Here is a 55,375-nt window from a genome sequence, read left to right on the forward strand (position 1 = left end):
CTGACCGCCCGCTGGGACGCGCTCTGGTACACCAGGGTCGCCGAGTTGGGCTACGGCTACGAGGTGCGGCTGCCCAACGGCGACGTGCACTCGAACCTGGCCTTCTTTCCCCTGCTGCCCTGGCTGGAGCGGGGCCTGCACGCGGTGACCCCGCTGTCGTACGCCGACGCCGGCTTCCTGGTCGCCGTGCTCGCCTCGCTCGCCGCGGCCTGGGGGATCTTCGCGGTCACGGACCTGGTGTACGGGCGGCGGGCCGGGATCTGCGCGGTACTGCTGTGGGCGGTGCTGCCGGTCGGGATCGTGCAGTCGATGGCGTACAGCGAGTCGCTGTTCACGGCGCTCGCGGCCTGGGCGCTGTACGCGGTGCTGACCGGGCGCTGGCCGACGGCGGGCGCGCTGGCCCTGCTGGCCGGGCTGACCCGGCCGGTCGGTCTCGCCGTCGTGGCGGCGGTGTGGGCGGCGGGCATTGCCTCGTTCGTGCGGGACCGCAGCGCGGCGCCCGGCGACAGCGCACGGTCCCCGGGTCGCGCCCCCTCCCCCACCGGCGGTCCGGCCCCGCGGGGCGCGTCGGCTGCCCGGCGCGCCCTGGGCATGCTGCTCGCGCCCCTGGGTGCCGCGGGCTACGTCCTCTGGGTCGGTCACCGCACCGGACAGGGCCCGCTCGGCTATCTCGACGTCCAGGCCGGCTGGCGCAACGGCTTCGACGGCGGCTACGCCTTCGCCCGTTTCGTCGCCGAAAAGTTCACGTCGTTCCCGTCGGCCCTCGCCGGCGTCGGTCTGATCACCGGGGTCGCCCTCGTGGTGTGGCTGTACGTCGTCTGCGTACGGCAGGGCCAGCCGCTTCCGCTGCTGGTGTACGCGGGTGTCGTCACCGCCCTCGCCCTGTGCGCGTCGAGCTACTTCGGCTCGAAACCGCGGCTGCTGCTGCCCGCCTTCCCGCTGCTGCTGCCGCTCGCCCTGGCCCTGGCCCGGCTGCGGACGCGCAGGTCGGTCCTGGTGCTGGGGCTGGTGGCGGTGGCGTCGGCGGCCTACGGGGCGTTCTGGCTGAACGGCTCCGGTCCCCCGTGATCGTCCGGGTACGCGCGATGAGCCTCGGGAGAATTCCGGGCCAGCTTTCGGTGAACGAATTCAGAATCCGCATAAAGGCTCGATCCGGAATGATCAAAAGAATTGAAGGATGCGGCGGCCTTCCATTGCGGAACGCCAGGAAATAAGCCTCTCTCTGAGAGGAATCCCACATCACATCGTCATCACAAACCGGCCGAATCGCCGGGGAACAGAGCTCACTCGCTGTAACGTCGATTGGGTGCGTACCGAACGAAACCTCACCCGTCTGGACCGGGTGTTCGCCAGGCTGGACCGTGAGCCGGAACGACCGGCCCACATCGATGTGCCGAGGATGAGCCGGCACCGGGTCGTGCTGTTCTCGGCGACCCTGGCCTTCTACGGGGCCATCGTGTGGGCCGTTGTGATCACCTCGTGGCTGGTCCGCCTCGACTGGCAGGTCATGTTCTTCCGGCCGTACCAGCAGTGGTCGGAGATCCACGCATTCGTCGACTACTACGTGGTGCTCGGCCAGCGCGGCCCCACCGCGGTGATGATCGCGGCCTGGCTGGGCTGGCGCTCCTGGCGGCAGCACACGTTGCGGCCGCTGCTCGCGCTCTGCGTCTCCCTGCTCCTGCTGAACGTCACGGTCGGCGCCGCCAAGATCGGCATGGGCCGCCTCGGACCGCACTACGCGACCACCATCGGCGCCAACGAGATGTGGCTCGGCGGCGATATATTCCCCAGCGGTCACACCGCCAACGCCGTGGTGACCTGGGGAATCCTGGCCTATCTGGCCTCCACCCCGAGAGCCCGCCGCTGGCTGTCCGCCCTGTCGGCGGTGACCTCGCTCGGCGTCGGCCTGTCCACGGTCTACCTCGGTACGCACTGGCTGAGCGACGTCCTCCTCGGCTGGGCCGCCGGCCTGCTGATCCTGCTGGCGCTGCCCTGGTTCGAGCCGCTGATCGCCCGCGCCGAGTCGGCCGTCTTCGATCTGCGCGACCGCTGGCGCGACCGCGGCACCGTCCCGGCGCCGGTGCCCGCGACGGTTCCGGCTCCGGCCCCGGTGCTGCTCAAGCCGCGCGCGGCCGCCCAGGACGAGGCCGCCGTCCGTACCTCCAGAACGCCCGCCTACCTGGCGCCGGGCCCGCACACAGCCCGCTCCGAGCGCACCCCCGTCACGCCGGTCGGCAGCCGCCGGCCCCCGCACACCGACCGCGGAAGCCGCGGCACGACCTCGGCGGCCCGCCCCCTGACGGGCGGTTGACGGGCGCGGGACAGCGGGGCTCGGTACGCACAGCCCACCCCGCGGCGACGGCCCCGGTCCTCTTCACGAGGAGCCGGGGCCGTCGTCGTAGAGCCCTTTTCAGCCTTTCCAGGCCCGGGCCACCACGCCGCCCTTCACCTCGAAGTTGAGCCGGCCCGAACGGTATTCCATGGTGATGATCGCCCCCGGCGGCAGGGACCGCACGGTCGACCAACCCCGTTCGCGGGCGAGCCGCTCGGCCCGGTCGGCGGGGAGCCCCACATACGAGTCCGGGTTTTCGCTGGGTTCGGCGGAAGGTTTCGGAATCGGTGCCATGCCGCCACGCTAGGCCCTGCCCCGCGGACTCGGCCAGGGGGGCGGCCACCCACCGTCACGCATCCCCCTCCGGTCACGCTTTTGTCACAGGATCACGACACACGTTTCAGCACGGGTACGTCACACGTCCGAGCGGTTCCCTGCGCCTTTCGCGGGCAATCGAACGTAATTACCGCGTGTCGGACCGGCTCCCGGAAAAGCCCGTCGGAAAGTTCCCGGAGAACTGCCCCGGACTCCTTTTCCCGTCCGATTCCGCGTGCGGTCGGGGAGCCGACCTCCCACAGGAAATACACAGAACCCCGCGCACGCCCCCTGTCGGAGCCCACGGCGACGCGAGCATCATGGCGAGGGCTCGCGGGGAAGCGGCGCGGGCATCGGCGGACCCGGGGCGCGACGAGCGAAGGGGCGAGCGAGCGATGGGGACTGAGACCGTGCAGGCGCCGGCGCGACCCGCGCGGACCAAGGAGCGCGGCCGGCTGGTCGTCGACTGGCTGACCACCACCGACCACAAGAAGATCGGCCATCTCTACCTGATCACGTCGTTCGTGTTCTTCCTCGTCGGCGGAGTCATGGCGCTGCTGATGCGGGCCGAGCTGGCCCGGCCGGGGCTCCAGCTCGTCACCAACCAGGAGTTCAACCAGCTGTTCACGATGCACGGCACGATCATGCTGCTGCTGTTCGCGACACCGGCGTTCGCGGGCTTCGCCAACGAGCTGATGCCCCTGCAGATCGGGGCGCCCGACGTGGCCTTTCCGCGGCTGAACATGCTGTCGTACTGGTTCTACCTCTTCGGCGCCCTGATCGTGATGGGCTCGCTGCTGGTGCCCTCCGGGCCCGCCGACTTCGGCTGGTTCGCCTACGCGCCGCTGAACAGCATGGAGCGCTCCCCCGGCATCGGCGGCGACCTGTGGATCATGGGGCTCGCGCTGGCCGGCTTCGGCACGATCCTCGGCGCGGTCAACTTCATCACCACCATCATCGGGATGCGCGCGCCCGGCATGACGATGTTCCGGATGCCGATCTTCGTCTGGAACACGCTGTTCACGTCGATCCTGATCCTGATGGCGTTCCCGGTGCTGGCGGCCGCGCTGCTGTGTCTGGAGGCGGACCGGCGCTTCGGCTCGCACATCTTCGAGGCGGCGAACGGCGGGGCGCTGCTGTGGCAGCACCTGTTCTGGTTCTTCGGGCATCCCGAGGTGTACATCATCGCGCTGCCGTTCTTCGGCATCGTCAGCGAGATCATCCCGGTCTTCGCCCGCAAGCCGCTGTTCGGCTATCTGACGCTGGTCGCGGCGACGATGGCGATCACCGGTCTGTCGGTGGTGGTGTGGGCCCACCACATGTTCGCCACGGGCGCGGTGCTGCTGCCGTTCTTCTCCTTCATGAGCTTCCTGATCGCGGTGCCGACGGGCGTGAAGTTCTTCAACTGGACCGGCACCATGCTCAAGGGCTCGCTGTCCTTCGAGACGCCCATGCTGTGGTCGGTGGGGTTCCTGGTGACGTTCCTGTTCGGCGGTCTGACCGGGGTGATCCTGGCCTCGCCGCCGATGGACTTCCACGTCACGGACAGCTATTTCGTCGTCGCGCACTTCCACTACGTCGTCTTCGGCACCGTCGTCTTCGCGATCTTCGCCGGGTTCCACTTCTGGTGGCCGAAGTTCACCGGGAAGATGCTCGACGAGCGGCTCGGCAAGATCCAGTTCTGGACGCTCTTCGTCGGCTTCCACACCACGTTCCTGGTGCAGCACTGGCTGGGCGCGGAGGGCATGCCGCGCCGGTACGTCGACTATCTCGCCGCCGACGGCTTCACCGCGCTGAACACGGTCTCGACGATCGGCTCGTTCCTGCTCGGCCTGTCGACCCTGCCGTTCCTCTACAACGTCTGGAAGACCGCCAAGTACGGCGAGAAGATCGACGTGGACGACCCGTGGGGCTACGGCCGTTCCCTGGAGTGGGCGACCTCCTGCCCGCCGCCCCGGCACAACTTCACCGCGCTGCCCCGGATCCGGTCCGAGTCCCCGGCGTTCGATCTGCATCATCCCGAGCACGCGGCGACCGAGCCAGAGCGCGCGACAGCCGGTCCCGAGCGGTCCTGATCGTCTCCGTGAGCTCGGCGGGCTCCAGCACCTCGAACTCGAAGCCCATCAGCATGACGTGAATGACCATCACGTCCAGGCTCGCGGCCCCGGTGCGCAGCAGGCAGCTGCCGGGCCCCTCCGGCTCCAGCGTCCCGGCGGACGGCGAGATCTGCTCGGCGGCCTCCTCCAGGGGCACCAGCAGCCGGACGACGGCCTGGGCGGCGTACGCGCGCGTGGAGACGCCCTGGGAGACGTACGCGGCGAGGTCGTCGGCGGGCGGGCGGCGCGGGGTGAAGCGCGGCCCGTGCGGGGGCTTGGGGGTGATGCGGTCGACGCGGAAGGTGCGCCAGTCGTCCCGGTCGAGGTCCCAGGCGACCAGGTACCAGCGGCGTTCGGTGCACACCAGGCGGTGCGGCTCCACCGAGCGGCGGGTCGAGGCGCCGTCGTGGTCGCGGTACTCGAAGCGCAGGCGTTCGGCGTCCCGGCACAGATGGGCCAGCTCGGTGAGGAGGTTCGGGTCGACGGCGGAGGGCTGGGGCCCGCGCAGCAGCGGCACGGTGAAGGCGTTGAGGGCGCCCACCCGGCGGCGCAGCCGGTTCGGCAGGACCTGCTCCAGCTTGGCGAGGGCGCGGACCGAGGTCTCCCCGATGCCCTCGATGCCCTGCCCGGCCGCCGTGCGCAGCCCGACGGCCACGGCCACCGCCTCGTCGTCGTCCAGGAGCAGCGGCGGCAGCTCGGCGCCCGCGCCGAGCTGGTAGCCGCCGCCGGTGCCGGGGCTGGCGTTGACCGGGTAGCCCAGCTCGCGCAGCCGGTCCACGTCCCGGCGGACCGTGCGCGGAGTGACGCCGAGGCGGTCGGCCAGTTGTGCGCCGGACCATTCGCGGTGGGCCTGGAGGAGCGAGAGCAGGCGCAGCAGTCGTGCCGAGGTCTCCAACATGGGGCCGAGTCTGCCAGCCGACGCGGACAGAAACGGTCCTCGACAGTTACCCGACAGGCACCGGTGCGACAGAAACGAACACGCCGCGGTCGCACAGGCACCACGGCACGACGAAACGGCCCGCCCTCGCCACCCACCGCACACCGACGTGACGAAAACGAACAGACCGTCCTCCCACACGCAGCACACCCCGGCGGAACGGCCCGCCCTCGTCAACCGCCCGACACCGGCGCGACAGAAACGGACAGGTCGTTGAACCGCGCGCATCACGACACGGCGATCCTCAACCGCCGGACACCGGCGCGACAGAAACAAACAGACCGTCCCCCCACACGCAGCACACCCCGGCGGAACGGCCCGCCCTCGTCAACCGCCCGACACCGGCGTGACGGAAACGGACAGGTCGTTGTCGCGCGTGTAGCACGGCACGGCGTCCATCGGGCCGAACGGCGTCCGCACGCGTGCGTGTGGGCAGGTGAAGGCCGCGCTCTTGTCGGCGACGTCGTCGAGCAGCCGCGCGACCCGCACGCCCGGCCCGGCCTCCCCGCCGGGGCGCAGCCACAGGTCCCACAGGCCGGGCTCCAGGGTGCGGTACGCGACCGTGAGACGGAACTCCGCGTCCTCGTGGGTGAGGCCGACGCGGCGGACGGGCACCGGGGCGTGCCGGCCGCGCAGCTCCGCACGGCTGCCGGGGCCGAGGAGACAGCCGTACACGCGCCCGTGCACGGTCAGCTCGGCGTCCCGCACCCGCAGCTCACCGGCCTCCGCGTGCGGGGCGCGCAGCCAGCTGCGGACGGTGAGGTTGCCGTGCCGGGTGGCGTACGGAATCCGCACGGCGACATGGCCGCGGCCCGCGCTGGGCGTGCGAGCGGCGAGGGAGGACAGGTCGGTGACGCCCGGAGCCAGCCGCCGCGGTTCGCCGTCGGTCACGCGCGCGTACGCGTCCCAGCGGCCCTCGGACAGGGCGACGCTGCTGGGCAGCGCGGCGCGCAGCCGGCCGTCCGCTGCCGGGGCCAGCGGCAGGCCGACCTCCTCGTGGCTGCCGCGGCGGCGCAGCACCAGGTGCGCCACGTCGACGGCTCCGCGCGCGGCGACGTCGAACGTCAGACCGCCCGCGGAGTCCGCGATGCAGTCGGCGCGCAGCGGTGCGGTCCGCGACACGGGCATCGTCATGCGGCGGGGGTCCTCCTCGGGTCTGTGCTGTCCGGTTAGACCACCGAACGGCCCGTTCGGTTGCGTCTCAGGGCTCATAGGAGAGCTGCGGCACCTCGAAACAGGTACGGTCCATGTCCCCCTGGGAGACCCAGCCGCGGCCGTCCTCCCACCGGGCCACCGACAGACACGTCCGGCGCGACTCGGGTGGCTCGGCCAGCCGTTCGAAGCGGACGGGGAGCAGCAGGCCGTCGGCGGTGAAGCCCTGGCTGCGGCTCATCCATCCGTCGACGCACGCGCGCGTGACGCCCTCGTCCGCGCAGGACCGCGCCGCCTCGGTGAACCACATCGCGGCCGCCCACCCCTCCAGCTGCCACTGCGAGCGCGACTTCAGCCCTTCGGTGCCGTCCCGGAACTCCCGTACGGCCGGGTGGCCGGTGTCCTCGAAGTTGCGGCTGGACCCGGTCGCCCACAGCGCGTTGCGGCAGCGCGGGGCGTCCCGGTACGCGTCGGCGACGGTCGACGTCCAGTTCTGTACGTTCGTCACCTTGGCGGTGAGTTCGACGCCCGCCTCGTCCATCGCCCGGCACAGCCGCGCGTTGCCGTGGCCGTCGATGGCGTCGAAGACGAGGTCGGCGCCCCGCTCCTTCAGGTCGGCGGCGACGGCACGGAAGTTGGGCAGCGCGAAGTCGACCTGCTCGGTGACCACCTCGTAGCCCTCGGCCTTCAGGCCCCGCTCGACGAGCCGGGCGTAGGCGGCCGAGGCGGCCTGGTTGTAGGAGACGACGGCGGCGGTGCGGGCGCCGTGCTCGCGCTTGAAGTAGCGGTAGACCTCGGTGCCGCCGTACAGCTTGCCGTCCCAGCCGGGGGTGCCCGCGCGGGGCGCCAGGCTGCCGTAGATGCCGTACAGGTGCGGCCAGGTGTCGTAGGCGGCGCCGATGGGCTGGCCACCGATGTCGGGCACGCGCGCGCGGGAGACGCGGGAGGCGCCCGCGTAGTCGAGGGCGGTGGTCGCGACCAGGGCGACCACCTCGTCCTCGTCGATCAGCCGGTGCACGCACTCGTTGTTGCCGACGCCGCTGCCGCCGTCGTCGCACAGCCGCACCTCGACGGGGCGGCCGTCGATGCCCCCGCGCGCGTTGAGGCGCTCGAACCAGGCCTTCGCGCCGTCGCGCGGGCCGGTGAAGGCGCCGCCGCCGACCGGGCTGGTGGCGCTGGTGATGATGCCGACCCGGATCGGACCGGCCTGCGGGGCGGGTGCCGTACGGTCCCCGCGCTCGAAGTCGCTCTCCGGCAGGCGGCTGCCGCAGGCCGCGCTCAGGACGAGCAGCAGCACCGCGGCAGCGGCCTCAGCAGCCCGGAACCGGCGACGCCGAGCCATTGCCGCTCAGTTGCACCAGAGCGCACAGCGTCTTGGCGGACACCTTCCAGGTCCCGTCCTGCTCGACCGCGGTGCCGGCCGCGTCGGGCAGGGCGGTGGCGCCGTTCAGCGTGAGCGTGTACGTCACGTCCGCCTCGGTCGGCGAGGTGAAGGCCACCTCGGTGACCTGGGCGCCGACCTGTCCGCCGCGCTCGTCACCGCTGAAGGCCCGGAGCACCGGCGCCATCTGCTCGCCGTTCTCCAGGACGGTCTGCTTGTCCTCCAGGGAGGTCTTGGGGTCGAAGAACTTCTGCCAGTTCCGCTCGATCTCCTGTTCGGCCGCGGCCGCGTCGGCCGGTTCGGTCGCGGCGGGGGCGGTCGTCGTCCGTTCCACCGACGGGGAGGCGGTGGCGGTGCCGCTGCCCCCCTCGTCGTCGCTGCATGCCGCGAGGGCCGGGGCGAGGAAGAGGAGCAGCCCGGCCGCCAGTGCCGTGGCCCGTCCCGTGTTCCCTCGCCTGATGAGGTCGCTCCCGAGAACCATCTGGCTCACCACCGGGTGTCGGTCCGGGCCGTGCGCGCCCGGTGCTTTCAGGGTCGGCTTCCAGAAGGCATAGTGCAAGCCATTGGCTGACATGCACAGACACACGACGTGTGGGAGTCGACGATGCGGACAGCCCGACTGCGGACCGTGCACCCCGTCCTGTGGGCCGGCTGGGCCGCGCTCGCCGCGGGGGCGGTGCTGTGCGTCCTCGGCTGGTACGGCGTCTCCGGCGAGCGGTTCGCCGAGCGGCAGCTGCCCTACCTCGCCTCCTGCACGGTGCCCGGCGCCGCGCTGATCGTCGCCGGGGCGGTGTTGCTCACCCACGGCCGGGGGGCGCTCGCCGCCGCGCGCGTGGAGGAGCTGCACGGCCTCCTGGTGGCCGCCGAGCCGGCCGACGCCGAGGAGTCCGGTACGGCGGTGACGGCGCCGCTCGCGGCCAGCGGGGAGCTGCGGATGGTGCCGGGCGGGACGCTGCTGCACCGCGCGGACTGCCCGCTGGTCGCCGGCAAGGAGGAGGCGGTGCCGGTGGACGCCAAACTGCTGGCCGGCGGCGAACTGGGCCCCTGCCCGATCTGCGAACCGGCCGAAGAAACCGACTGATGGCCTCCCTGACCTACGACCTGACGCTGGCCGGCCTGTCGGTCGGCAGCGCGGCCGCGCTCACCGGGATCGGCCTGGTCGTGACGTACCGCGCGACCGGCGTCCTCAACTTCGCGCACGGGGCCGTCGCCATGGTGTGCGCGTACGCGCTGCGCCAGTGCGTGGTGGAGTGGGGCTGGCCGCTGTGGGCGGGGGCCGCGGTGACCCTGCTGGTGCTGGCCCCGGCGATCGGCATGGCGCTGGAACGGTTCGTCTTCCGGCCGCTGTCCGTGCTCGGCGGCGATCCGGCGCAGACCCTGGTGGCGTCCATCGGCGTGTTCGTGCTCCTGGTGGGCGGGGCCGCGCTGCTGTGGGGCCAGGGGGCGCGGGACGACGCGCCCGAACTGCTGGTGGCGGCGGACCCGTGGGGGCAGTTGGCGGTGGCCGTGGCGCTGGCCGGGACGGTCGGAGCGGTCATCCGGTGGACCCGGTTCGGCCGGGAGCTGCGGGCCGTGGTGGACGACCGGCGACTCGCCGTGCTGAGCGGGATCGACGCGGACCGGGTGGCGGCGGCGGGCTGGGCGTTCGGCTCGTTCACGGCCGGCCTGACGGGCGTCCTGCTGGCGCCCTACGTACGCCTGGACCCGTACGGCCTGCCGCTGCTGGTCATGGAGGTGGTCGCGGTCGCGGTGGCGGCGCGGATGCGGAGCCTGCCGGTGGCCGTGGTGACGGCACTGGGGATCGGCGTCGCGCAGAGCCAGTTGACCCGGCTGCACCCGTCGGGCTGGGGCGAGCCGCTGCTCCAGGCGGTCGGCGCGAACCTGTTCGTGGTGGCCCTGCTCGTCGCCGCGCTGGCCCTCCCCCGCGTCGGCACGCGCGACGCGCTCCCCCGCACGGCCACCGCGCGCGTGCCGACGCCACCGGGCGCCTGGATCGTGGCGATGGTGCTGTTCCTGCTGCCGCTGGGCTTCGCGGGCTCGGACCTGCACACCTCCGTCCAGGTGCCGGCGCTGGGCGTGGTGCTGCTGTCCCTGGTGGTCGTCACCGGCCGCGGCGGCCAGATCTCGCTCGGGCAGGCCGCGTACGCGGGTCTCGGTGCCCTGTTCACCGCCCTGCTGGCGGCGGACCGCTTCCCCGGCCTGCCGCGCCTGCCCGAACTGGCCGCGCTGGCGGTGGCGGTGGTCCTGGTGGCCCCGCTCGGCCTGCTGACCGGCTGGCCCGCCATCAGCCGCCGGGGCCTGGCCCTCGCCCTCGCGACCTTCGCGGTCGGCGTCGGGGTGAGCCGCTTCGTGTTCGCGCAGCCCTACGCCACGTCCGGCCTGACCCTGGACCGCCCGGCGGGCTTCGACGGCGACCGGGCGTACTACGTCCTGGAACTCGCCCTCCTGACGGTCGCCCTGCTCACCACGCGCGCGTTGCGCCGCGGCCGCACCGGCCGCGCCCTCGCCGCCCTGCGCGACCACGAGGCGGGCGCCTCGGCGGCGGGCGTACGCGTGCCGTCCCTCAAGCTCCTCGCCTTCGTCTCCGGCGCCGCCCTGGCCGCCCTCGGCGGCGGCATGCTCGCAATGGGCGTACGCGCCTTCGACCCCGGCGCCTACGACCCCGTCCGCGGCCTCCTCTGGTTCGCCGCGGTCGTCGTCCTCGGCGCCGACAGCACCCTCGGCGCCCTCACCGCCGCCGCCCTCCTGGTCGGCCTCGACGCGGGAACCCGGGGCGGCGTGGCCGCGGCGGTCATCGGCCTACTGGCGGTCCTGGTCGGCCGCTTCCCCGGGGGCCCCTACGAGGCACTGCGCACGGCGGGCACGCGGCTGCGGCTACGGCATGCAGCGAGACTCACACCCGCGGGTGCGACGGCCCGCAGAGGGCTGAGGCCAACAGAACGACGAGCGCCCCAACCGGAGCCCGGCAGAAGCCCGACCCCCACGCACCAGCCACCGCCCGAAGCCGGGTCACCCAGAAGCCCGAGCCCCACGGAGCGAAAACCGCCCCAGACCCGCACACGCTGGAGCCTGCCCCTGACGAAACGGCGACCACCCCAGACACACGCACGCTGGAGCCTCACCCCGACGAGACAGCGGCTGGCCCAGGCACGCGCACGCTGGAAACCGAGGCCAACCGGGCAGCCACCGGCACAACCCGGGGCGCGCTGGAGGCTCGGGCCCGGGGAGGCAGGGCCGGAGAGCCGACCCGAGCCTGCTCCCACCCCCCACCCCGCCGCGGCCGCCGACGGCGCCGAGCCCCGACAGGGGCCACCCGCACCCGACAACGAAAGTGGTACGGGTGGTGCGGGTGGGAAACCAAACCCGGCCGAAGGCCGGGTGCCCACCCTCACCACCCGCACCCTCCACGCCCACTACAACACCTTCAAGGCCCTGGACGGAGTGGACCTCGACGTACCCCCCGGCCGGATCACCGCCGTCATCGGCCCCAACGGCGCCGGAAAAAGCACCCTCTTCCACTGCCTGGCCGGCACCCTCCGCCCCACCCACGGCCAAGTCCTCTTCGACAACCACGACATCACCCACCTCACCCCCCACGCCCGCACCCGCCTCGGCATCGCCCGCACCTTCCAGCAACTCGCCGTCTTCCCCACCCTGACCGTGGCCGAAAACGTCCGCGTAGGCGCCGAACAAACCCACCGCACCGGCAACGAGACCGCCGTGGAACAGGCCCTGCGCCTCTTCGCCCTGGACGGCCCGGTACGGGACCTGCCCGCCGCCGACCTCCCCACCGGCACCCTCCGACGCGTAGAACTCGCCAGAGCCCTCGCGGGCTCCCCCCGCGTCCTCCTCCTGGACGAGCCCGCCGCCGGCCTGGACACCGCCGAGGTCACCGCGCTGGCCCGCGTGCTCAAGGCTCTCGCCGCCGACGGCACCGCCCTGCTCGTCGTCGAGCACGACCTCGACCTGGTCGCCGGCCTGGCCGACGTCGTGCACGTCATGGCGGCGGGCCGCATCGTCGCCTCCGGCCCGCCCGCCCACGTCCTCGACGCCTTCGGCGCTCAGGAGACCCCCGTATGACCATCTCCCTGCGCCACGCGCGCGTGCGCTACGGCCCCCTGGAGGCCCTGCACGGCGTGACCCTGGCGGCCCCGGCCCCCGGCCTGACCGTCCTGCTGGGCCGCAACGGATCCGGCCGTACCACCGTGCTGCGCGCCCTCGCGGGAGCCGTGCCGCTGTCCGGCGGCGCGGTGGTGTGGGACGGCACCGACGTCACCCGCGTCCCCGCCCACGAGCGCGCCCGCCGCGGGCTGTGCCTGGTCCCCGAACGGCAGGCGGTGTTCGGCTCCCTCACCGTCCGCGAGAACCTCGAACTCACGACCCCGGCCTACGACCGCGCCCTGGAGGCCTACCCGCCGCTGGAGAGCCTGCTGCCGCGCCGGGCCGGCACCCTGTCCGGCGGGGAGCAGCGCATGCTCGCCCTCTCCCGCGCCCTGCTGTCCCGCGCGCGCGTGCTGCTCGTCGACGAACCCGTGCAGGGCATGTCCCCCGCGGTCGCGACCCGCACGTACGAACTGCTGGCCGCGTCGGAGGCGTGCGTGGTCGTCGCCGAGCAGCGGCTGCCGCCGGTGCTGCGCGACCGTCCGGCGCTGGTGTACGAACTGCGCCGGGGCGCGGTCGTGTTCAGCGGCGAGGCGCGGGAGCTGCGGGCGTCGGCGTCGGGGGCGGGGTCGGCGTCGGCAGAGGAGGACCGAAGCGGGCGGTGGTCCGGGTCGAGGCCTTCGGGATGACGAGCAGCATGCCCGGCAACAGCCGGTCAGGACGGCCGCCGATCGTCTCCTTGTTGGCCTGGTAGAGCTCCTGCCAGCCGCCCTCGATGCCGTACTTGCGGGCGATCGCCCAGAGGGTGTCGCCGGGCTTCACCGTGTGCATGCGGCCCTTGAGCCCGTACCGCTTGGAGCACACGGGCCAGGCCTCCCACCCCTGCACGGCGAGCACCTCCTGGGCGACGGCGATCTGCTCGTCCCGGGTGGCGAGGTCCGCGCGCGGGGCGTACTTCAGGCCGCCGAACTCCTCCCAGGTGGGCTGCCAGAACTGCAGTCCGCCGTAGAAGCCGTTGCCGGTGTTGACGTGCCAGCGCCCGCTGCTCTCGCACTCGGCGATGCAGCCCCACGGCCACTGGTCCCGCGCGCAGTCGTGGGGCACGCGCGTGGGTGCCGGTCCGGGGGCCGGCGGCGGCGGTGCCGCGTGGGCCGTGCCGGGGGCGAGGGCGGTGAGCAGGGCGGCCGCGAGGGCCACGACGATCGGCGTGCGGTGGCGCATCGGCCCACGCTAAGCAGCGCGGCGTCCGCGGCCGTCCCGGCGCGGCGGTGCGCCGGAAGGCCCCACCCGGTCGGCGGACCGACGGGTGGGGCCGGTACCCGGCGAGGGGGAGCTGCACTCAGATGTCGAGGCGCTGGCCGGGCACGATCAGGTTGGGGTCATCGCCGATGGCGGCCCTGTTGGCGGCGTACAGGCGCTGCCAGGTGGTCCCGTGGCGGGCGGCGATGCCGCTGAGGGTGTCGCCCTGCCGGACGGTGTAGTCGCCGCGGGACGCGCTGCGGTCGGTGTGGCCCGAGGCTCGCTCCGGCGTCTTCGACGGAGTCGACGGGGCCGACGGGGCCGCTTTGGTGGTCGCCGAGCCGGCGGCGGGAGCCGTGGCCGCTGGTGCGCTGCCGTAGGCTCCGGCACGGGCCGAGCAGGTGGGCCAGGCGCCCCAGCCCTGGCCGCGCTGCACCTTGGTGGCCACGGCGATCTGCTGGGACTTGGTGGCCCGGTCGGCCGTGGGCGCGTAGGCGGTGCCGCCGTAGGCGCGCCAGGTGCTCGCGGAGAACTGGAGTCCTCCGTAGTAGCCGTTGCCGGTGTTGATGTGCCAGTTGCCGCCGCTCTCGCACTGGGCGATGCGGTCCCACACTCCGGGGTCGGCCGCCGCGGCGTTGCCGCTCGCGGCGAGCAGTCCGAGTGGGGCGAGCAGAGCCGCCCCGGCGAGAACCGCCGTGGTACGCGTCTTACGGGCGTTGTCGCGGTTGGTATCGGCACATTCGGACATGGAATTCCCTCCCGACGGACTCGGGGTCCCCCAAGGCGGGGCGCGCTCCGCGCACTGGGTCGCGGTCGTCGCGCTCCGCCCCGTCCGCCGGAGGCAGGTGCTGCGAGCTGGCTGTGGTGCGGCCGGCGGACGTACCCGAGCGGTGCTCGTTGCACACGGCCGAGGAATCTAGGGAGGGTGGGCGGCCGGTATCAACCAATTGCTTGTCATTCCAGGCCAGTTCGCCGTTACCCGAGGTATCGGCGAATTCCGGCCACCCACTTCATTCGCTGATTTCCTGATTTGTCGGGCAGCACCTCCGACAATCTGTGAGCCACTTCACGGAACCAACTTCCTTGGACTGCCCAGGGCTTGACCGTGAGTGCACGATTTCGGGCCGGGTGTGACCGTCCGCTACGGATGGTTCGATTCCGTTCGCCGTGGTGCGTGACTCCCGCCACAGATCGCCCGTTGTCTTCTTCATGAGCCCGGGACCCGCCCGGTTCACGGGCCGGGAGCCGCCCGGCCCCGCCACGCATCACATCCCGAGGGAGCCCCCCGTGCCGCGCATGCTCGACGTCAGCGACGAGGTACGCGCCGAGATCGGCGACGAAGAAGCCGACCGGCTGCTCGCCGGAGAGAACGCCCCCGGCAGTTACGACTGCACGTCCTGCCGCACTCCGGGCGACTCCGAACAGGAGCGCACCAGCACCGTCCTGTTCATCGGCGACGAGACCGCCGTCCTCGCCTTCGCCCACGCCACCTGTCTGCCCTCGCAGGTCGTCCAGGTCACCGAGGAGCAGCTCCAGGGAGCGGTGAGGTCCATCACCGGCGACACGGCCGGCCCGGAGCCCGACAAGGTCGCACCCGAGCAGGCGGTGCTCGGGGTGACCAGCGGACTGGTGCTGATCGCCGGGGAGTTGCACCCGGCGCTGGTCGTGGAGCCGACCGGACCCATCGTGCGGCCCGGTGCGACGGGGGTCGGCGACGACTTCCTGCCGCTGCTGATCGAGCAGGGGTTCATGCCGTTGACGGCGATCGAGTCGGTGCCGCCGGTGCTGCACGGCTGGTCGGTGCTGCTCGCCATGGGCCAGCTGCACGCGGTGCTCCAGCCCGGCACCAACGGCGGTCAGCCGGTGGCCTGGTGGCAGGCGCACCAGCCGCTCCAGGTGACGGAGGGGTGGCGGGCGGCCGCCAACAAGCACCAGCAGGTGCTGATGTTCGCGGCGCCGGTGGGCTCCATCGGACGTCAGCCGCGGGAGGACCTGCTGCGCGACGCGCTGGACAAGGCGGCCGCCAACGGCAAGCTCGTCGCCTCCGCGCTGCCCCTCGCCGGCACCTGAGCACCGACGGCACACCCAAACGCCCGCCGCCCGACCGCATCCCTTCCCGTGAGCGGTCGTTTGGACATACGTGCACGCATACGATGTTTCTCCCTCGGCCACGCCGATCTACGACGCGCTCTACGCCGAGTACGTCAAGTCCTTCCGTACGCTGCCGGGCGACCGCAGCGGCGAGGAGGACCTGGGGTTCACCGCCTTCGGGAACATCCCGCACAGTACGGACCCGTACGGCGGACATCGCCCGGGGTCCTTCAGCAGCTCCTACAGCGCCTACAGCGCCGGCGCCCACAGCGCGCGGCAGTCGCAGTGGCAGCGGGTCGGGCACATCGGGCCGCAGGCGACGGGGACGCACCCGGCCCTCCAGCCGGTTCCCCGCAGAGGCATCTGAACACTGAGGAGGGCGGCTCCCGTTGGGGGCCGCCCTCTTCTCATTCCGTACGCACCGTACGCGCTTACTTCTTCTTGCCGCGCTTCTCGCGCACCCGCACCGAGATGTGGATCGGCGTGCCCTCGAAGCCGAACTCCTCGCGCAGCCGGCGCTCGATGAAGCGCCGGTAGCCCGCCTCGATGAAGCCGGAGGCGAAGAGCACGAACCGCGGGGGCCTGGTGCCGGCCTGGGTGCCGAACAGGATGCGCGGCTGCTTGCCGCCCCGGATCGGGTGCGGGTGGGCCGCGACCAGCTCCCCGAGGAAGGCGTTCAGGCGGCCCGTCGGGACACGGGTCTCCCAGCCGGCCAGGGCCGTCTCGATCGCGGGGACCAGCTTCTCCATGTGGCGGCCGGTGCGGGCCGAGACGTTGACCCGGGGCGCCCAGGCGACCTGGCCGAACTCGGTCTCGATCTCCCGCTCCAGGTAGTAGCGGCGCTCCTCGTCGAGGGTGTCCCACTTGTTGTAGGCGATGACCATGGCGCGGCCCGCCTCGACGGCCATGGTGACGATGCGCTGGTCCTGCACCGAGATGGACTCCGAGGCGTCGATCAGGATGACCGCGACCTCGGCCTTCTCCACGGCGGCCGCGGTGCGCAGCGAGGCGTAGTAGTCGGCGCCCTGCTGGAGGTGGACGCGCTTGCGGATGCCCGCCGTGTCGACGAACTTCCAGGTGACACCGCCGAGTTCGATCATCTCGTCGACCGGGTCACGGGTGGTGCCGGCCAGCTCGTTGACGACGACGCGCTCCTCGCCCGCCACCTTGTTCAGCAGCGAGGACTTGCCGACGTTCGGGCGGCCGATCAGGGCGATACGGCGCGGACCGCCGACGCCGGTGCCGCCGAAGGTCTGCTCGGGCGCCTCCGGCAGCACCTCCAGGACGGCGTCCAGCATGTCGCCGGTGCCGCGGCCGTGCAGCGCGGAGACGGGGTGCGGCTCACCGAGGCCCAGGGACCACAGGTAGGCGGCGTCCGCCTCACCGCTCGGCCCGTCGACCTTGTTGGCGGCCAGCACGACCGGCTTGCCCGCCTTGCGCAGCAGCCGTACGACGGCCTCGTCGGTGTCGGTGGCGCCGACCTTGGCGTCGACGACGAAGACGACCGCGTCGGCGGCCTCGATCGCGTACTCGGCCTGCGCGGCCACGGAGGCGTCGATGCCGAGGACGTCCTGCTCCCAGCCGCCGGTGTCGACGACCTTGAAGCGGCGGCCCGCCCACTCGGCCTCGTAGGTCACGCGGTCCCGGGTGACGCCGGGCTTGTCCTCGACGACGGCCTCGCGGCGCCCGATGATGCGGTTGACGAGCGTCGACTTGCCGACATTCGGGCGGCCGACGACGGCGAGCACCGGAAGCGGACCGTGGCCCGCCGCCTCGATGGCACCCTCGACGTCCTCCAGGTCGAAGCCCTCTTCCGCGGCGAGCTCCATGAACTCCGCGTACTCGGCGTCGCCAAGCATCCCGTGGTCGTGCGCCTCGCCCGAGCCGTCGGAATGGATCTGGTCGTTCATGAAGTCCGTACCTCGTTCAGTGTGGTGATCGGTGGACCGCCCGGTATCGCCGGTTTGATCCACTACTCAGTGTCGCCTAGCGCTCTGTCAGGCGCCTGGCGTTTTCCAGATGGGCGGTGAGCTGCTTCTGGATGCGTTCGGTGGCCTCGTCCAAGGCCTTGCGGGTGCGCCGTCCGCTGCCGTCGCCCGCCTCGAAGGGGTCGCCGAAGACCACGTCGACGCGGCTGCGCAGCGGAGGCAGCGCCTTTATCAACCGTCCGGGCCGCCCGGAGCTTCCCAGAACGGCGACCGGGACGACCGGCGCGCCGCTGCGCACCGCGAAGTAGGCGAGCCCCGCGCGCAGGGAGGCGAAGTCGCCCTCGCCGCGGGTGCCCTCCGGGAAGATGCCGAGCGCGCCGCCGGCCGACAGGACGTCGAGGGCCCGCGTGATCGCCGTACGGTCGGCGACCGAGCGGTCCACCTTGACCTGGCCGATCGCGGTCAGGAACGGGTCGAGCGGGCCGACGAACGCCTCCTTCTTGATCAGGAAGTGCGTCGGCCGGGGCGCGACGCCCATGACCATGGGGCCGTCGATGTTGTGGGAGTGGTTGACGGCGAGGATCACCGGACCGCTCGCGGGCACCTTCCAGGCGCCGAGCACGCGCGGCTTCCACAGCCCGTACATCAGGCCGACGCCGATGCGCCGCCCGACCTCGGCGCCGCGCGCCGAAGGCAGTTCGGTCACTTCCCGGCCCGCTTCTCCTCGACGAGGGTCACGACGCACTCGATGACCTGCGCGAGCGTGAGCTCGGTGGTGTCCACCTCGACCGCGTCGTCGGCCTTGGCCAGCGGCGAGGTCTTGCGGCTGGAGTCGGCCGCGTCCCGCTTGATGAGGGCCTCGCGGGTGGCGTTCACGTCGGCGCCCTTGAGCTCACCGCTGCGCCGGGCGGCGCGGGCCTCCGCGGAGGCGGTGAGGAAGATCTTGAGGTCGGCGTCGGGCAGCACGGTCGTCCCGATGTCCCGGCCCTCGACGACGATGCCCCGCTCGGCGGAGGCCGCGATGGAGCGCTGGAGCTCGGTGATCCGGGTGCGCACCTCGGGCACCGCGCTGACCGCGCTCACCTGGGAGGTGACCTCCTGGGTGCGGATCGGGGCGGCCACATCGGTGCCGTCGACCGTGATCGTGGGGTTCGCCGGGTCGGTGCCGGAGACGATCTCCGGCTTGCCGGCCGCGGCGGCGATCGCGTGCGGGTCGTCGATGTCGATGCCGTTGTTCACCATCCACCACGTGATCGCCCGGTACTGGGCGCCCGTGTCGAGGTAGCTGAGGCCCAGCTGCGCGGCCACGGCCTTCGACGTGCTCGACTTGCCCGTGCCGGAGGGGCCGTCGATGGCGACAATCACGGGCTGGGCGGCGCCGTTTTCCACGGGGGGACACCTTCCTGGTGCGGTGTGGTGGGTGTGCGGGACGCGAAAGCGCCCCGCACAAGGTTACTGGCTCGCCGGAGGCCTCCTTACTGGCGGATGGCCCAGCCCCGCTCCCGCAGCGCGGCCGTGAGCACCGGCGCCGCCTGCGGCTCCACCATCAGCTGCACCAGACCGGCCTGCTGCCCGGTGGCGTGCTCGATGCGTACGTCCTCGATGTTGACCCCGGCCCGGCCGGCGTCCGCGAAGATCCGGGCGAGCTGTCCCGGCTGGTCGTCGATGAGCACCGCCACGATCTCGTAGACCCGCGGAGCGGAGCCGTGCTTGCCGGGGACGCGGACCTGGCCCGCGTTGCCGCGGCGCAGCACGTCCTCGATGCCCACGACGCCCTCACGGCGCTTGTCCTCGTCGGAGGACTGCAGCGCGCGCAGGGCCCGGACGGTGTCGTCGAGGTCGGCGGAGACGTCCGCGAGGAGGTCGGCGACCGGTCCCGGGTTCGCGGAGAGGATGTCGATCCACATCCGCGGGTCGGAGGCGGCGATCCGGGTCACGTCCCGGATGCCCTGCCCGCACAGCCGTACGGCGGCCTCCTCGGCGTGCTCAAGACGGGCCGCGACCATGCTGGAGACCAGGTGGGGCATGTGGGAGACCAGCGCCACGGCGCGGTCGTGGGCGTCGGCGTCCATCACGACCGGGACGGCCCGGCAGTGCGAGACCAGCTCCAGGGCGAGGTTGAGGACCTCGGTGTCGGTGTCCCGGGTCGGGGTCAGCACCCAGGGGCGGCCCTCGAAGAGGTCACCGCTGGCGGCCAGCGGGCCGGACTTCTCGCGGCCCGACATGGGGTGGGTGCCGATGTACGAGGACAGGTCCAGGCCGAGCGCCTCCAGCTCGCGGCGCGGGCCGCCCTTGACGCTGGCCACGTCGATGTAGCCGCGGGCCACCCCGCGGCGCATGGCGTCGGCGAGGACGGCGGCCACATGGGCGGGCGGGGCGGCGACGATCGCGAGGTCGACGGGCCCGTCGGGCGCCTCGTCGGTGCCGGCGCCCAGGGCGGCCGCCGTACGGGCCTGCTCGGGGTCGTGGTCGGCGAGGTGGACGGTGACGCCGCGTCCCGCCAGGGCCAGGGCGGCCGAGGTGCCGATGAGGCCGGTGCCGATGACGAGTGCGGTTCTCACTGGGCGATGTCCTTGCGCAGGGCGGCCGCGGCGCCGAGGTAGACGTGCGCGATGTCGGCGCGCGGCCGGTCGGACTCGATGTGCGCGAGGACCCGGACCACGCGGGGCATGGCGCCCTCGATGTCCAGCTCCTGGGCGCAGATCAGGGGTACGTCGGCGAATCCGGCGCCGAGCTTGCGGGCCGCGGCCGCCGGGAAGTCGCTGTGCAGGTCGGGCGTGGCCGTGAACCAGATGCTGATCAGGTCGTCGGCGGTCAGGCCGTTCCGCTCCAGGATCGCCGTGAGCAGGGCCCCGACCTGCTCGTCCATGTGGCCGGCCTCGTCCCGCTCCAGTTGGACGGCCCCCCGGACCGCTCGTACCGCCACGGCGCTGCTCCTTGCTGATGTACGGATCGCCTCTTCGACCCTCCAGCCTATGCGGCCCCGGTGGGCGGGGTGCGCGGCGCCCGCCCGCTGAGACGGCTGTTCACAGCCTCTGCTGCCGGACCAGCTCGTCGGGGGAGGCGGGCACCTGCCTGTTCCCGCCGCCGCCCGGGCCGGGGAGGCCGCCGAGCAGATCACCGAGGTTCGGTTCTCTTCCGGTCATGGTCACCATCTCACCGGAATGTCGCTGTTCCGCTATTTGGGGCGAGAACACCACCGTGCGCCTCTTTACGCCCGGCGCGAGGTCCGCTCTGATGGCACAGGAAGCTCGTCTCGGGGGAGGCCGTTCATGAAGCGTCCTGGACCGCTGCTCACCCTTCTCACCGGACTCGCGCTCGCCGTCCTGATGCTGTCGCTCAACGCCACGACGGGGACGCGGAGCACCTCCGCGGAGACCAGCCCGTCCCCGGCCCCCACGAGCACCCCGCCGCCCCCGACCGTCACCCCGTCAGCGTCCCCGTCCCCGACCCCCGTCCCGGACGGCAGGTATGCCGGCCGTACCGACGACGACTCCGCCGCGATCGCCCTCACCCTGCGCGACGGCGGCGCTGTCGCGTACTTCTGCGACGGCCGCACCCGGGAGTCCTGGCTGAAGGGCGACGTCGAGGACGACGGGTCGATGCGGCTGACCGGCAAGGACGGCTCGGTGCTGAACGGCACGCTGAAGGAGGACAACCGGATCAGCGGCACGGTCGACGTCGGCGACGGACAGCATGGCTTCACCGCCGACCGGGCGAAGAAGCCGTCCGGTCCGTACCGGGCGACCGCCACCGTGGACGGCACACAGGTCGACGGCGGCTGGATCGTGCTGCAGGGCGGACGGCAGGTCGGCATCGTCACCCGCGACGGCACCCCCTCGCCCGCCCCCTCGATCGACCCGGAGACCGGCGCGGTGACGGTCGACGGACAGCAGCTCACAGCCCGGCCCGCAACCCCCTGATCCCCCTGCCACGGGAGCCGATCATGACCGTAGACCCGAACGCCGTCACCCAGGACTTCCCCTCGCCCCGCCCCTCCCACGGCAGCCCGCACCCCGCCCGTTACCTGGTCCCGGCGCTCGTCGCGGGCGCGGTCGCCGTGGCCCTCGGGGTGTACGGCAAGGTCCACGACCCGGCGGGCACGGCCTTCAACCTCGCGGGCTTCAGCAGCACCCAGGCGGTCAAGTCCTGGCTGGCGACGGCCGCGATGTTCCTCGCCCTCGTGCAGCTCGTCTCGGCGCTGATGGTGTACGGGAAGCTGCCGGGCCCGAGCTGGTCGGCGCCGCTGCACCGCTGGTCGGGCCGGGCGGCGTTCCTGGTGGCGGTGCCGGTCGCGGTGCACTGTCTGTACGCGTTGGGCTATCAGTCGTACGACACGCGCGTTTTGTGGCACTCCCTCCTGGGTTGCTTCTTCTTCGGCGCATTCAGTGCCAAGATGCTGCTGCTCCGCTGGGAGCGGCTGCCCGGCTGGCTGCTGCCGTTCGTCGGCGGGCTGGTCCTCACCACCCTCACGATCATCTGGCTGACGTCCGCCCTCTGGTTCTTCCGCACGTTCGGAGTGACGACATGACCAACCGCCCGACGCGCCGCACCGTTCTCCTCGCGACCGGCGCGGCGGCGCTCGTCACGGGGTGCAGCGAGTACGGCGACGACAACGACGACTCGTCCTCGAACGCCTCCCCCGGCCAGGAGCTGGCCACCACGTCCGACATCCCGGTGGGCGGGGGCACGATCTTCAAGGACGAGGAGATCGTGGTGACGCAGCCGAAGGAGGGCGAGTTCAAGGCCTTCTCCAGCATCTGCACCCATCAGCGGTGCACGGTGGCCAACGTCGCGGACGGCACCATCAACTGCACCTGCCACGGCAGCAAGTTCAACATCACGGACGGTTCGGTGGCCAACCCTCCGGCGACGAAGCCGCTGCCCGAGAAGAAGGTCACCGTGGAGGGAAATTCGATCCGCCTGGCGTGAGGCGCCGCGTACGCTCCCCGGCATGCACCCCGAGAGCCTGGTACGCGACCACACGATCTACGCCTGCGTGATGGGTTCGCGCGCCTTCGGTCTGGCGACGGAGGGCAGCGACACCGACCGGCGGGGCGTGTTCCTCGCCCCCACTCCCCTGTTCTGGCGCTTCGACAAGCCGCCGACGCACGTGGAGGGCCCGGCCGAGGAGCAGTTCAGCTGGGAGCTGGAGCGCTTCTGCGAGCTGGCGCTGCGCGCGAATCCCAACATCCTGGAGTGCCTGCACTCCCCCGTCGTGGAGTACGTCGACGACACGGGCCGCGAACTGCTCGCCCTGCGCGGGGCGTTCCTGTCCCGGCAGGCCCACGACACCTTCGCGCGGTACGCCGTGGGCCAGCGCAAGAAGCTCCAGGCCGACGTCCGCAACCACGGCGCCCCGCGCTGGAAGCACGCGATGCACCTGCTGCGCCTGCTGACGAGCGCCCGCGACCTGCTGCGCACGGGCGAACTCACGATCGACGTCGGCGATCAGCGCGAGCCGCTCCTCGCGGTGAAGCGGGGTGAGGTGCCGTGGCCGGAGGTCGAGGCGCGGATGACCCGGCTGGCGGCGGAGGCGGAGGAGTCCGCGCACCGCAGCCCGCTGCCCGCCGCACCGGACCGGCGGCGCGTCGAGGACTTCCTCGTCCGCGTCCGCCGTACCTCAGCGCTCCAGCCGGATCCGTACGACGAAGTCGTGCAGGGCGTCGTACCCGGCCGGGTTGTCGGGCAGGGCTGACTCGGCCTGGGCCTCGTCCAGCACCCCCTGCAGCCGCTCGACGTCGGCCTTCACGCGCGCGTGGTCGACGGCGGCCGGCCCGTGCTCCCGCTCGACCTTCGCCTCGATCAACTCGGACAGGTGGGCCGGGGCCTCGGCCACCTCCCCGAGCAGCGTGGGCAGATGGGCCTGCACCTCCCCGCTGCGCATCAGATGGATGCCGGTGAGCAGGACCCGGAAGGTGTAGAGCAGCGGCTTGAGTTCGCCGGTCTTCGCGAACAGCCGCCACTGGGTGTTCGCGAACCCCCGGTAGTGGTGGGCGTGGTGGCTGGTGACGACCCCGGGCGCGAGTGCGGCCAGCTCCCGGTGCGCGTCGGTGGTGTGCACGACGAGCGGTGACAGCAACTGCTCCAGGACGTAGCCGTTGCGGCGCAGCATCAGCCGGACGAACTTGCGCAGGTCATGGGTGACCAGGTCCATCTCGACGCCGTCCCGGTCCCACATCCGGGACCGCGTCTCGTCCGGCTCGCGCAGGCCCACGAGGTCGGCGGCGGGCAGCAGGTGCACACCGCGCAGGTCCACGTCCGAGTCGCGGGACGGGAAGCCGTACAGGTGGGCGCCGGAGACGGTCGCGAACAGCAGCGGGTGGGGCTGCTCGGCGACCACCGGGGCGAGGTCGATGTCCAGGGCGTCGGTCATCGGTCAAGCGTCCCAGAGGGCACCGAGGGTGATCAGGTCGCCCCGGTACTCGATCCGGTCCGCCCACTCCCGGGGCCAGGCGTCGGCGCCGAGGTACGCCCCCGCGAAGGCGCCCGTCAGGCAGGCGACGGAGTCCGAGTCGCCGGAGGAGCAGGCGGCCCGGCGCAGCGCCGTCACCGGCTCGTCGACGAACAGCAGGAAGCACAGCAGCCCGGTCGCCAGCGCCTCCTCGGCGATCCAGCCCGCGCCGGTGGCCAGGCACGGGTCGGTCTCGACCGAGCGGTCCCGCACGGCCTGCTGAAGCCGTTCCAGGATCTCCAGGCACTCGTCCCAGCCGCGCGCGATGAAGTGCTCCGGGGTGGGGTCCTGGGCGCGGGTCCACAGGTCGCCGAGCCAGGCGTGGTGGTAGCGGGTGCGGTGGTCGTAGGCGTACGACCGCAGCAGGCCGACGAGTCCGGTCGGCTCCGCGCCCTGCGCGAGCAGCCGTACGGCGTGCGCGGTCAGGTCGGAGGCGGCGAGCGCCGTGGGGTGCCCGTGGGTGAGCGCGGACTGCAACTGGGCGGCGCCCGAGCGCTGTTCGTCACTCAGCCCGGGGGCGAGCCCGATCGGCGCGACGCGCATGTTGGCGCCGCAGCCCTTGGAGTGGATCCGGCTGGCGTCCTGCCACGGCAGGCCCGGGTCCTCCAGCAGTTCGCATGCGCGCAGGCAGGTGTTGCCGGGTGCCCGGTTGTTCTCCGGGGAGCGGTTCCACGCGATGAACTCCTGCCGCACGGGTCCGGCCAGCCCGGCGGGCCCGAGCACCCCCCGGTCCATGGCCGTCCGCAACCCCCTGCCCAGCGCCAGCGTCATCTGCGTGTCGTCGCTGACGATCGCGCGCCGCGGCAGCTCCATCTCCCGCCACGGCCCGCACTTGGCGAGGATCGACGGCACGTCGTTGAACTCGGTCGGGAAGCCGAGGGCGTCCCCGAGGGCGAGCCCCACCAGGGCCCCGGTGGCGGCGCGCTTCTTCACGAGGGCGGTCATGCGGAGGGTCCTTCCGGGGTCGGCCGGAGCAGCGGCGGGTGGAGGGCGGTGGCGGTGCCCGCGCGGTACAGCGCGGCGGGCTTGCCGCGGCCGCCGGTGAGGCGGGAGGCGCCGGGCACCGGCTCGACGAACCCCGGCGTGGCGAGCACCTTGCGCCGGAAGTTGGGCCGGTCCAGGGCGGTGCCCCACACGGCCTCGTAGACCTGCTGGAGCTCGCCGAGGGTGAACTCCGGCGGGCAGAAGGCGGTGGCGAGGCAGCTGTACTCGAGCTTGGCGCCGACGCGTTGACGGGCGTCGGCCAGGATCCGGTCGTGGTCGAAGGCGAGCGGCCCGGCCGTGTCGTACGGCACCCAGCGCGCCTGGGCCGCGTCGCTGCCGCCGTGCGCCTCGGGCGCGTCGGGCAGCAGCGCGGCGAACGCGACGGAGACGACCCGCATCCGGGGGTCGCGGTCGGGCTCGCTGTAGGTCCGCAGTTGCTCCAGGTGCAGTCCGGAGACGTCGGCCAGGCCGGTCTCCTCGGCGAGTTCGCGCCGGGCGGCCGTCTCGGCGGACTCGTCCGGCTGCACGAAGCCGCCGGGCAGCGCCCACTGCCCGGCGTACGGCTCCTGCCCGCGCTCGACGAGCAGCACGTGCAGGGCGCCGGAGCGCAGGGTGAGGACCGCGAGATCGACGGTGACGGCGAAGGGTTCGTGGGCGTACTTGTCGTAGTCCATGACCGCCTCCCTTAATAGTCACTACGACCATAAAGGGAGGTGTCTGCCGATGGCAAGGCCCGGCGGCGCCCCGACGGTCGGATCAGGACGCGTGGCGCCCCAGGAAGGCCAGCAGCCGGGCGTCCGGCGGGGCACCGACCGGCACGGGGACCTGAGCGGCGAAACGCACGCCCCGGTCCTCCTCCGCCACCAGCAAGCGCGCCACCCGCAACAGGTCCGCGGCCAGGGTGGCGGGGATGGGCCGGGGCCGGCCGCAGGCCTGTGCCACGTCCCAGCCGTGCACGGCGATCTCGACGGCACCGGCGGCCGCCACGATCCGTACGTCCAGCGGCCGTCCGCCGATCCGGACCTCGTCCGGCGGTCCGGCCGCCCAGGCGCCGAGCACGGCGCACGCGCGCGTACGGAAGCGGCAGGCGCGGTCGTCCCGGGGGACCAGGCCGATCCGCCCGCCCGTCAGGCCCTCGTACAGCGCGTCCATCGAGTCGTCGAGGTGCCCGAGCAGCTCCTCCAGGTCCCAGCCGGCACACGGCGTACCCCGCCCGAGGCTGCCGCCCCGGACCTCGGCGACGCTCCCCAGCGCGTAGACGAGCGACCGCTCCAACAGCTCCCCGCCGCTCATGACAGCCCCCGCAGCCGCGGAGCACCCGCCGCAGGGGCCCTCAGCGCCTCCTCACGCCCCCGCCGGGCCCCACCCGGCCCCGCCCGCCACCCGCGACGCTCCGGCGCCGCCAGACGCGCCCTGTCGCCGATCCCGTGGTCCGTCGTCACAGACATCCCCGCTCCCTCCGTCAGAGACAGAGACCGGCGGAGGGCCGAAAACCAATCGGCCGGCCCCCCGGAGGGGGAAACCCCCACCCCGGGAAACCGGCCGACAGCAAGCGTCCTCGACCCCCTGGAGGCCCTAGAAGCCCTCGAAGCCCTAGAGGTCGACTTCCTTCATCAGCATCCCGACCTCGGTGTTCGACAGGCGGCGCAGCCAGCCCGACTTCTGGTCGCCCAGGGTGATCGGGCCGAAGGAGGTGCGCACCAGCTTCTCGACGGGGAAGCCGGCCTCCGCCAGCATGCGGCGCACGATGTGCTTGCGGCCCTCGTGCAGGGTGACCTCGACGAGGTAGTTCTTGCCGGTCTGCTCGACCACCCGGAAGTGGTCCGCGCGCGCGTAGCCGTCCTCCAGCTGGATGCCGTCCTTCAGGCGCTTGCCCAGGTCGCGCGGGATCGGGCCGACGATGGCCGCGAGGTAGGTCTTCTTCACGCCGTACTTGGGGTGGGTCAGCCGGTGGGCCAGCTCGCCGTGGTTGGTGAGCAGGATGACGCCCTCGGTCTCGGTGTCGAGCCGGCCGACGTGGAAGAGCCGCGTCTCACGGTTGGTGACGTAGTCGCCGAGGCACTGGCGCCCCTCGGGGTCCTCCATGGTGGAGACGACACCGGCGGGCTTGTTCAGCGAGAAGAACTGGTACGACTGCGTCGCCACCGTCAGGCCGTCGACCTTGACCTCGTCCTTCTCCGGGTCGACCCGCTTGCCCTGCTCCAGCACGATCTCGCCGTTGACCTCGACCCGCGCCTGCTCGATCAGCTCCTCGCAGGCCCGCCGGGAGCCGTAGCCCGCGCGCGCGAGGACCTTCTGCAGCCGCTCGCCCTCCTGCTCGGCGCCGGGGAAGGTCTTGGGCAGCTTGACGTCCTTCTTGCCGGCGTACCGCTCGCGGTTGCGCTCCTCGGCACGGGTCTCGTACTCGCGGGAGCGGGCGGGCGCCGTACGGCCGCCGCGCTGCTGGCCCTGCTTCGGGCCGCCCTTGGCCCCGCCGCGCGCGGAGCCGCCCCGCCCGGACTTCGGACCGTCCTGCGTGGCCCCGGGGCCGACGTCGTAGCGCCGCTCCTCGGGGCGCGGCTTCTTCGGCCGGCCTCCCTGCTTGTCGTCGCGGTTGTTACCGGCACCGCGGTAGTTGCCGCGGCCACCGCCACTCCCGCCGCGGCCGCCGCTGTTGCCACCACGGCTCCCGCCGTTGTTTCCGCTGCTGTTCCTGCCGCTGCTGCTTCGCATCAATGTTCCGTCTTGTCGTCTGCGTCGGAATCCGGAGCGTCCGGATCGAACGACGGAACCCCTTCCGCGGTCTCGGCCTCGATCGCCTCCGCCTCCGGGAGGAAGGGCGCGAGCTCCGGGAGCTCGTCCAGGCCGCGCAGGCCCATCCGTTCCAGGAAGTAGTTCGTCGTCGTGTACAGGATCGCACCTGTTTCGGGTTCCGTGCCCGTCTCCTGGACCAGACCCCGCTGCAGGAGGGTGCGCATGACCCCGTCGCAGTTGACTCCGCGCACGGCCGAGACCCGGCTGCGGCTGACCGGCTGCCGGTACGCGACGACGGCGAGCGTCTCCAGGGCCGCCTGGGTGAGCCGGGCGGTCTGCCCGTCCAGGACGAGCCGTTCCACGGCCGCGGCGTTCTCGGGCCGGGTGTAGAACCGCCAGCCGCCGGCCACGTACCGCAGCTCGAAGCCGCGGCCCTGCCGGGCGTATTCGTCGGCCAGCTCGCGCAGGGCGTTCGCGATCTGCCGCCGGGGCCGTTCGAGGATCTTCGCCAGGCGCTCCTCGGACGCGGGCTCGTCCACGACCATCAGGACGGCCTCCAGGGCGGGCTTGAGCTGGAGATCGGCAACGGTCTCGGTCACGGCTTGCTCTCCTCCTTCGGCTCGTCCGGCGGCCGGTCGAACTCGTCGGTCACCCTCGGTGTCTCGTCCCCCTCGCCGCCGGTCCAGCGCACCAGCAGCTCCCCCAGCGCGGTCTCCTGCTCCAGCGCGACGGCCTTCTCCCGGTACAGCTCCAGCAGCGCCAGGAACCGGGCCACGACGGTCAGCGTGTCGCCGGTGTCCTCGACGAGCACCCGGAAGCTGGCCTCCCCCAGCTCCCTCAGCCGCGCGACCACGATGCCGGCCTGCTCCTGCACGCTGACCAGCGGCGCGTGGATGTGGTCGACGTACACCTGCGGCTTGGGCTTGGGCTGCATCGCCTTCACGGCGAGCTTGGCGAATCCTTCCGCCCCGATGCTGATGACGACGTCGGGCAGCAGGTCGGCGAGGTGCGGCTCAAGGCCGACGGTACGGGGATAGCGCCGGGCCTCGTCAGCCAGCCTCCGGTCGAAGATCTCCGCGATCTGCTTGTACGCCCGGTACTGCAGGAGCCGCGCGAACAGCAGGTCCCGCGCCTCCAGCAGCGCCAGGTCGGCCTCGTCCTCCACCTCGGCGGCGGGCAGCAGCCGCGCCGCCTTGAGGTCGAGCAGGGTCGCCGCGACCACCAGGAACTCGGTCGTCTCGTCCAGGTCCCAGTCCGGACCCAGGGCCCTGATGTACGCCATGAACTCGTCGGTCACCTTCGACAGCGCGACCTCGGTGACATCCAGCTTGTGCTTGGAGATCAGCTGGAGCAGCAGATCGAAGGGACCTTCGAAGTTGGCAAGCCGAACCTTGAAAACACCGTCGTCCCCGGAACCGGCTTCCTCGACGACGACCTCTTCGGCTACGCCCCTTTCGGCAGCGGGCACCCCGACGACGGCTCCCCCGACAGAGGGCTCCTCGGCGGCGGGCGCCCCGATGGCGGCCTCCCCGACAGCGGGCTCCCCAGCCGCAGCCTTCTCGGCAACGGGCCCCTGAGCGACGGCTTCCCCGACAGGGGGCTCCTCGGCGACGGCTCCCCCGACAGCGGACTCCTCAGCCGCGGCCCTCTCGGCAGCCGACCCCGAAGCGGCGGCTTCCCCGGCGACAGGCCCCCCGACAGCGAGTTCCCCAATGGCAGACCCCCCGACAGGGGGCTCCTCGGCGGCGGGCGCCCCGATGGCGGCTTCCCCGGCGGCGGCCTCCTCCGCAGCAGCCTCCTGGGCGGCGGCCTCCGCGGCAGCGGCAGCGTCCACCGGCTCCGCTTCGGGCTCCGGCCCGGCTGCCGCCCCCGGCCCGCGCCCCAGCGCACGCCGACGGCCACGGGAAACGTCGTTCGAGGTCATAGCCCCCGCAGGCTACCGCTACCGCCCGCGAAGCCGTCGTACGAGGATGCTGGCGTCCCCGCGGGTCTCCAGATCGGCGAGCACCACCGCGACCGCCTCCCGGACGATCCGCCCGCGGTCGACGGCCAGGCCGTGCTCGCCGCGGAGCACCAGCCGGGCGTGTTCCAGGTCCATCAGTTCCTCGGCGGAGACGTACACGGTGATCTTCTCGTCGTGGCGCTCGCGCCCGCTGGGCCGGCGGGCGGCCGCCCGCCCCCGCTTGCGCGGCGCCGCGGCAGAAGAACCTTCCTGCGCCCCCTGCCGCCGCCCGGAACCGGCACCGGCCCCGGACGCGGCGGACCGGCTGCGGGACTCCCCGTCGTCGGCCGCCTCCGGCTCCGCCGCCACGTGCTCCGCGCCCTCGCCGCCCTGCGCGGGCACCGACTGCGGCGCGTCCTCCGCGGCGGCGGGATCGCTCTCCCCCGCGGGGGACGGCACCCGGGCCTCGCCGTTGGCCGGGCGCCGGGGAGTGGACGGCTGGAGCGCCATTCCCCCTGTCGTACGGAACAGTTCGTCGGCCCCCGGCAGACTCACTCGGCGTGACACCGGGCGAGCACCTCCCTGGCGAGCTGGCGGTAGGCGGCGGCACCGACGGAGTTGGAGGCGTACGTGGTGATCGGCTCACCGGCGACCGTGGTCTCCGGGAAGCGGACCGTGCGCCCGATGACCGTGTGGTAGACGTGGTCGTCGAACGCCTCGACGACACGCGCGAGCACCTCACGGCTGTGCACGGTGCGCGAGTCGTACATCGTGGCGAGGATCCCGTCGAGCTCCAGCTCCGGGTTGAGCCGCTCCTGGACCTTCTCGATGGTCTCCGTCAGCAGTGCGACACCGCGCAGGGCGAAGAACTCGCACTCCAGCGGCACGATCACCTTGTGCGCCGCCGTGAGGGCGTTCACGGTGAGCAGGCCGAGCGAGGGCTGGCAGTCGATCACGATGTAGTCGTAGTCGTCCATCAGCGGCTTGAGCGCCCGCTGAAGCGTCGACTCACGGGCCACCTCGGAGACGAGCTGGACCTCTGCCGCCGACAAGTCGATATTGCTGGGCAGCAGGTCCATGTTCGGGACCGCGGTCTTCAGCAGGACCTCGTCGGCCGACATGCCCCGCTCCATGAGCAGGTTGTAGACGGTGAGGTCGAGCTCCATCGGGTTGACGCCGAGTCCGACCGACAGCGCGCCCTGCGGGTCGAAGTCGACGAGCAGCACCCGGCGCCCGTACTCCGCGAGCGCGGCACCCAGGTTGATGGTCGACGTCGTCTTGCCGACGCCGCCCTTCTGGTTGCACATCGCGATGATCTTCGCGGGACCGTGGTCGGTCAGCGGGCCCGGAATCGGGAAGTACGGCAGCGGACGCCCGGTCGGGCCGATGCGCTCACGGCGCTGGCGGGCAGCGTCGGGCGCGAGCGTGGCCGCGTACTCGGGGTCGGGCTCGTACTCCGCGTCGGGATCGTAGAAGTGCCCGTCGGGCAGTTCGTCGTAGTCGGCGAAGTGGTTGTGGGGCGCGCCACTTCCGTCGCCGGCCATGGCGTTCACGTGATGGCCATCCATGCTCTGGTGTGCTGGGCGAGTCAGTTCTGAGGTGTGACTCTGGTGGGCTGCGAAGGTGCGCACCGCAACGGAGCCGACAGCCTCGAACCCCGCGGGAACCTGACCCCGCGCAGGGCTTCCTGGTTGACCACCCCCGGGAGTAAATGTCGACTCATTCACAAGTCGTCTTACCTCCTTGGTGACCAGGAAACTTCTAGACAGGTCAGCGTGGCACCATGCCGACGGTTGGCGACTCTATGGCGTGTCGGCGGTCCGCAGCAACACAATCCGCCGGACCCGGCACGATGTGTCGGCAATGAAACATCCCTCTGTCAAGGGCGTACGGCCGTCGCACGGTAGGTTTCACCGGTGTGCGAATCGGTCGAAGGGTTACGTTCGAGGCGAGTTGATCGAGCGTCGCAAAGTGACCATACACACATCCGGCCGGACCTTGTCGGCAAGGTCCGGCCGGGTGGGCGACGTTGACGTCCAGTGTTGACGTATCGCCTTTACGAAAAGGTGACTTAGTCGCGAACGGTGGGCCTGCGGCTCAGCCGAGCAGCGACTCCAGCTCGACGTGCTCCAGCCCGTGCGCCTCGGCGACCTCGCGGTAAACGACCTTGCCGTCATGGGTGTTGAGACCCTTGGCGAGCGCCGGGTCGCGGCGCAGCGCCTCCACCCAGCCGTTGTTGGCCAACGAGACGATGTACGGCAGCGTGGCGTTGGTCAGCGCGTGGGTGGAGGTGTTGGGCACCGCGCCGGGCATGTTGGCGACGCAGTAGAAGACCGAGTTGTGGACCTTGAAGGTCGGTTCGGCGTGCGTGGTGGGACGCGAGTCCTCGAAGCAGCCGCCCTGGTCGATCGCGATGTCGACAAGGACACTTCCGGGCTTCATGCGCGACACCAGCTCGTTGGTGACCAGCTTCGGGGCCTTGGCGCCCGGGATGAGCACGGCACCGATGACGAGGTCGGCGTCGAGGACGGCCTTCTCCAGCTCGAAGGAGTTGGACATGATGGCCCGGACCTTGGTGCCGAAGACCTTGTCGGCCTCGCGCAGCTTGTTGATGTCGCGGTCGAGCAGCGTGACGTGGAAGCCCATGCCGACGGCGATCTGCGTGGCGTTCCAGCCGGAGACACCGCCGCCGATGACGACGGCCTTGGCGGGCTGGGTGCCGGGGACGCCGCCGGGGAGCACACCACGGCCGCCGGCCGAGCGCATCAGGTGGTAGGCGCCGACCTGCGGGGCCAGGCGGCCCGCGACCTCGGACATCGGGGCGAGCAGCGGGAGCGCGCGGGAGGGCAGCTCGACCGTCTCGTAGGCGATCGCCGTGGTGCCGGACTCGATGAGGGCGTCCGTGCACTCCTTGGAGGCGGCCAGGTGCAGGTAGGTGAAGAGCGTCTGGTCCTTGCGGAGGCGGTGGTACTCCTCGGCGATGGGCTCCTTGACCTTCAGCAGCAGGTCGGCGGTGGCCCACACCTCGTCGGCGGTCTCCAGGATCTGGGCGCCGGCGGCCACGTACTCGTCGTCCGTGATCGAGGAGCCGACGCCGGCGTTGCGCTCGATGACGACCTGGTGACCGTTGCGCACGAGCTCGTGCACACCGGCGGGGGTGATGGCCACCCGGAACTCGTTGTTCTTGACCTCGCGGGGGATGCCGACCTTCACGTCGATCACGGTCCTTGGCTCAGAGGGTATGGGGCACTACAAGACATACCCGGGCAGACACGGGCGCACCGGGAGACACCGCAGGAGAAGGTGCGGCAGAGCCAGTCTAATGAAGGTGTTCCCGCTGTCTAGCCTTTCATTGCATCAATCTTCAGCAGATGCACTACGGATTTCGCAGGCGTTAGGGCGCTGTATCGTCGCTGTCCTCGGATTCCGGCCCTGCAGCACCGTCCGGGAGCTCCTCCCCCAGCATGCGCTCGGCGGCCCCGCGCTGCAGTCGAGCCGCGGCGGAGTCGCCGAGATGCTCCAGGGTGTCGGCGAGCCGCAGATGCAGCGCGGCCTGCAGCCGTACGTCCTCGGCGCGGCGCGCCCACTCCACCGCCTCCTGGCAGGTGCGCAGGCTCTCCTCGGGCCGGCCCGCGTACTCCTGCACCCGCGCCAGCTCGCTCAACGCCCGCGCCTGTGCGGCCACATCACCGCTCTTGCGGTGCCCGGCGACCGCGGCCCGCCAGCCCCGCTGCGCCTCGCCGTACCGGCCCGCGAAGGTGTGCGCGGCGGCGATACGGCCGTAGAGGCGGGCGGCGTCCGCGCGCTCGTCGCGGGCCAGCCGCTGGGCGAGCGCCCGCCCGAACCAGTCGGCCGCCCGGTCGTAGTCCCCGAGCTCCAGGTGCGCGCCGCCTACGGATTCCATCGCGCGCCCGGTCGCATACGGGTCGTTCGCCGCCCGTCCGGCGTCCAGCGCGGCCCGGTAGCGCGCCAGTGCCTCCCGGGTCCGCCCGGTCCGGGCGTCGAGGTCGCCGAGGTTCAGCAGGGCAGCGGCCCGCTCCCGGGGCAGGTCGCGGCGGTCGGCCACGTCCAGGACGAGCCCGTGGATGCCGTACAGGTCGGGCGCGGCGGCCTGGGTGCCGAAGTGGGCGACCATGGCCCGCACGAGCTGGGACATCAGCCGCCGGGCCAGGGTGTCCAGCTCCCCGTCGGCGACGGCGAGCCGGGCCGCGGCGAGCAGGGCGGGCCTGCGGATCCGCAGCCAGTCGGCCGCGGCCCGCGGACTGGGAAAGCGCAGCGAGCGCGGCATCCCGAGGAGCTTCTCGCGCGCCTGCGGACTGTCGGTCTCGGTGATCGCCCGGCACGACTGGAGCAGCCGCACGGTCCGCTCCAGCATGCGGGCCCGGGCCAGCTGGAGCTCGGCGGGACGGTCCTGGGCCTCGGTGAGCGCCTTGAGCAGGGGGTACAGACAGCCCGGGACCTCGTACTGCGGCAGCGGCGACTCCACCGCCCGCAGCAGGCCGAGGGCGACGAAGTCGTCCAGGGTGGTGCGGGCGCCGCTGACCGAGCAGCCGGCCAGGGCGGAGGCCGTGTGCGGGTCGACCAGGCCGGCCGGGGCCAGGCTGAGCAGTCGCAGTATCCGGGCGGCCGGGGCGGGCAGCGCGGCGTGGGCGAGGCGGAAGATCCGGGTCAGCGGGGCGCCCGCGGTGTCCTCGTCGAGCTCGGCGTGCAGTTGCTTGGCCAGATCGGCCACGGCCGCCTTGGGGCGGGCGGCGAGCCAGCCGCCGGCCAGCATCAGGGCGGCCGGCTGCGCCTGGCACTCCTCGACCAGCCCCTCGGCCGCGCGGGGGTCCACCGTGATCCGCACCGACCCGGCGTGCCGGGACAGCAGCTCCACCGCCGACTTGGTGTCGAGCCCGCCGAGCGTGCACGGGCGGACGTCCGCGATCCCGGTCAGCGGCCCCGAGGAGACCGCGACGACCAGACAGTCCGGGCTGTCCGGCAGCAGCGCGTCCACCTGCTCGGCGTCGGCCGCGTCGTCGAACAGCAGCAGAAACCTGCGGCCGGCGAGCGCCTCGCGCAGCGCCGCCGTGAGGTCGTCCTCGGCGGCACCGGCCGGGACCGGCAGGTCCAGGGCGGCGAGCAGTTCCCGGGCCACGCGCTCCACGGGGACCGGCGTACCGTCGGGCTCGCCGAGCCGGGCACGCAGCACGCCGTCGCCGTACCGGTCCGCGACCTGTCGTACGAGTTCCTCGGCGAGCGCCGTACGACCGGAGCCGGGTCTGCCCGCGATGAGCAGCACGCGCGCGCGGGGCGCCTTCTTCCCGGAGAGCGTGTCCAGACCGGCCCGCTCGATATCGGCGAGCAGCTCCTTCAACTCCCGCGTCCGCCCCAGGAAATGGCCCTCCGCCGACAGCTTCACGCCGCCTGTGTCCACCACCTGATCCGTCACGGGCCACACTCCCGTCCACCGCACGCGCAAAGCCCGCCGGGACTCCGGTCCGGGCATTTCCAGAGCCTAGTTCACGCTCTGCGACGGTCCGGGATGAGCACGGCGAGCAGGTCCCTCGATCGGATCAACGGATCGTAGGACTGACGGCAAGGTGACGTACTTAAGGGGCGCGGGGCCGTATCAATTTGCGGCTCCGCCGCGTGGGCGCGACAAGCCACAACGAGGCCGCACCCGCCAACCAACAACGCGCCGCACCCCCATAGGCGCTACGCCACAAACGGCCGCGCCGGCCACTCCGCGTCCGCCACCCTCAACTCCTCCAGCCGGCCGGAGGCCCTCGCCGCGACCAGCGACAGCACCCCCACCACCAGACAGTTGTTGTGCAGCTCCCCCGCCAGCACCCCCCGCACCAGCTCGTCCACCGGCACGCGCGCGTACTCCAGGTCGATCTCCTCGTGCTCGACCTCGAACCGCTCCCCGTCGGCCTCGGACAGACCGCGGGCCAGGAAGATCCGTACGGCCTCGTCGCAGCCGCCGGGCGTGGTGTACACATCGGTCAGGACCCGCCAGTCCTCGGCCTTGACGTGTGCCTCCTCGTACAGCTCGCGCTGCGCGGCGTGCAGCGGGTTCTCGCCGGGGACGTCGAGCAGTCCGGCCGGGATCTCCCACAGCTTCTGGCGCACGGGGTGCCGGTACTGCCGGATGAGCAGGACCCGGTCCTCCTCGTCCAGGGCGAGGACGGCCACCGACCCCGGGTGGACCTGGTAGTCCCGGCGGACCACGCTGCCGTCGGGCATGACCACGTCATCGGTGCGCACGGAGGTCTTGTTGCCCACGAAGGGGGTCTCCGTCGCCCGGATCTCCCACTCCTCCGGCGTGTCCTTGATCGTCATGCCCTGCCCTTCCAGACGTACAGAAGTCATCCGCGGTCGTCCGCAGTCATCCGCGCGAAAAAACCGGGGTGCGCGCGCACTGAACGCTCGCACCCCGGCCACCGTACAACCCTCGTGTTACTTACCCGTCTTACGCTCCACGGCCGCCTTCACCAGGCCCGCGAACAGCGGGTGGGGGCGGGTCGGGCGCGACCGCAGCTCGGGGTGCGCCTGCGTGGCGACCAGGTAGGGGTGGACGTCGCGCGGGTACTCGACGTACTCGACGAGCTTGCCGTCCGGCGAGGTGCCCGAGAAGAGGATGCCGGCCTGCTTCTCCAGCTCCGCGCGGTAGGCGTTGTTCACCTCGTAGCGGTGACGGTGCCGCTCCTCGACGTACTCCTTGCCGTCGTAGACCTCGCGCACGATGGAGCCCTCGGCCAGCTTGGCCGGGTACATGCCCAGGCGCATCGTGCCGCCCATGTCGCCCTCGCCCGCGACGATGTCGAGCTGCTCGGCCATCGTGGAGATGACCGGGTGGGCGGTGGCCGGGTCGAACTCGGTGGAGTTGGCGTCGCCGATGCCGGCGAGGTTGCGGGCCGCCTCGATCACGATGCACTGCAGGCCCAGGCAGAGGCCGAGCAGCGGGATCTTGTTCTCGCGGGCGTACTTGATCGCGCCGACCTTGCCGAGCACACCGCGGTCGCCGAAGCCGCCGGGGATGCAGATGCCGTCGACGTCACCGAGCTGCGCCTTGGCGCCGGCCGGGGTCTTGCAGTCGTCCGAGGTGACCCACTTGATCTTCACGCGGGCCTTGTTGGCGAAGCCGCCCGCGCGCAGCGCCTCGGTGACCGACAGGTAGGCGTCGGGCAGGTCGATGTACTTGCCGACCAGGGCGAGGGTGATCTCGTGGTCGGGGTTGTGGACGCGGTCGAGCAGGTCGTCCCAGGTCGTCCAGTCCACGTCGCGGAACGGCAGGTCCAGCTTGCGGACGACGTAGGCGTCCAGGCCCTCGCCGTGCACGGTCTTCGGGATGTCGTAGATCGAGCGGGCGTCGGGGCAGGCGACGACGGCGGCCTCGTCGACGTCGCACATCAGGGAGATCTTGCGCTTGATCGCGGTGGGCACCTCACGGTCGCAGCGCAGGACGATCGCGTCCGGCTGGATACCGATGTTGCGCAGCGCCGCGACCGAGTGCTGGGTGGGCTTCGTCTTCAGCTCTCCCGACGGGCCGATGTACGGCAGGAGGGAAATGTGCACGACGAAGACGTTGTCCCGGCCGACCTCGTGACGGACCTGGCGGACGGTCTCCAGGAACGGCAGCGACTCGATGTCGCCGACGGTGCCGCCGACCTCGGTGATGACTACATCCACCTCGTCGGTCGCCATACGGCGGATGCGGTGCTTGATCTCGTTGGTGATGTGCGGGATGACCTGCACGGTGTCGCCCAGGTACTCGCCGCGCCGCTCCTTGGCGATCACCGTCGAGTAGACCTGTCCTGTAGTGACATTGGCGGAGCCGTCCAAGTCACGGTCGAGGAAGCGCTCGTAGTGTCCGATGTCCAGGTCCGTCTCAGCGCCGTCGTTGGTGACGAACACCTCGCCGTGCTGGAACGGGTTCATGGTGCCCGGGTCGACGTTCAGATACGGATCGAGCTTCTGCATCACGACGCGCAGGCCCCGCGCCTTGAGCAGCATGCCGAGGCTGGAGGCGGTGAGGCCCTTGCCCAGCGAGGAGGCGACACCCCCGGTGACGAAGATGTGCTTGGTCGTCGTGGCTGTGCTGTTTCGGAAAGCAGCGGGCGGCATGGCCAAAGGGGGGCTCCCGTGGTCGCGGTTTGGGGTGCGGTGCGGCTTCCTCGCCGGAGATGTCCGGAGTCGCCGTCGCTGCGGTTCGGGGGTTTTTCTCCCACCGGTCCACGGGCTACCAGGGTATCAGCGCCTCGGGCGGATGGCTTCCGGCCACGCTCCGCGCACGTGTCGACACGGGCCCGCACGCCCTCACCGGCCTCTCACCCGTTGCTCACCCGTTCGGCCCAGCCGCGTTGCCCGGAGCGGCACACAGATCATCTACGTGCGTCGTATCCTGCTCGGACACTCACTGCCGAGCCGGACCGGCAAGACGGCACCACCCCCGCCCGTACCACCGGAACAACAAGAGCTCGTCAGTTCGTTGAGCAACAATCATCGTTTTGCCTCACAGCGGGACGGCTGCTTTGCTTCACCGCTCAACGACGCATTACAACGACCCCTTGACCGCACTAGCGACCGCCCCCTCTTCCCCGGGGGGTGACGTGGCCGTTCGACTGGAGTTGCACGTGGCCGGGCGCATCGAAGACTACGCACTCATCGGAGACATGCAGACCGCGGCGCTGGTCTGCCGGGACGGCACAGTGGACTGGCTGTGCCTGCCCCGCTTCGACTCGCACGCCATCTTCGCCGGCCTGCTGGGCACCGAGGAGCACGGCTTCTGGCGCCTCGGCCCCGCCCACGCGGCCGACGCGGAGCCACCCACCGCCGCCCGCCGCAGCTACCGCGGGGACTCGCTGATCCTGGAATCCGAGTGGGACACCCCGCGCGGCACGGTCCGAGTGACCGATTTCATGCCCCCGCGCGACGGCGCCCCGCAGCTGATCCGGATCGTGGAGGGCATCTCGGGCCGCGTCCCCATGCGCTCGGCGCTGAGGATGCGGTTCTCCTACGGCCGTGTCGTGCCGTGGGTGCACAAGCACGACGGGCGCACGGTCGCGGTCGCGGGCCCCGACTCGGTGTGGTTCGACACCGACTGCGAGACCTACGGGAAGTCCCTGACGACGTACGCGGACTTCACCGTCGCCCCGGGCGACCGGATCGCGTTCACGATCTCCTGGGAGCCCTCGCACAAGCAGCCGCCCCCGCTGCCGGAGCCGGAGCAGTCGCTCCAGGCCACGGAGGACTTCTGGCGGGAGTGGGTGGAGCACTGCACGTACCACGGCCCCTACCGCGAGGCCGTGATCCGCTCGCTGATCACCCTGAAGGCGCTGACGTACGCCCCGACCGGCGGCATCGTCGCCGCGCCCACCACCTCCCTGCCGGAGGAGATCGGCGGCGTCCGCAACTGGGACTACCGCTACACCTGGCTCCGCGACGCGGCGATCACCCTGTCCTCGCTGCTGCGCACCGGCTACCGCGAGGAGGCCCGCGCCTGGCGCGAGTGGCTGCTGCGCGCGGTCGCCGGCGACCCGGAGAACCTCCAGATCATGTACGGCATCGCCGGCGAGCGCGAGCTCGGCGAGGCGGAGCTGGACTGGCTGCCCGGCTACGAGAACTCCGCCCCGGTCCGGGTGGGCAACGGCGCCGCCCACCAGCTCCAGCTGGACGTGTACGGCGAGGTCACCGAGGCCCTGCACCTGGCCCACATGACGGGCCTGGCGCGCAACGACTACGCCTCCCTGCTCCAGCTGAAGCTGATCCGCTACCTGGAGGACCACTGGGACGAGCCGGACGAGGGCATCTGGGAGGTGCGCGGCCCGCGCCGCCACTTCGTGCACTCCAAGGTCATGGCCTGGGTCGCCGTCGACCGCACCATCAAGCTCATCGAGTCCGGCGACGCCGACGGCCCGCTGGAGCGGTGGAAGGAACTGCGCGACGACATCCACCGGGACGTGTGCGAGAAGGGCTACGACAAGGAGCGCAACACCTTCACGCAGTCCTACGGCTCCAAGGAGCTGGACGCCTCGCTGCTGCTGATCCCGCAGATGGGCTTCCTGCCGCCCGATGACAAGCGCGTCATCGGCACCATCGAGGCGATCCAGCGCGAGCTGTCCACCGAGGACGGCTTCATCCTGCGCTACCCGACGCAGGGAGAGGACGAGGGCGTCGACGGCCTCCCCGGCGACGAGGGCGCCTTCCTGGCCTGCTCGTTCTGGATGGCGGACGACCTGGCGATGATCGGCCGCGTCGACGAGGCCCGCAAGCTGTTCGAGAAGCTGCTCTCGCTCCGCAACGACCTGGGCCTGCTGGCGGAGGAGTGGGACCCACGCCTCCAGCGCCAGGTGGGCAACTTCCCCCAGGCGTTCAGCCACGTCCCCCTGATCGACACGGCCCTGCGCCTGACGGCTTCGGGCGCGTACGGGGGCTAGCGCCCCAAAGGGCTGTGTCGCTATGCGGCTCCGCCGCGATGGGGGTCCCCCCGCGCGAGCGAGGCCGAGCGTGGGGGAGCGACCAGCCACGACGTGTCCGCAGGCGGACGACGACGCATCACGGCCTCCGGAGATGTCCCGGAGGCACGGGCGCGGGTAGCGTCCGGAGCATGGACAGCGGTATGGACAGCAGATTCGGCACCCACGGCGCCGGCATCACCGTGCAGCGGGCGCTGGAGCTGCCCGGCCTGCGCAGCGGGCTCCCGGAGATCCTGGCGGGCGCGGACCGGCTGGGGCGGACCGTGCGCTGGGTGCACGCGGGCGAGGTGCCCCACATCGCCTCCCTGCTGAAGGGCGGCGAACTGCTGCTGACCACGGGCTACGGCCTGGGCACCCGCCCGGCCGAGCAGCGGGCGTTCGTCCGCACGCTGGCCGAGCGGGGCATCGCGGCCCTCGTGATCGAACTCGGCCCGCGCTTCGCCCGGCTGCCGGCCGCCCTCGTCGACACGGCCCGTGCCGCCGGTCTCCCGCTGGTCCAGCTGCACCGCGAGGTGCCGTTCGTGGCGGTGACCGAGGAGATCCACACGGAGATCGTCAACGGCCACTACGCGCTGCTGCAACGCGCGGAGGAGGTGCACCGCCGCTGCACGGAGGCCCTGCTGGGCGGCGGCGGGATCCCCCAAGTGCTGGGCATCCTGGCCGACTTCAGCGGCAACCCGGTGTTCCTGGAGACGACCGACGGCCAACTGCTGTACGCCGCCGGGGCCGGTCCCGAGGGCGCCGAACCGCTCCAGGTGTGGGAGGGGATGCGCGGCCCGCACAAGGACGCGCCGCCGCCCGCGGGTTCGGTCCTGGTGGACGTGCCGGGCGGCGGGCCCGGCACGGGCTCGGTCCGCGCACGTCTGGTCCTGCTGCCCGTCCGGGCGCCGCTCGCGCCGGTGCACCGGATCGCGGGCGAACGGGCCGCCGGCATCCTGGCCGTGGTGCTGATGCAGGCGCGCCAGGAGGAGGAGCTGGCGGCACGGGGCCGCGGGGACTTCCTGACCGATCTCGCCGAGGGCAGGATCGCCGCGGAGGACGCGCCCGCGCAGGCACGCGTGCTGGGGTTCAAGCCCGGCGACAGCCCGCTGCTGCCGGTCGTGATGCGGCTGGGCGACGGTCTGTCCCCCGGCGGCGGCTGGGCGGTGCTGGCCCGCGCGGTCGCGGAGGAGCTGGCGTCGGTGGGCGTGCCGGTGCTGCTGGGCGTACGGCCGGTGGAGGGGCGTGTGCCGCTGCTGCTGGGCCTGCGCTCGGAGTCCGAGCGGTCGGCGGTCGCCGACCGGGTCGCGGCGGCGCTGCGGGCCGGGGTGGAGCGGGCCGGCATGCAGCGCCCGGGAGCCCAGCCGCCGGTCGTGGTCGTCGGTGTCGCGGGCGGTTGGGCGGCGGCCTCGGCGGGGCTCAGACACGCGGCGGAGACGGCGACGGCGGCCCAGGGCCTGACCGACCGCCCTTGGTACGACGCCCGCCGCCTCGACATCGACCTGCTGCTGTGGCGGCTGCGCGACCATCCCGACCTCGCCGCCTTCGTGGACCGCGCGATCGGCCCGCTGCGCGACCACGACGCCCGCTCCAAGCCGCCGCTGCTGCCCACCCTGCAGACCTATCTCGCCCACGCGGGACGCAAGGCGGAGACCGCCCGCGAACTGCACCTGAACCGGCAGACCCTCTACAACCGCCTCGCCCGCATCGGCGAGTTGCTCGGCACCGACCTCGACGACCCGCAGACGGTGCTGGCGTTGAGCCTGGCGCTGAGGGCGCGCCGGCACGTGTCCTAGATCAGCGGCCGGTGCTGGGTCAACTCGTCGTAGACACTGAGTACTTGGGCCACGGTCTCGTCCTCGGTCGGCCAGGTCGCGGCCTGCCGCACTCCCCGCTCCCTGAGCAGCTCCCGGCGCTCGGGATCCTCCAGCAGCCGTACGACGGCGTCCGCGAGCGCCTCCGGGTCGCCGTACGGGACGAGTTCGGCGGCGTCGCCGACGAGTTCCGGCACGCCGCCGACCGCGGTGGCGACGAGCGGCACGCGCGCGTGGAGGGCCTCCTGGGCGAGGACGGACCGTGACTCCCATCTGCTCGGCAGCAGCGCGAGATCGGCGGCGGCGAGCAGCTCGCCCACGTCGTCGCGGCGCCCGATCAGCCGGACGGGCAGCTCCTCGTCCTCGATCCGGCGCTGCAACTCCGCGCGCAGCGACCCCTCACCGGCGATCACGACCAGGGGGACGGGGTCGAGCCCGCGCCACGCCCGCGAGGCGTCGAGCAGGACGTCGTACCCGCGGTGCCGCTCCAGGGAGCCGACGGCCATCAGCAACGGGCGTCCGGTGGCACCGAGTTCGGCCCGCACCTTGGGGGCCGGCAGTTCGGTCTCGTCGCGCTCGCCGCGCCGGACGGGCAGCGCGGCGGCGGCGAGCCGCGCGTCCCGTGCGCCGGTCCGGCGGGCCCGGTCCACCAGCGCCGAGGTCGTGCCGAGCACCACCGAGGCCGCCTTGACGACGCGCCGCTCCAGCAGCCGCACCAGATGGGCGCGCGCACCCTCGGCGTGCGCGCGGTCGTGCCAGGTGACGACCAGCGGAGTGCGCCGGCCGCTCAGGGCGAGCACGGCGCGGAAGGAGGCGTGCAGCCCGTGCGCGTGCACCAGGTCGGCGCCCGTGCACGCCGCCCGCAGCGCGGCCACGGAGCCGGGGTCGCTGCTGCGCGGCACGTGCACGTGTTCGGCGCCCGCCCCGGTGAAATCGTAGAGGTGATCGGCCTCGACGGGGGCGCACACGACGACCCGCACGCCCCTCGCGACGAGCCCCGAGGCCAGCGAGCGCACGTGCGCGCTGCTGCCGGCGTTGCCTCCGCCCAGCACCTGGACGGTGCGCAGCGGCGACTGGCCGAGTGGTGAGTGGCTGCTCACGGGGGTCACGTGGCCGGGGCTCCTGGTTCGGACGTCGGGCGGTCACGAAGAAAGTACAGAAGGATCGTGCGGAGGGGGTGAACCGCGTGTATCCCTGCGCGTACGACGTGTACGGCCAAGGATGCCAGGACGTACGGGTGTTCCGGGAACGCCGCCGGGCGGACCTGGACACGCGATGTCACTCACACGAGTGAGGGGCGACGGTCGAACCCGTGCCGCGCCAGCTCGCTCACCCTGTCCCCGCAGACCGTCGCAGCGACGACCGCGACGGCGTGGGCCAGCAGCCCGGCGCGCCCGTTCCCGACGACGACGGCCGTGCCCAAGGCCGCGCCCAGCGCGTGTGCCCCGGTGTCGCCGAGCATCGACCGCTCACCGGCGTCGTCCGGCAGCACGGCCGCGGCGGCCCCGACGGCGGCGGCGGACAGCCGGCCCGCCGCACCGCGCCGCAGCAGCCCGGGCGCCCCGAGCGCGAGCACCGCGCCCGCCGCCCTCCCCGGCCGTACGTCCACCAGGTTGACGAAGTGCGCGGCCCCGGCGATCACGACCGCCGCGAGCACCTTGTCGGCCGGCCGCTCCTTCAGCAGCGCGCCCGCCACCAGTCCGGCCGCCCCGATCCCGAACAACTTGACGGCGCCGCTGGTGACTTCACCGCCCCGCAGGGCGGACAGATGCGCCCGGAAACCACGCCGCGGATCCCCCGCGCCGGCCACGTCGTCGTACGCCCCGCAGGCACCGGCGGCGAGCACCGCGGCTCCGGCGGCGGGGTGGACACGGCCGGCCCCGAGCGCGACGGCGAGGGCGGCGGCGGGACCCGCGCAGAGGTCGACGGTACGGCCCGCGTGGTTGGTCCGCTCCCAACGGCCGCGTCCGCCGGGGAACTTGGCGCGGAGAGCCGATATACCGACGCGGGTGAGGGTGGCGGTGAAGGCGATCATCCGCTCACCCTAGGGCCCCGGCGAGGGGGCCGGAGCCGCGGACCGCTCAGCGGCCAACACGGGGCCCCGGGCGGGAAATCGCCGCGGAGCGGCGGGGCACAGAGCGCGGCGCCGGGGGCACAGACCGCGGCGCCGGGGGGACAGACCGCGGCGCGGCGTGGCACAGACCGCGGCGCCGGGGGGACAAACCGCGGCGCGGCGGGGCCAGACCGCGACGGCGGGCGGAACGCACCCGCCGCGGCGGCGCGCTACCCGTCCCCCCGAGCCGCCGCCAGCAGCTCCTCCGCATGCGCACGCGCGGTCTGCGAGTCCTCCTGTCCCGCCAGCATCCGCGACAGCTCCCGCACCCGTTCCTCGCCCTCCAGCACCTTCACACCGGACCGCGTGACCGACCCGTCGTTGGTCTTCTCGACCAGCAACTGCCGGTCGGCGAAGGCCGCGACCTGCGGAAGGTGCGTCACGACGACGACCTGCGCGCTCTTGGCCAGCTTCGCCAGCCGTCGCCCGATCTCGACCGCCGCCTTGCCGCCGACACCGGCGTCGACCTCGTCGAAGAGGTACGTCGGCACCGGATCCGTTCCCGCGAACACGACCTCGACGGCCAGCATCACGCGCGACAGCTCACCGCCGGACGCGCCCTTGGCGATGGGCCGCGGCGGAGCCCCGGGGTGCGGGGCCAGCAGCAGCTCGACCTCGTCGGCGCCGGACGGCCCGTACGCCACCGTGCGCCCGCCGACCTCGACCCCCTCGGGGTCCTCGGTCTGCCGGATGTCGAAGGACACGCGCGCGTGCGGCATCGCGAGCGAGGCCAGCTCGGCGGTCACGGCGGCCGCGAACCGCTCGGCGGCCTCCGTCCGCGCGTCCGTCAACGCCTGTGCCAGTCCGCTCAGTTCGGTCCGCAGCGCGTCCCGTTCGGCGGTCAGCTCGCCGATCCGCTCGTCGTCGCCGTCCAGTTCGGTGAGCCGGGCGGCGCTCTGCTCGGCCCACGCCAGCACGGCGGTGACGTTCTCGCCGTACTTCCGGGTCAGCGCGGTGAGCGCGGCCCGCCGTTCCTCCACGGCCGCCAGCCGCAGCGGATCGGCGTCCAGATCGTCGGCGTACCCGGCCAACTCCCCGGCCACGTCGCCCAGCAGGATCCCGATCTCGCCGATCCGGTCGCCGAGCGCGGCCAGCGCCGGGTCGTGCGACCGTACGGCGTCCAGGGCCCGCTGCGCGCCCGCGACGAGGGTGGCGGCGTCGATGCCCTCGGGGTCCTCGGGGTTGCCCGCGAGGGCGGCGTGCGCGGCCGTGGCGGCGGAGGACAGGGCCTCGGCGTGACCGAGCCGCTCGGCCTCCTCCGCCAGCTCCACGTCCTCACCGGCGCGCGGCTCCACGCCCGCGATCTCGTCGAGCCCGAAGCGCAGCAGGTCGGCTTCCTGGGCCCGCTCGCGCGCGCGCGTGGTGATCTCGTCGAGTTCGGCTGTCACCGCGCGCAGCCGCCGGTAGGCCTCGCCGTACTTGGCCAGCGGCCCGGCGACCGCGTCACCGGCGTAACGGTCCAGCGCCTGCCGCTGCCGTGACAGCTTGAGCAGCCCCTGCTGGTCGGTCTGCCCGTGTACGGCGACCAGCTCGTCGGCGAGTTCGGCGAGCACTCCCACGGGCACCGAGCGCCCGCCCAGGTGTGCCCGGGACCGCCCTTCGGCGGAAACGGTACGGCTGATCAGCAGCGCCCCGTCGTCGAGCTCGGCCCCGGCCTCCTCGGCGCGCACCACGGCCGACGCGTCCGAGGGGACGGTGATCCGCCCCTCCACGACCGCTTTCTCGGCCCCGATCCGCACGAGGGCCGCGTCCGCCCGCCCACCGAGCAACAGCCCGAGGCTGGTGACCACCATGGTCTTGCCCGCGCCCGTCTCACCCGTGACAGCGGTGAACCCGGGCGACAGCTCGACGACGGCGTCGTCGATGACTCCGAGGGACCGTATCCGCATCTCTTCCAGCACGGACACGACCATACGAGGTAGGGCCGCCGGGACGCGAGGCACCCTGTCACCCAGGGGAGTGGTCCGCCCCGAAAGGGGCGCGGGACTGTGTCGATGTGCGGCTCCGCCGCGTGGGCGCGGGAAACCCCCACAAACCCGCACCCGCCGACGCTCCGAGAACCACCCACCCCAGTGGGCTAGTGAGGCGCCCCCCGCCACCCGGAAACCGGCAGCGCGAACTTCGCCACCAGCCGATCCGTGAACGAGGCATGGTGCAACCGAGCCAGCCGCACCGGCACAGCCCCCCGCCGCACCTCGACCCGCGCCCCCGGCGGCAGCTCCACCGTCCGCCGCCCGTCACACCACAGAACCCCCGGCGGAATATGAGGCAGCACCTCAACCGCCAACACAGAATCCGGCGACGTCACCAACGGCTTCGCGAACAGCGCGTGCGCGGAGATCGGCACCATCAGCAGCGCCTCGACCTCCGGCCACACCACAGGCCCACCGGCCGAGAAGGCGTACGCGGTCGACCCCGTCGGCGTGGACAGCACGATGCCGTCGCACCCGAACCCCGTCACCGGCCGCCCGTCGATCTCCAGCACGACTTCCAGCAGCTTCTCGGCGCCGGCCTTCTGCACCGCCGCCTCGTTCAGCGCCCAGTCCGTGTGCACGATGTCGCCGTTCTGGTGGACGACGACATCGACCGTCATCCGCTCCTCGACCTCGTACGCCTTGGTCACCACCCGGTCGACAACCTTGTCGAGGTCGTCCCGCTCGGCCTCGGCGAGGAACCCGACCCGCCCGAGGTTGACGCCGAGCATCGGCACCCCGGAGGCCCGCGCGAACTCCGCCCCCCGCAGCAGCGTCCCGTCGCCGCCGAGCACGATCAGCAGCTCGCAGCCGTCGAGGCACTGCGGCGTCGCCTCCTTGACCAGCTGCACCTCGTCCGGCAGCGGCAGATCGGCCGCCTCCGCCTCCAGCACCCGTACTCCGATGCCGGACCGCAGCAGGCCCCTCACGACCAGCTCGGCGCTGCGGATCGCCGCAGGCCGGCCGGTGTGGGCGAGCAGGAAAACAGTACGAGCTCGGTCTTGTGTCAACGCGGCCCCTCCGCCACTGCACGGTCAACGTCGGCCGGGTCCAGTTCCGGTGCCCCGGCCCGCAGCCACAGAAAGTACTCGACATTCCCGGAGGGGCCGGGCAGCGGACTGGCGGTGACCCCCCTCACCCCCAGTCCGAGCTCCCACGCCCGTTCGGCGACCCCGCGTACCGCTTCGGCCCGCAACTGCGGGCTGCGCACCACGCCTCCGCTGCCCAGCCGTTCCTTGCCCACCTCGAACTGCGGCTTGACCATCATCACCAGATCCGCGTCCGGCTTCACGCACCGCACCAGGGCGGGCAGCACCAGTCCGAGCGGAATGAAGGACAGATCCCCCACGACAAGATCCACCGGCTCTCCATCGATCGCGTCGAGCGTCAACTCGCGTACGTTCGTACGGTCCTTGACGGTGACGCGTTCATCGCTCTGCAGAGTCCAGGCGAGTTGTCCGTATCCGACGTCGACGGCGACGACGTGCGCGGCCCCGGCCCGCAGCAGCACATCCGTGAACCCGCCGGTGGACGCCCCGGCGTCCAGTGCCCGCCGTCCCTCGACGACGAGGCCCTGCGGTACGAAGGCCTCCAGCGCGCCGGCGAGCTTGTGCCCGCCCCGCGACACGTACTCGGGATCGCTGTCGTCGGTCGAGACGACGATCGCGGCCGCGGTCTCCACCTGCGTGGCCGGCTTGGTCGCGACGGTCTTGCCGACGGTGACCCGGCCGGCGGCGATCAGCTGGCTGGCGTGCTCGCGCGAGCGCGCGAGCTTCCGGCGGACCAGCTCCGCGTCCAGACGGCGGCGTGCGACTCCTGCCACGTTCGGTTCAGCTCCTGTTTCCGTACGTCGATGGGGGCACCGGAGGTCCCGGGCGGGCGTCGAGCGCGGTGAGCGCGTCGCGCAGCCCCCGGTGCACATCCTCGTACACCTCGACGTGTCCGTCCGTGGCGAGGTGGTCCGCGTCGGTCAGCCGCGCCAGCTGAGCGTCGACCTCGGCGTTGCCGGTGGGGGTGCGGGGGACGCCGAGCGGGGCGGGCGCGGCGGGGTCGTACTCCTGCTCGACCGCCTCCTGCGCCTCCTGGCGGGGCTCCGTCTCCGGCACTGCGTCGCTCATGCCCAGACGCTACCTCGAAGCGCTGGGGTACCGTCGATCCCGATGGCCACGATCGAAGAGTGCCGTGCCGCACTCGAAAAACTCTCGGACAGCATGCGCAACGCCGAGGGCGACGTCCGCGCGGCCGTCGCCCTGGACCGCTCGGTGAGCTGTCACCTCACCGACCTGGACGCCACCTTCGTGGGCCGCCTCCAGGACGGTCGGATCCTGGTGCACGACACCCTCCAGGGGCCGCCGCGGGACAAGGCCCAGATCCGGCTGGCCATGACCGGCGACGACCTGGTGGCGCTGGTCGACGGCGAGCTGCACTTCGCGAAGGCCTGGGGCGCGGGCCGGGTGAAGCTGCACGCGGGCGTGCGCGACCTGCTCGTACTCAGGAAGCTTCTGTAGCCGCCGCCTTCTGCCGCGCCCTGCGCGCGGCCGGCACCACCAACGGCGTGTCCGTCTCCGGGTCGTCGATGACCTGGCAGCGCAGCCCGAAGACCTCCTCCACCAGCGCGGCCGTGACGATGTCCTTCGGCGCGCCCTCGGCGATGACCGTGCCGCCCTTCAGGGCGATGAGGTGGGTGGCGTAGCGGGCGGCGTGGTTGAGGTCGTGCAGCACGGCGACCAGGGTGCGGCCCTGCTCCTCGTGCAGCTCGGCGCACAGGTCCAGGACGTCGATCTGGTGCTGGATGTCGAGATAGGTGGTCGGCTCGTCCAGGAGCAGCAGCGGGGTCTGCTGGGCGAGCGCCATGGCGATCCACACGCGCTGGCGCTGGCCGCCGGAGAGTTCGTCGACGTAGCGGTCGGCGAGTTCGGCGACGCCGGTCTGCCGCATCGACTCCTGTACGACGCGCTCGTCCTCGGTGGACCACTGGCGCAGGAGGCCCTGGTGCGGGTACCGGCCGCGGCCTACCAGGTCGCCGACGGTGATCCCGTCGGGCGCGATCGAGGACTGCGGCAGCAGGCCCAGGGTGCGCGCGACCTTCTTCGCGGGCATCGACTGGATGGCCTGCCCGTCCAGCAGCACACGGCCCTGGCTCGGCTTGAGCATCCGTGACAGCGCCCGCAGGAGCGTGGACTTGCCGCAGGCGTTCGGGCCGACGATCACGGTGAAGGAGTGGTCGGGGATCTCCACCGACAACTGCTCGGCGATGACCCGCTGGTCGTAGGCGAGGGTGACGTTGTCGGCGGACAGGCGGTTCACAGTGCTCCTTGGGGTGTTCTTGTGCGCAGTGCCGCTCATATCCGGCCCGCCCGGCGTTCGGTGACCAGCAGCCACAGCAGGTAGACGCCGCCGAGTACGCCGGTGACCACACCGACCGGCAGCTGGTCGGCGCCGAACAGGCGCTGCGAGGCCCAGTCCGCGGTGACCAGGAGGGCGGCGCCCATGCACAGGGACGGCACCAGGTTCGGCCCCGGCGACCGGGTCAGCCGGCGGGCGAGCTGGGGTGCGGTGAGCGCGACGAAGCTGACGGGTCCGGCGGCGGCCGTGGCGGTGGCCGTGAGCAGGACGGCGGCCACCAGCAGCAGCGCCCGCACCCGCTCCACGCGCACCCCGAGGGCGTGGGAGACGTCGTCGCCCATCTCCATCATCCGCAGCCCGCGCGCGTTGGCGAGGACGAGCGGTACGAGGACGGCGCACAGGCCGAGCAGGGGCCAGACCTGCGCCCAGTCACGTCCGCTGAGCGAGCCGGTCATCCACACGACCGAGCGGGCCGCGTCGACGATGTCGGACACGGTCAGCAGATAGCCGTTGACGGCGGTGAGGATCGCGGACACACCGATACCGACCAGGACCAGCCGGTATCCGTGCACCCCCTGCTTCCAGGCGAGCAGATAGATGGCCACGCCGGTCACCAGTCCGCCCACGAGCGCACCGACGGTGACCTGGGCCGCGCTCCCGGAGAAGAGCACGATCATCACGAGTGCCCCGGCAGTCGCCCCCTGTCCGAGGCCGAGGATGTCCGGACTGCCCAGCGGATTGCGGGTGATGGCCTGGAACAGCGCCCCGCCGAGTCCGAGTGAGGCGCCCACCAGCAGGGCGACCAGCACCCGCGGCAGCCGCAGCTCGTTGACGATGAAGTCCTGTCCCGCGTCACCGTGGCCGGCCAGCGTTCTGAGTACATCGCCCGCGGAGATCGGGAAGTCGCCGGTGCCGATGAGCAGGACGCTCGCGGCGAGCGCGGCGAGCAGCAGCAGGACGACGACGGTCAGGGCCCGGAGGTCCAGCCGGACGGAGAGCCCGCCCGGGGTCCGCACCGCACGGTTGGTCTTCACAGCTGCGCCGTCCTCCGCCGTCGTACCAGAAGAATGAACACCGGGCCGCCGATGATCGCGGTGACGATCCCGACCTGGACCTCCGAGGGCCGGGCCACGATCCGGCCGAGGACATCGGCGCCGAGCAGCAGCACGGGCGACAGGACGGCCGCGTAGGGCAGGATCCAGCGCAGGTCGGGCCCGGTGAAGGAGCGCACGGCGTGCGGCACCATCAGGCCGACGAAGACGATCGGGCCGCAGGCGGCGGTCGCGGCCCCGCACAGCACGGTGGCGGCGAGCATGGACAGCGCCCGGGTGCGGTTCAGGTGGGCGCCGAGCGCCTTGGCGGTGTCGTCGCCCATGGACATGGCGTTGAGCGGCCGGGCCAGCGCCAGGGCGAGGATCATGCCGCCCACGAGGAACGGCAGCACCTGGAGGATGGTCGAGTCGGTCGCCGAGGACAGTGACCCCACCGTCCAGAAACGCATCCGGCCCAGAGCCGCGTCATCCATGATCATCACGGCCTGGAGATAGCCGTAGAGCGCGGCACTGATCGCGGTGCCCGCGAGCACCAGCCGCACCGGCGTGGCCCCGCGGCCGCCGCCGAGGAACCAGACCATCGCCCCGACCGCGGCCGCGCCGAAGAAGGCGAACCAGATGTAGCCGTTGATCGAGGTGACGCCGAAGAAGGTGATGGCGGTGACGACCGCGGCGGAGGCGCCGGCGTTGATGCCGAGCAGTCCGGGGTCGGCGAGCGGGTTGCGGGTGAGCGCCTGCAGCACCGCCCCCGACAGACCGAGCGCGGCGCCGGCCAGCAGCCCCAGCACCGTCCGCGACACCCGGTCGTCGACCACGACGTCGCCGTACGTGCCCGTGTCCTGGAACAGACCGTGCCAGACCTGCGCCATGGAGAGGTCCTTCGCGCCGATCGCGATGCTCGCCAGGGCGACCAGCACCAGGACCACGACGGAGAGCAGGAGCCCAACCGGACGTATCGCCCGTCGGGTCGGGGGCGCGGCGGCGGCTTTCGCGCGCGCTTCAGGAGGGCTGTCGACCAACACGCAGTTAGGTTAGCCTACCCTCCCAACCCGCCTCGTTCCCGGACGGCCCGGTGCCGGGCAGCCAGGTGCCGGACGGCCCGGTGCCGGACGGCCCACCCGGATCCACCGCCTCACCTCCGGCGCCGCGGCTCACAGCCCCAGTCGCGCCAGCGCCTTCCCCCCGTCCAACGCGCAGGACCCCGCGCCGCCCGCCGTCCAGGCCACCGCGCACAACGCGCGCAACCCGTCCAAAGCCTCACCGTCACCGTCGAGTTCCAGCCGCTCACCCCCGGCCGAGGCCGTCCAGCCACCGCACCGGAAACCGTCCCCCTCCTCCGTGACCTCCGGCTGTCCGACGAGCATCCCGCGCAGATCGGCGTCCACATACGTCGGCCGGTGCTGCGGCGGCGCCGCGAGCAACTGCGCGCCGTCCGTCACGCCGGTCAGCACCAGCAGCGAATCGACCTCGCCGTTGAACGCCCCCTCGATGTCCGTGTCCAGCCGGTCCCCGACCACCAGCGGCCGCTCGGCACCGGTACGCAGGATCGTCTCGCGGTGCATGGGAGGCAGCGGCTTCCCGGCCACCTGCGGCTCGGCACCGGTGGCGATCCGTACGACCTCCACCGCCGCGCCGTTGCCCGGCGCTATCCCGCGGCCACTGGGAATCGTCAGATCCGTGTTGGACGCGAACCACGGCACCCCGCGCGCGACGGCGTACGACGCCTCCGCGAACCGCCCCCACGTCAGATCGGGCCCGCCGTACCCCTGCACGACCGCCGCCGGATCGTCGTCCGCCGACTCCACCGGCACCAGCCCGCGCTCCCGCAGCGCGACCCGCAGCCCCTCCCCGCCGATCACCAGCACCCGCGACCCCGCCGGCACCTGCTCGCTGATCAGCCGCGCGACCGCCTGCGCCGAGGTGATGACGTCGTCCGCCCGCGTCGGTATGCCCAGCTCCGTCAGGTGCGCGGCCACGGTGTCCGGCGTCCGCAGGGCGTTGTTGGTGACGTAGGCCAGATGCATCCCGCCCGCGCGGGCCGTCGCCAGGGACTCGACCGCGTGCACGATCGCGTGCCCGCCCGCGTAGACCACACCGTCCAGATCGAGCAGCGCCGTGTCGTACGCCTCGCTCAGGGCCCGCTCACTGCCCTCGGGCCTCGTCCTGACGCTCTGGCTCATTCCGCATCGCTCCTCGTTCGACGGCTTTCACCCGATCATCCCGCATGCCACTGACACACGTACGATGCCGGGATGAACACAGCAGGTCACTCGGAGGCAACGGTGCACCGAGGCCTCGAACTCACCCCGTTCCGAGGCCTCCGTTACGACCCCGACCGGGTCGGCAGTCTGGCCGCCGTGACATCCCCGCCCTACGACGTCGTCGTGCGCCCCGACGGTCTGCACCACCTCCAGTCCCTGGACCCGTACAACATCGTCCGTCTGATCCTTCCCCAGGCCGGCACCCCGAGCGCCCGCAACGAACAGGCCGCGCACACCCTGCGCCGCTGGCTCACCGAGGGCGTCCTGACCGCCGACACCGACGCCGGCCTGTACGTCTACGAGCAGGACGACGGCGACGGCATGATCCAGCGCGGTGTCATCGGCGCCCTGCGCCTGTCCGACCCCGCGGAACAGGTGGTCCTGCCCCACGAGGACGTCATGCCGCATGTCGTCGCCGACCGCGCGGACCTCATGCGCGCCACCTCCGCCAACCTCGAACCCCTGCTCCTCACCTACCGCGGCAACGGCTCGGCGGCCGACACCAGCGCCGTACTCGACCGCATCGCCCAGCAACCCCCGCTGCTCGCCACCACCACCGAGGACGGCTACCGCCACCGCCTGTGGTCCCTCACCGACCCCGCCGACGTGGCCCGCGTCCAGTCCGACCTGGCCCGGCACCAGGCCCTCATCGCCGACGGCCACCACCGCTGGGCGACCTACCGCCGCCTGCGCGCCGAGCACCCCTCCCCCAGCCCCTGGGACTACGGCCTCGTCCTCCTCGTCGACACGGCCCGCTACCCCCTGCGCGTCCGCGCCATCCACCGCCTCCTGCACCACCTGCCGGTCGCGGACGCCCTCGCGGCCCTGGACGGCCTGTTCCGCACACGCCGTCTGGAGGTCCCCCTCGCGGACGCCCTGGCGGCGCTCGCCGAAGCGGCCGACGCGGGCAACGCCTTCCTGCTCGCCGGCGACGGCGCCTTCCACCTCGTGGACCGCCCGGACCCCGCCCTCCTGGCCCGCACCGTCCCCGCCGACCGCCCCGCGGCCTGGCGCACCCTGGACGCGACGGTCCTGCACGCCACGCTCCTCGACCACGTCTGGCACATCCCCGAGGACGACCCAGCCCGCATCGCCTACATCCACGACACCGCGGCCACCGTCCGCAAGGCGGAGCGCGACGGCGGTACGGCCGTCCTGATGCACCCCGTGCGCGAGGAGGTCGTCCGCGACCTGGCCCGCCAGGGCGTCACGATGCCCCGCAAGTCGACCTCGTTCGGCCCGAAACCGGCCTCCGGCCTGGTCCTGCGCGCACTGGACCTGTAAACGCGGAAGGGGCGGATCCCGGCTGGGATCCGCCCCTTCTCGTCGTCACCTATTCCTTGTCGCCCTGGTCGCCCTGGTCGTCGTCACCGTCGCCGGAGGCCTCGGAGTCACCGTCCTGCACTTCGGCCTCGACCTCACCCTCACTCTCACTCTCGGTCTCGGTCTCGTCGAGGGCGTCGACGAACTCGACACCGTCCAGCTCCGCGAGCCGGTCCGAGGCGTCCGTGCTGCCGTCCTTGTCGGACTCCACGGCCTTCGCGAACCACTCCCGCGCCTCGTCCTGCCGTCCGGCCGCCAGCAGCGCGTCCGCGTAGGCGTACCGCAGCCGCGCGGTCCACGGCTGTACGGAGTTCGAGGCCAGCTCGGGGCTCTGCAGCGTCACGATGGCCGCGTCCAGCTGCCCCATGTCACGCCGGGCACCCGCCGCGACGAGCCGCATCTCCACCTGACCGGCCTTGTCGAGCTTGCCCACCTCGGGCGCCCCGGCCATGTCCAGCGCCTTCTCCGGCCGCCCGAGCCCACGCTCGCAGTCGGCCATGACGGGCCACAGCTCGACGGAACCGGTCATCCGCCGCGCGGCCCGGAACTCCGCGAGCGCCTCGCTGTACTTCTGGTTCGCGTACGCGGCGAACCCGGCGGCCTCCCGTACGGCGGCGACCCGCGAAGCCAGCCGCAGGGCCACCCTGGAGTAGCCGTACGCGCCCTCGGGGTCCTCATCGATGAGCCGGGCGACCATCACCAGGTTCCTGGCGACATCCTCCGCGAGCGTCTTCGGCAGGCTCTGCAGCTCCTGCCGTACGTCCTTGTCGATCTCGTCGCCCGTGACGTCCTCGGGGATCGGCAGCCGCTTGATCGGCTCCCGGTCCCGGTCCCGCTCGTCGCGGAAGCGCCCACCACCACGCCGGTCGTCGCGCCCGTCACGCCGGTCGTCCCGACCACGGAACCCACCGGGACGGCCACCGCGGTCATCCCGACGCGGCCCGCCACGCCCACCACGGTCGTCCCGACCACGGAACCCGCCCGGGCGGCCGCCACCACCACGGCTGTCGTCACGCCGGAACCCACCGCGGTCACCATCACGACGGTCGTCGCTACGACGGTCATCGCCACGGCGGTCATAGCCACCGCGGTCATCACGGCGACCATAGCTGCCACGGTCGTCGCGCCGGTCATAGCCACCGCGGTCATCGCGCCGGTCGTCACGGCGCTCGAAACCACCGCGGTCGTCACGGCGGAAGCCACGGTCCCGGTCCCGGTCATCGCGACGGAAGCCACGGTCCCGGTCATCACGACGGTCGTCGCGACGGAAACCGCCGCGGTCGTCACGGCGCTCGGGGCGAGCGTCCCGGCGGTCATCACGACGGTCGTCCCGGCGGTCATCACGACGGTCGTCCCGGCGGTCGTCGCGA

51 protein-coding genes and 2 pseudogenes (1 of these 53 running past the window's edge) are annotated in these 55,375 nt (G+C 72.5%); 16 read left to right on the forward strand and 37 right to left on the reverse strand.

All coding sequences use genetic code 11. The annotated features are described in order from the left end of the window. Both ICC28_RS05230 and ICC28_RS05235 read left to right on the forward strand, forming a co-directional pair. Nucleotides 1-1,068: the 3' portion of a hypothetical protein gene (locus ICC28_RS05230; protein ID WP_188287191.1), read on the forward strand. 141 nt of this gene lie to the left of the window's left edge; only the last 1,068 of its 1,209 coding nucleotides appear in the window; the start codon falls outside the window, past its left edge; it ends in the stop codon at nucleotides 1,066-1,068. A 238-nt stretch (nucleotides 1,069-1,306) separates the two neighbouring features. Further along, nucleotides 1,307-2,311: a phosphatase PAP2 family protein gene (locus tag ICC28_RS05235; RefSeq protein WP_188287192.1), complete on the forward strand. Its 1,005-nt coding sequence runs from the start codon at nucleotides 1,307-1,309 to the stop codon at nucleotides 2,309-2,311. Between the two features lie 99 nt (nucleotides 2,312-2,410). Here the strand turns inward: ICC28_RS05235 and ICC28_RS05240 are convergent, their stop codons facing one another. Then, nucleotides 2,411-2,626, reverse strand: a complete 216-nt coding sequence (locus ICC28_RS05240) for an I78 family peptidase inhibitor (protein WP_188287193.1) — start codon at nucleotides 2,624-2,626, stop codon at nucleotides 2,411-2,413. A 416-nt stretch (nucleotides 2,627-3,042) separates the two neighbouring features. Between ICC28_RS05240 and ctaD the strand changes: the two genes are divergently transcribed. Then, on the forward strand, nucleotides 3,043-4,722 hold the full coding sequence (ctaD, locus tag ICC28_RS05245; protein ID WP_188287194.1) for a cytochrome c oxidase subunit I: 1,680 nt from the start codon (nucleotides 3,043-3,045) through the stop codon (nucleotides 4,720-4,722). Here the strand turns inward: ctaD and ICC28_RS05250 are convergent. The 4 genes from ICC28_RS05250 to ICC28_RS05265 form a co-directional block, all read right to left on the reverse strand. Next, nucleotides 4,613-5,641, reverse strand: a complete 1,029-nt coding sequence (locus tag ICC28_RS05250) for a helix-turn-helix transcriptional regulator (RefSeq protein WP_188287195.1) — start codon at nucleotides 5,639-5,641, stop codon at nucleotides 4,613-4,615. The genes ctaD and ICC28_RS05250 overlap by 110 nt on opposite strands. 366 nt (nucleotides 5,642-6,007) lie before the next feature. After that, nucleotides 6,008-6,814 carry a hypothetical protein gene (locus ICC28_RS05255; protein ID WP_188287196.1) on the reverse strand — a complete coding sequence of 269 codons (807 nt, stop codon included), beginning with the start codon at nucleotides 6,812-6,814 and terminating at the stop codon, nucleotides 6,008-6,010. A gap of 67 nt (nucleotides 6,815-6,881) precedes the next feature. Beyond that, nucleotides 6,882-8,174 carry an ABC transporter substrate-binding protein gene (locus tag ICC28_RS05260; RefSeq protein WP_188287197.1) on the reverse strand — a complete coding sequence of 431 codons (1,293 nt, stop codon included), beginning with the start codon at nucleotides 8,172-8,174 and terminating at the stop codon, nucleotides 6,882-6,884. Beyond that, nucleotides 8,143-8,694: a hypothetical protein gene (locus ICC28_RS05265; protein WP_188287198.1), complete on the reverse strand. Its 552-nt coding sequence runs from the start codon at nucleotides 8,692-8,694 to the stop codon at nucleotides 8,143-8,145. Before ICC28_RS05265 ends, ICC28_RS05260 begins: the two co-directional genes overlap by 32 nt. Nucleotides 8,695-8,817: 123 nt before the next feature. Here ICC28_RS05265 and ICC28_RS05270 point away from each other — a divergent pair, with 123 nt between their 5' ends. The 3 genes from ICC28_RS05270 to ICC28_RS05280 are packed head-to-tail and all read left to right on the forward strand — an operon-like array spanning nucleotide 8,818 to nucleotide 13,003. Then, nucleotides 8,818-9,294 carry a hypothetical protein gene (locus ICC28_RS05270; RefSeq protein ID WP_188287199.1) on the forward strand — a complete coding sequence of 159 codons (477 nt, stop codon included), beginning with the start codon at nucleotides 8,818-8,820 and terminating at the stop codon, nucleotides 9,292-9,294. Then, nucleotides 9,294-12,293, forward strand: coding sequence for a branched-chain amino acid ABC transporter permease/ATP-binding protein (locus tag ICC28_RS05275; RefSeq protein ID WP_188287200.1), 3,000 nt, complete (start codon nucleotides 9,294-9,296; stop codon nucleotides 12,291-12,293). Before ICC28_RS05270 ends, ICC28_RS05275 begins: the two co-directional genes overlap by 1 nt. Beyond that, nucleotides 12,290-13,003 (forward strand): ATP-binding cassette domain-containing protein, encoded by a 714-nt coding sequence (locus tag ICC28_RS05280; RefSeq protein WP_188287201.1) that lies wholly within the window; start codon nucleotides 12,290-12,292, stop codon nucleotides 13,001-13,003. Before ICC28_RS05275 ends, ICC28_RS05280 begins: the two co-directional genes overlap by 4 nt. On the opposite strand, the gene ICC28_RS05285 is transcribed toward ICC28_RS05280, so the two are convergent. Both ICC28_RS05285 and ICC28_RS05290 read right to left on the reverse strand, forming a co-directional pair. Then, nucleotides 12,897-13,535: a transglycosylase family protein gene (locus tag ICC28_RS05285; RefSeq protein WP_188287202.1), complete on the reverse strand. Its 639-nt coding sequence runs from the start codon at nucleotides 13,533-13,535 to the stop codon at nucleotides 12,897-12,899. The two genes, ICC28_RS05280 and ICC28_RS05285, sit on opposite strands and share 107 nt — an antisense overlap. Nucleotides 13,536-13,653: 118 nt before the next feature. Further along, the gene (locus ICC28_RS05290; protein WP_188287203.1) at nucleotides 13,654-14,301 is read right to left on the reverse strand and encodes a transglycosylase family protein; all 648 of its coding nucleotides are present in this window, start codon (nucleotides 14,299-14,301) and stop codon (nucleotides 13,654-13,656) included. Nucleotides 14,302-14,840: 539 nt separating this feature from the next. On the opposite strand from ICC28_RS05290, the gene ICC28_RS05295 reads away from it, so the two are divergent. Both ICC28_RS05295 and ICC28_RS05300 read left to right on the forward strand, forming a co-directional pair. Further along, entirely contained in the window at nucleotides 14,841-15,623 is a 783-nt protein-coding gene (locus tag ICC28_RS05295) for a hypothetical protein (protein WP_188287204.1), read from the forward strand. Nucleotides 15,624-15,693: 70 nt separating this feature from the next. Beyond that, nucleotides 15,694-16,011 carry a hypothetical protein gene (locus ICC28_RS05300; protein WP_188287205.1) on the forward strand — a complete coding sequence of 106 codons (318 nt, stop codon included), beginning with the start codon at nucleotides 15,694-15,696 and terminating at the stop codon, nucleotides 16,009-16,011. A gap of 64 nt (nucleotides 16,012-16,075) precedes the next feature. Here the strand turns inward: ICC28_RS05300 and der are convergent, their stop codons facing one another. The 5 genes from der to aroH all read right to left on the reverse strand — a co-directional run bounded on the left by der (nucleotide 16,076) and on the right by aroH (nucleotide 20,498). After that, nucleotides 16,076-17,554 carry a ribosome biogenesis GTPase Der gene (gene der, locus ICC28_RS05305; RefSeq protein WP_188287206.1) on the reverse strand — a complete coding sequence of 493 codons (1,479 nt, stop codon included), beginning with the start codon at nucleotides 17,552-17,554 and terminating at the stop codon, nucleotides 16,076-16,078. 76 nt (nucleotides 17,555-17,630) lie between these two features. Then, nucleotides 17,631-18,278: a lysophospholipid acyltransferase family protein gene (locus tag ICC28_RS05310; protein ID WP_188287207.1), complete on the reverse strand. Its 648-nt coding sequence runs from the start codon at nucleotides 18,276-18,278 to the stop codon at nucleotides 17,631-17,633. Next, nucleotides 18,275-18,961 carry a (d)CMP kinase gene (gene cmk, locus ICC28_RS05315; RefSeq protein ID WP_188287208.1) on the reverse strand — a complete coding sequence of 229 codons (687 nt, stop codon included), beginning with the start codon at nucleotides 18,959-18,961 and terminating at the stop codon, nucleotides 18,275-18,277. Before cmk ends, ICC28_RS05310 begins: the two co-directional genes overlap by 4 nt. 86 nt (nucleotides 18,962-19,047) lie before the next feature. Next, nucleotides 19,048-20,133, reverse strand: a complete 1,086-nt coding sequence (locus ICC28_RS05320; protein ID WP_188287209.1) for a prephenate dehydrogenase — start codon at nucleotides 20,131-20,133, stop codon at nucleotides 19,048-19,050. Then, entirely contained in the window at nucleotides 20,130-20,498 is a 369-nt protein-coding gene (gene aroH, locus ICC28_RS05325; RefSeq protein ID WP_188287210.1) for a chorismate mutase, read from the reverse strand. The genes ICC28_RS05320 and aroH overlap by 4 nt, the downstream gene beginning before the upstream one ends. A gap of 346 nt (nucleotides 20,499-20,844) precedes the next feature. Here aroH and ICC28_RS05330 point away from each other — a divergent pair, with 346 nt between their 5' ends. Genes ICC28_RS05330 through ICC28_RS05345 form a run of 4 tightly spaced genes read left to right on the forward strand, consistent with a single transcriptional unit; the run spans nucleotide 20,845 to nucleotide 23,270 of the window. Continuing rightward, a complete protein-coding gene (locus tag ICC28_RS05330; protein ID WP_188287211.1) occupies nucleotides 20,845-21,495 on the forward strand; it encodes a hypothetical protein in 651 nt (216 codons plus the stop codon). 23 nt (nucleotides 21,496-21,518) lie between these two features. Further along, nucleotides 21,519-22,103: a DUF6529 family protein gene (locus tag ICC28_RS05335; RefSeq protein ID WP_188287212.1), complete on the forward strand. Its 585-nt coding sequence runs from the start codon at nucleotides 21,519-21,521 to the stop codon at nucleotides 22,101-22,103. Then, nucleotides 22,100-22,504 (forward strand): Rieske (2Fe-2S) protein, encoded by a 405-nt coding sequence (locus ICC28_RS05340; protein ID WP_188287213.1) that lies wholly within the window; start codon nucleotides 22,100-22,102, stop codon nucleotides 22,502-22,504. Before ICC28_RS05335 ends, ICC28_RS05340 begins: the two co-directional genes overlap by 4 nt. A 22-nt stretch (nucleotides 22,505-22,526) precedes the next feature. Beyond that, nucleotides 22,527-23,270: a DNA polymerase beta superfamily protein gene (locus ICC28_RS05345; RefSeq protein WP_188287214.1), complete on the forward strand. Its 744-nt coding sequence runs from the start codon at nucleotides 22,527-22,529 to the stop codon at nucleotides 23,268-23,270. Here the strand turns inward: ICC28_RS05345 and ICC28_RS05350 are convergent. From ICC28_RS05350 to ICC28_RS05410, 13 genes and pseudogenes are all read right to left on the reverse strand, one after another. Continuing rightward, nucleotides 23,196-23,948, reverse strand: a complete 753-nt coding sequence (locus tag ICC28_RS05350) for a DNA polymerase beta superfamily protein (protein WP_188287215.1) — start codon at nucleotides 23,946-23,948, stop codon at nucleotides 23,196-23,198. The genes ICC28_RS05345 and ICC28_RS05350 overlap by 75 nt on opposite strands. A 3-nt stretch (nucleotides 23,949-23,951) precedes the next feature. Beyond that, nucleotides 23,952-24,971, reverse strand: coding sequence for an ADP-ribosylglycohydrolase family protein (locus ICC28_RS05355; RefSeq protein ID WP_188287216.1), 1,020 nt, complete (start codon nucleotides 24,969-24,971; stop codon nucleotides 23,952-23,954). Beyond that, nucleotides 24,968-25,684, reverse strand: coding sequence for an NUDIX hydrolase (locus tag ICC28_RS05360; protein ID WP_188287217.1), 717 nt, complete (start codon nucleotides 25,682-25,684; stop codon nucleotides 24,968-24,970). Before ICC28_RS05360 ends, ICC28_RS05355 begins: the two co-directional genes overlap by 4 nt. An 82-nt stretch (nucleotides 25,685-25,766) precedes the next feature. Beyond that, a complete protein-coding gene (locus tag ICC28_RS05365) occupies nucleotides 25,767-26,303 on the reverse strand; it encodes a TIGR03086 family metal-binding protein (protein WP_188287218.1) in 537 nt (178 codons plus the stop codon). A 300-nt stretch (nucleotides 26,304-26,603) separates the two neighbouring features. Then, nucleotides 26,604-27,722, reverse strand: a complete 1,119-nt coding sequence (locus tag ICC28_RS05370) for a pseudouridine synthase (protein ID WP_188287219.1) — start codon at nucleotides 27,720-27,722, stop codon at nucleotides 26,604-26,606. Continuing rightward, nucleotides 27,722-28,288, reverse strand: a complete 567-nt coding sequence (gene scpB, locus ICC28_RS05375) for an SMC-Scp complex subunit ScpB (RefSeq protein WP_411158569.1) — start codon at nucleotides 28,286-28,288, stop codon at nucleotides 27,722-27,724. Before scpB ends, ICC28_RS05370 begins: the two co-directional genes overlap by 1 nt. 50 nt (nucleotides 28,289-28,338) lie before the next feature. After that, nucleotides 28,339-29,667 (reverse strand): segregation/condensation protein A, encoded by a 1,329-nt coding sequence (locus ICC28_RS05380; RefSeq protein WP_188287221.1) that lies wholly within the window; start codon nucleotides 29,665-29,667, stop codon nucleotides 28,339-28,341. 18 nt (nucleotides 29,668-29,685) lie between these two features. Beyond that, nucleotides 29,686-30,195 (reverse strand): hypothetical protein, encoded by a 510-nt coding sequence (locus ICC28_RS05385; RefSeq protein WP_223188351.1) that lies wholly within the window; start codon nucleotides 30,193-30,195, stop codon nucleotides 29,686-29,688. Nucleotides 30,196-30,236: 41 nt separating this feature from the next. Further along, the gene (locus ICC28_RS05390) at nucleotides 30,237-31,229 is read right to left on the reverse strand and encodes a ParA family protein (protein ID WP_223188427.1); all 993 of its coding nucleotides are present in this window, start codon (nucleotides 31,227-31,229) and stop codon (nucleotides 30,237-30,239) included. Nucleotides 31,230-31,782: 553 nt separating this feature from the next. Beyond that, entirely contained in the window at nucleotides 31,783-32,907 is a 1,125-nt protein-coding gene (gene ald / locus ICC28_RS05395) for an alanine dehydrogenase (RefSeq protein WP_188287224.1), read from the reverse strand. Between the two features lie 135 nt (nucleotides 32,908-33,042). Then, nucleotides 33,043-35,116 (reverse strand): annotated as a pseudogene (locus tag ICC28_RS05400) (tetratricopeptide repeat protein). Between the two features lie 266 nt (nucleotides 35,117-35,382). Next, nucleotides 35,383-36,009 carry an NUDIX domain-containing protein gene (locus ICC28_RS05405; protein WP_188287260.1) on the reverse strand — a complete coding sequence of 209 codons (627 nt, stop codon included), beginning with the start codon at nucleotides 36,007-36,009 and terminating at the stop codon, nucleotides 35,383-35,385. A 117-nt stretch (nucleotides 36,010-36,126) separates the two neighbouring features. Beyond that, the gene (locus ICC28_RS05410) at nucleotides 36,127-37,794 is read right to left on the reverse strand and encodes a CTP synthase (RefSeq protein ID WP_188287226.1); all 1,668 of its coding nucleotides are present in this window, start codon (nucleotides 37,792-37,794) and stop codon (nucleotides 36,127-36,129) included. A gap of 509 nt (nucleotides 37,795-38,303) precedes the next feature. Between ICC28_RS05410 and ICC28_RS05415 the strand changes: the two genes are divergently transcribed. Together ICC28_RS05415 and ICC28_RS05420 are read left to right on the forward strand one after the other, a co-directional pair. After that, on the forward strand, nucleotides 38,304-40,106 hold the full coding sequence (locus tag ICC28_RS05415; RefSeq protein ID WP_188287261.1) for a glycoside hydrolase family 15 protein: 1,803 nt from the start codon (nucleotides 38,304-38,306) through the stop codon (nucleotides 40,104-40,106). Nucleotides 40,107-40,276: 170 nt separating this feature from the next. After that, nucleotides 40,277-41,920: a PucR family transcriptional regulator gene (locus ICC28_RS05420; protein ID WP_188287227.1), complete on the forward strand. Its 1,644-nt coding sequence runs from the start codon at nucleotides 40,277-40,279 to the stop codon at nucleotides 41,918-41,920. Here ICC28_RS05420 and ICC28_RS05425 read toward each other — a convergent pair. From ICC28_RS05425 to ICC28_RS05450, 6 genes are all read right to left on the reverse strand, one after another. Continuing rightward, nucleotides 41,917-43,047, reverse strand: coding sequence for a glycosyltransferase family 4 protein (locus tag ICC28_RS05425; protein ID WP_188287228.1), 1,131 nt, complete (start codon nucleotides 43,045-43,047; stop codon nucleotides 41,917-41,919). The two genes, ICC28_RS05420 and ICC28_RS05425, sit on opposite strands and share 4 nt — an antisense overlap. 173 nt (nucleotides 43,048-43,220) lie before the next feature. Continuing rightward, complete coding sequence (locus tag ICC28_RS05430) at nucleotides 43,221-43,973, reverse strand: hypothetical protein (RefSeq protein WP_188287229.1); 753 nt, start codon at nucleotides 43,971-43,973, stop codon at nucleotides 43,221-43,223. A 248-nt stretch (nucleotides 43,974-44,221) separates the two neighbouring features. After that, a complete protein-coding gene (gene recN, locus ICC28_RS05435; RefSeq protein WP_188287230.1) occupies nucleotides 44,222-45,964 on the reverse strand; it encodes a DNA repair protein RecN in 1,743 nt (580 codons plus the stop codon). A gap of 164 nt (nucleotides 45,965-46,128) precedes the next feature. Then, nucleotides 46,129-47,034 (reverse strand): NAD kinase, encoded by a 906-nt coding sequence (locus ICC28_RS05440; protein ID WP_188287231.1) that lies wholly within the window; start codon nucleotides 47,032-47,034, stop codon nucleotides 46,129-46,131. Then, nucleotides 47,031-47,846, reverse strand: a complete 816-nt coding sequence (locus ICC28_RS05445; protein WP_188287232.1) for a TlyA family RNA methyltransferase — start codon at nucleotides 47,844-47,846, stop codon at nucleotides 47,031-47,033. The genes ICC28_RS05440 and ICC28_RS05445 overlap by 4 nt, the downstream gene beginning before the upstream one ends. A gap of 7 nt (nucleotides 47,847-47,853) precedes the next feature. Beyond that, nucleotides 47,854-48,141 (reverse strand): hypothetical protein, encoded by a 288-nt coding sequence (locus tag ICC28_RS05450; RefSeq protein WP_188287233.1) that lies wholly within the window; start codon nucleotides 48,139-48,141, stop codon nucleotides 47,854-47,856. 42 nt (nucleotides 48,142-48,183) lie between these two features. Between ICC28_RS05450 and ICC28_RS05455 the strand changes: the two genes are divergently transcribed. Then, nucleotides 48,184-48,531, forward strand: a complete 348-nt coding sequence (locus ICC28_RS05455; RefSeq protein ID WP_188287234.1) for an SCP2 sterol-binding domain-containing protein — start codon at nucleotides 48,184-48,186, stop codon at nucleotides 48,529-48,531. On the opposite strand, the gene ICC28_RS05460 is transcribed toward ICC28_RS05455, so the two are convergent. From ICC28_RS05460 to ICC28_RS05475, 4 genes are all read right to left on the reverse strand, one after another. Continuing rightward, the gene (locus ICC28_RS05460; protein ID WP_188287235.1) at nucleotides 48,515-49,369 is read right to left on the reverse strand and encodes an ABC transporter ATP-binding protein; all 855 of its coding nucleotides are present in this window, start codon (nucleotides 49,367-49,369) and stop codon (nucleotides 48,515-48,517) included. The genes ICC28_RS05455 and ICC28_RS05460 overlap by 17 nt on opposite strands. Beyond that, entirely contained in the window at nucleotides 49,366-50,403 is a 1,038-nt protein-coding gene (locus tag ICC28_RS05465; protein WP_188287236.1) for a FecCD family ABC transporter permease, read from the reverse strand. Before ICC28_RS05465 ends, ICC28_RS05460 begins: the two co-directional genes overlap by 4 nt. Continuing rightward, complete coding sequence (locus ICC28_RS05470) at nucleotides 50,400-51,443, reverse strand: FecCD family ABC transporter permease (RefSeq protein WP_188287237.1); 1,044 nt, start codon at nucleotides 51,441-51,443, stop codon at nucleotides 50,400-50,402. The genes ICC28_RS05465 and ICC28_RS05470 overlap by 4 nt, the downstream gene beginning before the upstream one ends. Before the next feature lie 129 nt (nucleotides 51,444-51,572). After that, on the reverse strand, nucleotides 51,573-52,601 hold the full coding sequence (locus ICC28_RS05475) for an HAD hydrolase-like protein (RefSeq protein ID WP_188287238.1): 1,029 nt from the start codon (nucleotides 52,599-52,601) through the stop codon (nucleotides 51,573-51,575). A 72-nt stretch (nucleotides 52,602-52,673) separates the two neighbouring features. Here ICC28_RS05475 and ICC28_RS05480 point away from each other — a divergent pair, with 72 nt between their 5' ends. Continuing rightward, nucleotides 52,674-53,966 carry a DUF1015 family protein gene (locus ICC28_RS05480; RefSeq protein ID WP_188287239.1) on the forward strand — a complete coding sequence of 431 codons (1,293 nt, stop codon included), beginning with the start codon at nucleotides 52,674-52,676 and terminating at the stop codon, nucleotides 53,964-53,966. Between the two features lie 49 nt (nucleotides 53,967-54,015). On the opposite strand, the gene ICC28_RS05485 is transcribed toward ICC28_RS05480, so the two are convergent. After that, complete coding sequence (locus ICC28_RS05485; RefSeq protein ID WP_188287262.1) at nucleotides 54,016-54,810, reverse strand: tetratricopeptide repeat protein; 795 nt, start codon at nucleotides 54,808-54,810, stop codon at nucleotides 54,016-54,018. Beyond that, nucleotides 54,702-55,375, reverse strand: a pseudogene (locus ICC28_RS05490) (hypothetical protein); the annotation flags it as partial. The pseudogene ICC28_RS05490 and the gene ICC28_RS05485, both read right to left, overlap by 109 nt.

The sequence above is a fragment of the Streptomyces sp. TRM68416 genome (assembly GCF_014596915.1).
In the GTDB taxonomy this organism is placed as follows: domain Bacteria; phylum Actinomycetota; class Actinomycetes; order Streptomycetales; family Streptomycetaceae; genus Streptomyces.

Bases quoted from the DNA above. Each gene is read 5' to 3' on its own strand.
- ICC28_RS05240 (WP_188287193.1), bottom strand. From the start codon at position 2,626: ATGGCACCGATTCCGAAACCTTCCGCCGAACCCAGCGAAAACCCGGAC.
- ctaD (WP_188287194.1), top strand. From the start codon at position 3,043: ATGGGGACTGAGACCGTGCAGGCGCCGGCGCGACCCGCGCGGACCAAG.
- ICC28_RS05250 (WP_188287195.1), bottom strand. From the start codon at position 5,641: ATGTTGGAGACCTCGGCACGACTGCTGCGCCTGCTCTCGCTCCTCCAG.
- ICC28_RS05255 (WP_188287196.1), bottom strand. From the start codon at position 6,814: ATGACGATGCCCGTGTCGCGGACCGCACCGCTGCGCGCCGACTGCATC.
- ICC28_RS05260 (WP_188287197.1), bottom strand. From the start codon at position 8,174: ATGGCTCGGCGTCGCCGGTTCCGGGCTGCTGAGGCCGCTGCCGCGGTG.
- ICC28_RS05265 (WP_188287198.1), bottom strand. From the start codon at position 8,694: ATGGTTCTCGGGAGCGACCTCATCAGGCGAGGGAACACGGGACGGGCC.
- ICC28_RS05270 (WP_188287199.1), top strand. From the start codon at position 8,818: ATGCGGACAGCCCGACTGCGGACCGTGCACCCCGTCCTGTGGGCCGGC.
- ICC28_RS05275 (WP_188287200.1), top strand. From the start codon at position 9,294: ATGGCCTCCCTGACCTACGACCTGACGCTGGCCGGCCTGTCGGTCGGC.
- ICC28_RS05280 (WP_188287201.1), top strand. From the start codon at position 12,290: ATGACCATCTCCCTGCGCCACGCGCGCGTGCGCTACGGCCCCCTGGAG.
- ICC28_RS05285 (WP_188287202.1), bottom strand. From the start codon at position 13,535: ATGCGCCACCGCACGCCGATCGTCGTGGCCCTCGCGGCCGCCCTGCTC.
- ICC28_RS05290 (WP_188287203.1), bottom strand. From the start codon at position 14,301: ATGTCCGAATGTGCCGATACCAACCGCGACAACGCCCGTAAGACGCGT.
- der (WP_188287206.1), bottom strand. From the start codon at position 17,554: ATGAACGACCAGATCCATTCCGACGGCTCGGGCGAGGCGCACGACCAC.
- ICC28_RS05330 (WP_188287211.1), top strand. From the start codon at position 20,845: ATGAAGCGTCCTGGACCGCTGCTCACCCTTCTCACCGGACTCGCGCTC.
- ICC28_RS05335 (WP_188287212.1), top strand. From the start codon at position 21,519: ATGACCGTAGACCCGAACGCCGTCACCCAGGACTTCCCCTCGCCCCGC.
- ICC28_RS05340 (WP_188287213.1), top strand. From the start codon at position 22,100: ATGACCAACCGCCCGACGCGCCGCACCGTTCTCCTCGCGACCGGCGCG.
- ICC28_RS05345 (WP_188287214.1), top strand. From the start codon at position 22,527: ATGCACCCCGAGAGCCTGGTACGCGACCACACGATCTACGCCTGCGTG.
- ICC28_RS05350 (WP_188287215.1), bottom strand. From the start codon at position 23,948: ATGACCGACGCCCTGGACATCGACCTCGCCCCGGTGGTCGCCGAGCAG.
- ICC28_RS05355 (WP_188287216.1), bottom strand. From the start codon at position 24,971: ATGACCGCCCTCGTGAAGAAGCGCGCCGCCACCGGGGCCCTGGTGGGG.
- ICC28_RS05360 (WP_188287217.1), bottom strand. From the start codon at position 25,684: ATGGACTACGACAAGTACGCCCACGAACCCTTCGCCGTCACCGTCGAT.
- ICC28_RS05365 (WP_188287218.1), bottom strand. From the start codon at position 26,303: ATGAGCGGCGGGGAGCTGTTGGAGCGGTCGCTCGTCTACGCGCTGGGG.
- ICC28_RS05370 (WP_188287219.1), bottom strand. From the start codon at position 27,722: ATGCGAAGCAGCAGCGGCAGGAACAGCAGCGGAAACAACGGCGGGAGC.
- scpB (WP_411158569.1), bottom strand. From the start codon at position 28,288: ATGGTCGTGGACGAGCCCGCGTCCGAGGAGCGCCTGGCGAAGATCCTC.
- ICC28_RS05380 (WP_188287221.1), bottom strand. From the start codon at position 29,667: ATGACCTCGAACGACGTTTCCCGTGGCCGTCGGCGTGCGCTGGGGCGC.
- ICC28_RS05385 (WP_223188351.1), bottom strand. From the start codon at position 30,195: ATGGCGCTCCAGCCGTCCACTCCCCGGCGCCCGGCCAACGGCGAGGCC.
- ICC28_RS05390 (WP_223188427.1), bottom strand. From the start codon at position 31,229: ATGGCCGGCGACGGAAGTGGCGCGCCCCACAACCACTTCGCCGACTAC.
- ICC28_RS05405 (WP_188287260.1), bottom strand. From the start codon at position 36,009: ATGACGATCAAGGACACGCCGGAGGAGTGGGAGATCCGGGCGACGGAG.
- ICC28_RS05410 (WP_188287226.1), bottom strand. From the start codon at position 37,794: ATGCCGCCCGCTGCTTTCCGAAACAGCACAGCCACGACGACCAAGCAC.
- ICC28_RS05420 (WP_188287227.1), top strand. From the start codon at position 40,277: ATGGACAGCGGTATGGACAGCAGATTCGGCACCCACGGCGCCGGCATC.
- ICC28_RS05430 (WP_188287229.1), bottom strand. From the start codon at position 43,973: ATGATCGCCTTCACCGCCACCCTCACCCGCGTCGGTATATCGGCTCTC.
- recN (WP_188287230.1), bottom strand. From the start codon at position 45,964: ATGGTCGTGTCCGTGCTGGAAGAGATGCGGATACGGTCCCTCGGAGTC.
- ICC28_RS05450 (WP_188287233.1), bottom strand. From the start codon at position 48,141: ATGAGCGACGCAGTGCCGGAGACGGAGCCCCGCCAGGAGGCGCAGGAG.
- ICC28_RS05455 (WP_188287234.1), top strand. From the start codon at position 48,184: ATGGCCACGATCGAAGAGTGCCGTGCCGCACTCGAAAAACTCTCGGAC.
- ICC28_RS05460 (WP_188287235.1), bottom strand. From the start codon at position 49,369: ATGAGCGGCACTGCGCACAAGAACACCCCAAGGAGCACTGTGAACCGC.
- ICC28_RS05475 (WP_188287238.1), bottom strand. From the start codon at position 52,601: ATGAGCCAGAGCGTCAGGACGAGGCCCGAGGGCAGTGAGCGGGCCCTG.
- ICC28_RS05480 (WP_188287239.1), top strand. From the start codon at position 52,674: ATGAACACAGCAGGTCACTCGGAGGCAACGGTGCACCGAGGCCTCGAA.